The following is a 56972-nucleotide window of genomic DNA, read 5'->3' on the forward strand; positions in this document are numbered from 1 at the left end:
CCAGCGCATGAGGCAGGTCGAGTGCGGCAGGATAGAGAACCAACAGGGCTCCATTGCTGCTGAGTTGAGACGTCGAACACCTCCCTCAACGGCACTGGGCCCTGTCCGTTGCCCATCCCGACCTCACACCGGCCCGTCACCTGATCAGTGGCCACACTGAAAATGCTCAGTGAAATGAACCTGGAGGGAATCGAGCGGTGGACCGAACTGGAGGAACTTCGCATCGAAAGCTCCTCGCAGCTTCAGTACATGTCCGCAGCGCCGTCCCGGGACCGTCTTCACTCGCTCACTCTCGACGGTCTGGACGACCTGGACCCGGCCGCGCTGAGCGGCTTCACCTCGCTCAGAAGGCTGGAGCTCTTCCGCTGCCGGCTGTCCGGGGAGCTTGCGTCCCTGGGAGAACTCATGGAGCTGACCGAGCTCTCTCTCCACCCCCGGACCGAGGGAACCCCCGACGACGTCGCCGGCGTCCTCGACCTGACCCCTCTGGCCCCTCTCGACCGTCTCACCATCACCGTCGGCAGAGACACACGGACCGTCGGGGACGACCTCTTTCCGCCCGGCCGGATCGTGCGCCCGAGCTGACCGGAAAACGTCCGGGCTTGCCGATGGCTTCACTTCCTCCGTGTCACCGACAGCGACACGGAGGAAGTGCATGCCATGTCCCGGTCCCTCAGGAGGGCTCGCCGGATGCCTTCCCGCCCCGGGACAGGCCCTGCTCGCCGAGGGTCCTCGCCAGTTTCGCGCCTGCTCGGGCTCAGACCGTGTAGGCGGTCCAGCCGACGGTCTCCAGCCCGTGGGCCCCGTTCGACTTGGTCCCCGCGCCATAGAGTTCGTTGAAGCGGATGAGGAATCCGGTCTCGCTCACGTCATGGATGCGGATGCCCGGAGTGTCGGGTGCGTTGAAGGTCTGCGTCGTGGCGTGCACGATCACGTCCGAGCCGCTCGGGAAAGGGGTGGGGAAGTCGACCCGGTTGAAGGTAGAGGTATTGCCGGGCTGTGTCTCGACGGGTTCCGTGGAGCGCAGTTCCAGCTTGCCGGTCAGAATCATGCTCATTGCGGTCTCCTCTGCCTGGTGCCACTTCGGGGTGCCACAGCGTCGTGTGCACGATCACCGCGCACCTGATCATCAGCCTGTCCACCAGGACTTCCGAAACCACGCGACAAACTGCACATGGCGCGAAACCTGCTGATATGTCGAACAGCAGTCACGGCGTGTCAGACATGGATGGAAGGCGCTCGACCCGACGCGGCCTGCGGTTCCCATTCGCCGGGCGATGGTGTCCTCGCACAGCCCGGTGGTTCATCCGTCCGGAAGGCGGGCCATGTAGCGGCTTACCTGCGGATTTGGCTGATTCGCCGTCGCTCGGCCGCAAAGTACCGGCCTGCGTTCGATGCACGCGGCTGGACGGCAGCCGCATCACGTGTGCCCGGCGGCCCCGCACACATTCCGCTTCGCGAGGCAGCCCCTGGGCTGGACACCCCGAAATTCCGTCAGACCCCCGCCGCCCCCAGCAGTTCCCCCGCCGCGTACGTCACGGCCATCGCCACCGCTCCCCCGCCCATGTTCCGCAGCACCGCCCGGCCCACCGCCGCGTCGCCCAGCCGGGCGCTCCACCAGCCCGTCAGGGCCAGTGCCGCGAGCACCGACACCACGGTCACCGGGAGGCGGACCGACGACGGCGGCAGCACGATCGCCAGCAGGGGGAGCAGCGCGCCCACCGTGAACGCCAGGAAACTGGCGCCCGCCGCGTGCCAGGGGTTCGTCAGGTCGTCCGGGTCGATGCCCAGCTCGACCTCGGCGTGAGCGCGCAGCGCGTCGCGTTCGGTGAGCTGGACGGCGGCCTCGCGGGCCACCTCCCGGCTCAGCCCCTTGCCCTGCAACAGACCGGTGAGCTCCACGAGTTCCGCCTCGGGGGCGTCCTGGAGCTCGCGCTTCTCCGTCGCCAGCGCGGCCCTCTCCGAGTCGCGCTGGGTGGAGACCGACACGTACTCGCCCGCGGCCATCGACATGGACCCGGCCAGCAGCCCGGCCAGGCCCGCCGTCAGGAGCGTGCCCCGGTCCCCGGTGGCCCCGGCGACGCCGACGACGAGCCCGGCGGTGGACACCACACCGTCGTTGGCGCCGAGGACCGCGGCACGCAGCCAGTTGAGCCGCGCCCCCAGGCCGTTGCCGTGCGGTTCGTCGTGTGCGGGAGTGTCGGTCATCCGGGGATGATCTCACCTTTGGTGTCATTCGCGGCGAAAGACCCCGGCGTCACCAGACCCGTACCGACCCTCCGAGTGCGAAGGCGGGGCTGGTGGCGTCCTGCGGCACCTCCTTCAGCGGTTCGGCTATCTCCTCCACCGTCGGGCCCACTCGCGCCGCGATCCGGTCCAGCGCCGTCAGGTCGAATCCGTAGACGCGGGCCGCGTTCCCGCCGGTCATGGCCGCGATCTCGGCCGGGGGCAGTCCCGCGTACGCGATCCGCAGGCCTTCCCGGGAGTACGGGGCGGTGCCCTCGTCGTGCGGGTAGTCGCTGCCCCACATGATCTTGTCGAGGCCGATCCGGTCGCGCAGCGGGACCTCGTGCGGCCGCATGAAGCTGGCGCCCACGTAGCAGTTCTCGCGCCAGACCTCGCTGGGGGGCGCGCCCATCGAAGCGGCGAGTCCGGCACCGAACTTGGACTCGGCGGTGGCCGCCCGGGACGCCGCCGCGACCAGCCGTCCGTGGTAGTAGTCGAGCATCTCCACGATGCCGGGGATCCAGCCGGAGCCCTGTTCGGTGAGGACCAGTTTCAGTCCGGGGTGGCGGCGGAACGCCCCGCCGAAGATCAGGTGCCACAGCGCCCGGTGCGAGAACCAGGTGGTCTCGACCATGAAGACGGCACGGGCCGCCGGTTCGTCGCCCAGCGGCGGGGACGCGGAGCCGCCGTGGTGGTTGACGGGGATGTCCAGCTCCGCGCAGACCGCCCAGAGCGGGTCGTACGCGGCGGAGTACAGCTCCGGGACGCCGGAGCCCGGCGGGGCGCCGGGCAGCAGGATGCCGCCGGTCAGGCCCGCCTCCTTGGTGCGGCGGACCTCGCGGACCGCCTCAGCCGGGTCGTTGAGGAGGATCTGGGCGACACCGGCCCGCCGGCCGGGCGCTGCGTCGCAGAAGTCGGCGAGCCAGCGGTTGTGTGCGCGCAGGCCGGCCCAGCGCTGTTCGTACTCCTGCCGGGAGGGGGCCGGGGCCATCAGGGAGGCGGAGGGGAAGAAGGGCGGGATGGTGTTGGGGAAGACGACCTCGGCGACGATGCCGTCCGCCTCCAGCTCGGCGAGGCGGCGGTCCGAGTTCCAGTTGCGGTCGGCGGTGTCGGCGACCAGGTCCTCGTACGGGTTGACGTAGGCCGCCGCCCAGGCGTCGAAGTCGTCGTGGTGCTTCGACTCCAGGTACGGCCGGTAGTCGAGGAGGTCGGCGCCTGCGTGGCAGTCCGCGGAGATGACGGTGTAGCGGTCCGTCACGATGCCCCCAGGACCGGGAAGTCGTGGTCGGTCAGCCAGTGCCGGCCGACGTCGCGCGAGCGGGCCCAGGATGCCTCGACCGCGCTCTGGTCGGTGCTCTGGCCCAGGTCGGCGGGGGTGGGGCCGATACGGGCGGCCAGTGGGGCGAGCTTGTCCGTGTCGAAGCCGAAGACCTCGGCGGCGGCCAGGCCCAGCATCACGCGGGTCTCGGCGACGGGGATGTCGTGGAAGGTGTCGCGCAGCCAGTTCGCGGTGTTGGGCCAGGTGCCCTCGGGGTGCGGGAAGTCGCTGCCCCACAGGATGTTGCCGACGCCGATCTCGTACCGCTGGGCCAGCTCGCGGCGTTTGGTGTTGGTGGCGCAGACGAACACCTGCCGGTCGAGGTACTCGTGCGGCGGGCGCCGGAGTTCGGCGAACGGGGAGAGCTTCTTGCCGCCGTGGGCACCGAGGTAGAGCCGGTCCATGAACCACAGGAGGTTGGGCAGCCACCAGCAGCCGGACTCGGCGACACCGAACTTCAGCCCGGGGTGGCGTTCGAAGGCGCCGGACCAGAGGAGGAACCAGAGCGGGCGGGACGGCCACCAGGTGACCTCGGAGACGTAGATGCCGAGGTGGTCGCCGTACTCGTGGCGGGGTGCCGCGCCGGAGTGGGTGACGACCGGCATCGCGGTCTCGGCGGCGGCCGCCCACACGGGGTCGTAACGGCGGTCGTGGTACGGAGCCTTGTCCACCCACATCGAGGGGATCATCAGGGCGCCGAGGCCGGACTCCTTCGCCCGGTGGATCTCGGCGACGACCCGGTCCACTTCCCCGGTGACGGGCAGCAGGGCGACTCCGCAGTGGCGTTCGGGGTGCTGCGAGACGAAGTCGGCGAGCCAGCGGTTGTGCGCCTGGGCGCCGGCCATGCCCAGCTCGGGGTGCTGGTCGCCGGAGAGACCGAGGCCGACACCGAAGGGGGCGGCGGTGCGGCTGTCGACGGCGTCCGCGTCGGGGAAGACGACCTCGGCCGCCACCCCGTCGCCGTCCAGTTCCTTGAGACGCTGAGTGGTGTCCCAGCCGCCCTTCAGTCCCTCCTCGTTGTCGTGGAACCACTTGTCGGCGAACGCCTCGTTGCGCACGCCGAGGCGGGTCATCTCCTCGCGGCGGCGCCCGCGTCCGGCCAGGAAGTCGTCGAACTCACGGTGGTAGCGGCGGTCGAGGTAGGGCCGGTACTCCTCGGTGGGGAGTCCGGCGTGGCAGTCGGAGGAGATGATCAGGTACGGGTCGTCGTGGGTCATCGCTGGGTCCTGTCCCCTCAGTCGAGTATGAAGTTCTCCAGGTAGGACGGGTCGGACCGCTCCAGCATCGAACGCGACCTGGCGCGGATCTGCCGGTCGCTGTGCTCGCTGTCGGGCAGCATCCAGAAGCGGCCGGAGCGGATCCCGTCCACGACGGTCGCGGCGACGTCCTCCACCGGTGTGAACTCCACCTCGTGGCCCGCCGACCTCATGGCGGTCTCCCACTGGTCGAGGCTGCGGTACGGGGTGCGGCGAGGGCGCTCCTTGGCGTACCGCTCGGGCCGGTTGCGGTGCGACTCCCACAGTCCGGTGCGCAGCATGTGCGGGCCGGGGAAGAGGACCGAGGCACCGACCGCCGCGCCCTCCGCCTTCAGATGGGCGTACAGCGATTCGGTCATCGTGACGACGGCGGACTTGGTGACCGCGTACACGGACGCGGTGGGCAGCGGGGCGATCCCGCCGTCGCCGGACGAGGTGTTGACGACGTGGCCGGGCGCGCCGCCGGCCAGCATGCGGGGCAGGAAGGCCTGGATCCCGTGGAAGACGCCCCACACGTTGACGGCGAAGGCCCACTTCCAGTCGTTGGGGTCGTGTTCCCACATCCGGCCCTCGGCGCCGGAGCCGACCCCGGCGTTGTTGCACAGCACGTGCACGGCACCGAAGGTGTCGTACGCGGCGTCGGCGAGTGCCAGAACGGATTCGCGTTCGCCGACGTCGACGCGGTGGGCCAGCACCTGTGCGCCCTCCGCGCGCAGTTCACCGGCCGCCTTGTCGAGCGCGCCCTCCTCCACGTCGGCGAGCACGACCTTCAGCCCCTCGGCCGCGAACCTCCGGGCCATCGCGAGGCCGATGCCGCTCGCGGCGCCGGTGACGACGGCGACCTGTCCCTCCTGAAGCCTCATCGGACACTCCCCCGCGGCGGGCCGTCATGGATCTGCTGCGGGTCGTCGTAGCGCTGGTGGATGTACGGCAGCAGCGCGTCGGCGCTCACGCGCTCGACGGCCCGGCCCTGCTGGTCGCTGGTCTTCTCGCCGATGGTGAGGTCGACGACGCGGAGCACGGGGAGGTCGGCGACCGGGTCGTACACGGACTCGCGCAGCACCACGTCGCCGGTGATCCGCTCCAGCCGGCGGACCTTCTCGTGGCGGGTGCAGTGGATCAGGACGGGACCGGCGTCGAAGCCCTCACCGTCCACGGCAGGCAGGAACTTGAAGTAGAAGTCGAGCTTGGTGGCGGGCGCGGGCAGCGGAAGCGGTTCGGCGACCGCGCCGCGGACCTCGACGAAGGCGATGCCGTGGCGGGCGAGCGAGGCCCGCACGACGAGTCCCTCGCGCTCCACGCTCACCTCGCCGAGCTTCTTCGGCTCGCCGAACACCTCACGGCCGCCGGTCAGGGCCCGCTCATGGGTCATCGGCATGACCAGCGGGTACCAGCCCTCCTGCCCGTCGTGGACGGCGGAGACGGCGACGGAACCGGCGCCGAGGGGGTAGCCGGGCAGGTCCACCTTGCTGATGCTCGCCCTGACGAGCGGGCGCCCGGAGGGTTTCAGCGGCGGCGGGAGGACGGCCGCCACCGCGTCGGGGTCGCTCTCCCAGACGGCACTCACGCCGGTGGACCAGATGTCGGGGAGCCGGGACCGGGCCTCGCGGGCCGCCGATATCTCGGCCTCGGTGCGCGCGCCGTACCGTACACGTGCCATGCGGTGCCACCCTTCTCGGTTGTCCGTACCGGGTTCTGTAACACAGTTACACCGGAGCTCGCGAAGGGTAAATAGCCGTGCGTGTAACGGAGTTCGGGATGCTGGAGGAGCTGTGACGCGATCGTCGCTGACCCGTGAGGAGGTCCTCGCGACCGCTGCGGATCTCGTACGGCAGCACGGCCCGCAGGCCCTCACCATGCGCAAGCTGGCCGCCGAGCTGGGCACCGCCGTCACATCGATCTACTGGCACGTCGGCAACCGCGAGTCGCTGCTGGACGCCCTCGTCGAGCGCACCGTGCAGGAGATGGGCACCCTGCGCCCCGCAGGCCGCACCCCTGCCGCCCGGATCGTCTCCGTGGCCCGGGGGCTGCGCCGCGAACTGCGCGCCCGCCCGCATCTGATCGCGATGGTCCACGAACGGGGGCTGACGGAACAGATGTTCCTGCCGGCCCAGCGGGCGCTCGTCCACGAGGTCCACTCAGCGGGGCTGCGCGGCGCACGGGCGGCGGAGGCGGTACGGGCGGTGCAGTTCCACACCGTCGGCTTCCTGCTCGTCGAGCGCAACCGGGAGCGGTCCCCAGTCCAGTCGCCCGCGGAGGGCGATCTGTGGTCCCTCTCCACGGCGGACGACGATCCGGCACTGGCCAGGGCGCTCGCCCGGCCCGCCGACCCGGACCGGCTGTTCGCCGCCTCCGTACGGGCCCTGGTGGACGGGCTGCTGGCCGGCTGCGGAAGCCGGGCGGACCGGCCCGGGGCGGCCCGGGGCGGACCGGGAGTGACGGCCGAATAGGGGACTGTCGGTGGCGGCCCGTATTCTCTGTGACCATGCTCGACGACCGCCAGACCGCAGCACCGTGGCCGACCGCCTACCCGCAGGGGTACGCGGTCGTCGACGTGGAGACCACCGGACTCGCACGGGACGACCGGATAATCTCCGCCGCCGTCTACCGACTGGACGCGCAGGGCAACGTCGAGGACCACTGGTACACCCTCGTCAACCCGGAGCGCGACCCCGGCCCCGTCTGGATCCACGGGCTGACGAGCGATGTCCTGGAAGGCGCCCCGCTCTTCCCCGAGGTGGCCGCCCAGCTCTCCGAACGGCTCGCCGGCCGCGTCCTCGTCGCGCACAACGCCGCCTTCGACTGGTCGATGCTCGCCCGGGAGTACGCGCGGGCCTCGGTGACCGCCCCCGTCCAGCAGCGGCTGTGCACCATCGCGCTCGCCAAGGAGCTGCGGCTGCCGCTGCCCAACCACAAGCTGGAGTCGCTGGCCGCGCACTTCGGCGTGGTGCAGCAGCACGCGCACCACGCGCTGGACGACGCCCGGGTGCTGGCCGAGGCATTCCGCCCGAGCCTGCACGCGGCGGCGCGGGGCGGAATGCGGCTGCCGCTGCTGGAGTGCCGTCCGCTGACGGAGTGGTCGGACTCCCCCGTCACGCCTCGGGTCGGCTACCAGTCCTCGTACAGCGGGCAGAACAGCTGGCGCCCCTCACGCAAGCGCCCGGCCTGCCCGTATCCGAATCCGGGACGGTACGAGAAGGACAAACCCCTCATGCAGGGCATGCGGGTGGCGTTCTCCGGGGACACCTCGATCGACCGCGAGCTCCTGGAGGACCGGGCCGTGGAGGCGGGGCTGCACGTGGCGACGAGCGTGTCCCGGCTGACGAGCCTGCTCGTCACCAACGACCCGGACGCGGCGACGTCGAAGACGGTCAAGGCGAAGTCGTTCGGCACACCGATCCTGGAGGAGAGCGCGTTCACGCATCTCCTGCGGGACGTGGCCCCGGCGAAGAAGGTGCCGGCGCCCACGCCGTCATCGGAGTGAACCGGGGCGACTCGCCCGCCCGCCGCTCGCCCGTCGCAGCCCCGGCGTCCCACCCTGTGGCGCATGGCACGTTGCGAGGTATGCGGAAACGACTACGGGATGTCCTTCGAAGTGCACGCGCAGGGCGCGATTCATGTCTTCGACTGCTTCTCCTGCGCCATCCACCGGATGGCGCCCATCTGTGAGCACTGCCGGGTCCAGGTCATCGGCCAGGGCGTCGAGGTCGACGGACACTGGTTCTGCGGCGGTCACTGCGCCCGCGCGGAGGGAAAGGTGGGCATCATCGACAAAGTCTGAGCGCCGGGCGCCGCCCCTTGCCCCCACCCCTCCGCGATGCACCCCATGACGCAGTTGTACCGTCATGGGGTGTACCGCTTCCTGTTGACCCGGCAGTGGCTGATTCTCGCCCTCATCGCCCTCGTCCTGATTCCGACGATGGTCGAGCTGGGCTTCTGGCAGCTGCACCGGCACGAGCACAAGGTCGCGCAGAACGCCCTGATCTCGCGCAATCTCAAGGCGGACCCCGTCCCGGTCGCCGGGCTCACCTCCCCCGGTCACGTCGTTCCCCGCTCGGACTACTGGCGTGCGGTGACGGCCACCGGGACGTACGACGAGAAGCACGAGGTCGTCGTACGGCGCAGGACCGCGACCGACGGCTCCATCGGCGTCCATGTGCTGATCCCGTTCGATCTCAAGGGCGGCGGCACGGTCATGATCAACCGCGGCTGGGTCCCGTCCGCCGCCGACCAGCACGCCTTCCCCGACGTGCCGGCCGTGCCCAAGGGCGAGGTGACCGTCACCGGGCGGCTCAAGGCCGACGAGACGACGGGCAGCAGCGGCATCAAGGACATCTCGGATCTGCCGGACCGCCAGGTGATGCTGATCAACAGCGCACAGCAAGCGGAGCTCCTGTCCCGGCCGGTGCTGGGCGGCTACATCGAGCAGACCGGACCGGCGCCGAAGGGTGACTCCCCCGAGCTGATCGAGGCTCCCGACGACGGCTCCATCGGCCCGCACATGGCGTACGCCGTGCAGTGGTGGCTGTTCGCCGCCGGTGTCCCGGTCGGCTATGTGGTGCTGGCCCGCCGGGAGAAGCGCGACCGGGCGGCGGCGGCCGAGGCCGCCGCGCAGACCGATGCGGCGGAGCCCGAGCCGGCAAAGGCCTGACGGCGCGTACGGGCCCGCGGTACGGGCCGGCGCGCACGGACCCGCGCGCCCGTGCACGGACCGGCGACCGCCGGGGTGACTCCCGACTCTCCTGACACCGTCGCTGCTTAGCGGGGGCCAGGTTCGGGAACACGCCACAACGTGACCCCACGCATCGAGGACTACGCCCTCATCGGCGATCTCCAGACAGCCGCCCTGGTCGGCAGGAACGGTTCTGTCGACTGGCTCTGTCTTCCCCGCTTCGACTCGGGCGCCTGCTTCGCGGCACTCCTCGGCGACGAGGAGAACGGCCACTGGCGCATTGCCCCGAAGGGCGCGGACACCTGCACCCGCCGCGCCTACGCCGGTGACTCCCTCGTCCTGGAGACGTTCTGGGAGACCCGTACCGGCACCGTCAAAGTCATCGACTTCATGCCGCAGCGCGACCACGAGCCCGATGTGATGCGGATCATCGAGGGCATCAGCGGCACGGTCGACATGGCGTCCGTGATCCGGCTGCGCTTCGACTTCGGCTCCGTCGTGCCGTGGATGCGCCGCTCGCAGGGCCACCGGGTGGCGGTCGCGGGGCCGGATTCCGCCTGGCTGCGCAGCGAGCCGCCCGTCAAGACCTGGGGCCAGCAGTTCTCCACGTGCTCCTCCTTCAGCGTCTCCGAGGGCGAGCAGGTGGCCTTCGTCCTGACCTGGCATCCCTCCCACTCGCCCCGCCCCGATCTCGTCGACCCGTACGAGGCGCTGGAGAACACCCTGTCCGACTGGGCCGAGTGGTCCGCCCGCTGCAAGTACCAGGGGCCCTACAGAGAAGCCGTGATCCGGTCGCTGATCACGCTCAAGGCGCTCACGTTCGGCCCGACCGGCGGCATCGTGGCGGCCCCCACCACCTCGCTGCCGGAGCATCTGGGCGGCGTAAGGAACTGGGACTACCGCTTCTGCTGGCTGCGGGACTCCACCCTCACCCTGGGCGCGCTCACCTCGGCCGGCTATCTGGAGGAGGCCGCCGCGTGGCGGAACTGGCTGCTTCGCGCGGTCGCCGGGGACCCCGCCGACCTCCAGATCATGTACGGGCTCGCGGGCGAGCGCAGACTGCCCGAGGCGGAGCTGCCGTGGCTGCGCGGCTACGAGAACTCCGCCCCGGTCCGGATCGGCAACGCCGCGGTCCGCCAGCGCCAGCTCGATGTGTACGGCGAGGTCATCGACTCGCTCCGGCTGGCCAGGGCCGCGGGTCTGGACGACGCCCCGCACGCCTGGAGCCTGCAGCTCAGCCTGCTCGGCTTCCTGGAGTCCACCTGGCGCGAACCGGACGAGGGTCTGTGGGAGATCCGGGGCCGGCGCCGCCACTTCGTGCACTCCAAGGTCATGGCCTGGGTGGCGGCCGACCGCGCGGTGCGCAGCCTGGAGGAGGACCCGTCGCTGTCCGGCGACGCGGACCGCTGGCGTGCGATGCGGGACGCGGTGCACCGGGAGGTGTGCGAGAAGGGGTACGACCCGGTGCGCAACACCTTCACCCAGTCGTACGGCTCACGGGACCTGGACGCCTCGACGCTGCTGATCGCCAGGACCGGGTTCCTCCCGCCCGACGACCCCCGTCTCATCGGGACGGTGGACGCCGTCCTGAACGAGCTGGGCAGCGACGGGCTGGTGCGCCGCTACAGCACCGACGGCACAGCGGTCGACGGACTGCCGGGCACCGAGGGCGCGTTCCTCGCCTGCTCGTTCTGGATGGCGGACGCGTTGCGGATGACCGGACGCACCGACGAGGCCACCGAACTCTTCGAACGGCTGCTGTCGCTGCGCAACGACGTCGGGCTGCTCGCCGAGGAGTACGACACCGCCGCCATGCGCCAGCTCGGCAATTTCCCGCAGGCCTTCAGCCACATCGGGCTGGTCGGTACGGCGGTGGCGCTGGCCGACGCGCAGGGCGCCGAAGACACGGCCCGGGGCGAGACGGCAGGATAGGGCCATGGATCTTGGACTGAAGGACCGTGTGTACATCGTCACCGGAGCGACCCGGGGACTGGGCAACGCCACGGCGCGCGCGCTGGTCGCCGACGGCGCGAAGGTGATCATCACCGGCCGTGACGAGAAGAGCGTCCGCGAGGCCGCCGACGATCTGGGCCCGGACGCCGTCGGCCTCGCCGCCGACAACGCCGACCCGGAAGTGGCGCAGCGGCTGATGGAGTCCGCGAAGGAGGGATTCGGCCGGCTCGACGGCATCCTCATCAGCGTCGGCGGTCCGGCGCCCGGCTTCCTCGCCGACAACACCGACGCACAGTGGCAGTCGGCGTTCGAGTCGGTGTTCCTGGGTGCGGTACGGCTGGCACGGGCCGCGGCCGCGGCGCTCGGCGACGGCGGGGTCATCGGGTTCGTGCTCTCCGGCTCCGTCTACGAACCGATCGCCGGACTGACCATCTCCAACGGGCTGCGCCCGGGGCTGGCCGGCTTCGCCAAGTCGCTGGCCGACGAGCTCGGCCCGCGGGGCATCCGGGTGGTGGGCGTGCTGCCGTCCCGGATCGACACGGACCGGGCACGTGAGCTGGACGCGCTGTCCGGCGACGCGGCGGCCACGCGCACCGCGCACGAGGCGCGCATCCCGCTGCGCCGCTACGGCACCCCGGAGGAGTTCGGCCGGACCGCGGCGTTCCTGCTCTCGCCGGCGGCCTCGTATCTGACGGGCATCATGGTGCCGGTCGACGGCGGGTCCCGGCGCAGCTTCTGAGTCACCCGCCGAACGCGGAGCGCGCCGAGGGGCCGGAGGTTCGCGGCGGATTCCATCGGCCGTCGGCGCGCGAGCGCGGCCGTCCGGCCCCTCGGCACGTGGCGTACCGCCCGTCAGCTCACCCGCTCCGCCCGGTGTTTGACCGCCTTCAGCCGCACCTCGGCGGGCAGCTCCGCCAGTCCGGCCGAGTCCCTGGCATGGGCCAGCGCCTCGTCGGTCAGCCGGCCGAGCGCCTCGCCGGGCGCGGCGTGCGGCTCCATCAGCAGCCGGATCCGGGCCTCCGGCGCGTTGCGCCGGCCGGTCAGCGCGACCTGGGCGCGGGCCACCCCGTCCAGGGCGCCCGCCTCTCCCTCCAGCACGCTCTCCAGGGCGCGGCCGCGCAGCAGCGCACCCTCGCCGTCGCCGCTCTCCACGAGGATTTCGGAGAGGCGGGCCCGGCGGAACTGGGCCAGCAGCCACCACAGCGCGAGTACCACCAGGACCGCGAGGACCGCGATCACGACCGGCCACCACCATCCCTCGGAGCGCCAGCGGTCCCGGTCCGCCTCGCTGAGCAGCACGTCGTGCTTGCCGTACCAGGGCCACCAGGACGGCACGGAGAGCCCGAGCGCCGCGGCCAGTACTCCGCCGCCCACGCAGACCAACACCAGCCCGGCCAGACCGAGCAGTACCCGGTTGACGGTCCTGAGCATGGCCCTCACCCCTTCCTCGCCGGACGGCGGACATGGACGGACAGGCTCGGCTGCCTGGCCAGTCCGAGTTCCTTGATGCCGGTGGAGAGCACGGTGTCCAGATCGGCCCGTACGTCGTCGAGTTCACGGAAGTGCGAGACGGCGCGCACCCCCACCTTGCTCCGGCCCATCCGGACCCGGACCGACTGCACACCGGACACCTCCACGGCCCGGTCGCGCAGGACCATGGCCGCCGCGGTCCGGTCGAGGCCGGCCCGTACGCCGGGGCGGTCCCTGCGCATCGGCAGCAGGTCACGCAGTCCGGGAGTGAGCGCGAGAACGATCAGCCACAGCCCCAAGGCCACCGCGACGGAGGCGCCCGTCAGCACCCAGACGTCGTCCAGGGGGCGTTCGGCCAGCTCGTCGGCCAGCGTGCGGCGCCACTGCATCGCCGGGTGGTCGGCGCGGACCGCCGCGACGTCGTAGAGAAGCAGTCCGGAACCGCCCAGGACCACCAGGGCGGTGACGGCGGCGGGGATGCGGCGGGCGGACCAGAACCGGCCAGCTCCGCCCTCGCTCCGTTCCTTGGCCGGGACCGGGTCGTACGCCGCGGACGACGCCGACTGGTCGAGTGCCAGCACGTCCCCGTGCTCCACCGGCCCGGCGGTGGGCAGTCGCTGTGTGCCGTGTTCCGGGTTCTGGGGCTCGGTCATCGGATCCTCCCCTGCGCCGCGAGGCTCGCTCCTGAGGGGTGCAGGCGCTCGACCTGTACGACCACTTCGGGCACCTCCATCCCCGCCAACGCCTCTACCCGTTCCGCGACCCGGCGACGCACCGCACCGCACTGGCGCCCGATGTCGCTCGGATATCCGAGCTCCAGACTCACCCGTACGCGGGCCGTGTCGCGGTGCACCGTGACCGTGGCCCGCGGCGACGCGGCGTCCTTCGCGGGCTCGTCGACCGCCTCCTTCGCCGCCTGCGCGGCGATCTTGGCGACGACCCGGTCGGCGATCCGGGTCTCCCCGCGCTCTGCGGCGGCGACCCGGCCGCCCGCCCCCGACAACGCCGTCACCGCCGTCGGTCGCCGCGATCGCGACTCCGGAAGAAGTCGCCGGGCTCCAGGTCACCGTCGAGGAAGCGACCGGCGATGAAACCGATCGCTCCCAGGGCGGCCACGAGCAGAAAGGCACCGAACCCGCCGAAGTACCCGGCGAACCCGAGCGCCATGCCGGCCACCATGCCGGCCACAGCCATGCTCATCTGCGCTCCTCAACTGCCTTTGACGGGAGGACTACTGGACACGTGGCTCGGACTGGTCCTCGTCGTCCTCCTCGTCGGGCAGCTTCACATCGCTGACCGCGATGTTGACCTCGATGACTTCGAGACCCGTCATCCGCTCGACCGCCGCGACAACGTTCTCCCGCACATCGCGGGCGACGTCGGCGATCGACACGCCGTAGTCGACGACGATCTCCAGATCGAGGGCCGTCTGGGACTCGCCGACCTCGGCCTTCACGCCTCGGGTGACGGACTTCGAGCCGCCGGGGACGCGGTCGCGCACCGCTCCGAACGTCCGTGAGAGGCCGCTGCCCATCGCGTGCACACCGACCACGTCGCGCGCCGCCATGCCGGCGATCTTCTCGACGACTCCGTCGGCGATCGTCGTACGGCCGCGGGTGCCGGGGGCTCCCCCGCCGCGCTTGGTCAGCTGGCCGCTCCTGCTGTCGCTGCCGGCCGAGTCCTTGTCGAGGCCTTCGGGCCGGTTCCGCTGTGGGGTGTCGGTCATCGCCGTTCTTCCCTTCGGGACAGATTGGACTTCCTTGCCCACATTAAGTGCGCTTGCCCGGTCTCGCGCCATGGATGCGGCAGGGTGGAGAGATGACGACGGCTGACGGCTCGCACAGGGCCCAAGGATGGACGGCCGCGGTCCGGCAACGGCTCGGCCTGGGAAGGCTGCTCCCGCTGGGCGGTCCGGCGGACGGGGCCTGGATCTCGGAACGGGCCGCGGTCGGCGCGCTGCGCCGTGCGGTGGACGGGCCCGGTCCGGTGCTGCTGGAGCTGCGGATCGGCGTGGCCGATGCCGACACGGCTCCCGCCCCTCAGGTGCCGCCGCCCCCGAGTGCCCTGCCGCCGGGCCCGCTGCGGATCGAGGCCACCGTGGCCGCTACGGCGCACCAGCCGATTCCGGACGCCGCCGCGGCGCTGCGCTCGGCCCTGCTGACGGCGGCCGCGCGGCGGCTGGGGCTCGCGGTCGACGAGGTCGATGTCCGGGTGACGGAGCTGCTGGACGCCGAGCCGGAACGGGCCGAGGCGCCCCCTGCGGAGGTACGCCCGGCGGAGCCGGAGGGCGCGGCAGGCCGTGCGGCCGCTGGAGTGACGGGGGTCGCGACGCTGACGCGGGTGCTGGGCGCGTCCGTGCACACGGGCGCGGATCACGTACGGGTCGAGCTGGCGACGGACGGCGGCCACCGGACGCTGGACGTGGCCCGTGCGGTGCGGACGGCGGTGGCGGAGGCGGTCGACGGGCATCCGCCGGTCGCGGTGCTGGTCACCGCGGTGACGGCGGGACCGGGGCCCGGGGCCCCGCAGAACGGCTGACGCGGCACCGGGCCCCGCTCGGGACGTCCGGTGCGGCGTCTGCGGCGGGTCGGGATGTCAGTCGGCCGTGCCCGAGAGGTCACGCAGCCGACGCCCCTGCGCGGCACGCTCGGCGGCGCGCTGCTCCTCGTACGTACGGGAGACGGCACCGCTCAGCAGGGCCTTCGTCTCGATGACGGCGTCGCGCGGGGCGGCGATCAGGGCGCCGGCCAGATCACGGGCGGCTCCTTCGAGCTCCGCGGCGGGCACCACGAGGTTGGCCAGGCCGGTGCGGCCGGCCTCTTCGGCGTGCACGTAGCGGCCGGTGGCGCAGATTTCGAGCGCGCGCGCGTACCCCACCAGGTGCACCAGGGGGTGCGTACCGGTGAGGTCGGGCACCAGCCCGAGGCTGGTCTCGCGCATGGCGAACTGCACGTCCTCGGCGACGATCCGCAGATCGCAGGCGAGGGCGAGCTGGAAGCCCGCGCCGATGGCGTGTCCCTGGACGGCCGCGATCGACACGATGTCGTTGCGGCGCCACCAGGTGAACGCCTCCTGGTACTCGGCGATGACCGCGTCGAGCTCGGCCTCCGGGCCGCGCCCCATGTCGAGGAACGACGGCTCACCGTCGAACCCCTCGGGGGTGAACGCCTGACGGTCGAGACCGGCGGAGAAGGACACACCTTCGCCGCGCAGCACGACGACCCGCACACTGCCGGGCAGGGCCCGTCCGGCCTCTGTCAACGCCCGCCACAGAGCGGGGGACTGAGCGTTGCGCTTGGCCGGATTGGTGAGGGTCACCGTGGCAACCGCGTCGTCGACGGTGAGTCGTACGCCGTCCTTGTCGAGCACAGTGTCGAGCGAGGTCATGGAGCGCCTCCGGATCGGGTGCAGTCAGCACATGAAGCTAAGTGACTGAACAGTAACCACCCGATCGACCGCACGATCGACCGGGTGGCCACTGCCGAACCGGTGAGCCCCGGGACAGGTCCTGCGACCGGTCCCGATCCGCGGCTCAGGCCGCCGCGGCCTTCTTGCCTCGTGTCGCGCCGCCACGTCCCCGCAGCGTCACTCCGGACTCGCTGAGCATCCGGTGAACGAATCCATAGGAGCGGCCGGTTTCCTCGGCCAACGCCCGGATGCTCGCACCGGAGTCGTACTTCTTCTTCAGGTCTGCCGCGAGCTTGTCGCGCGCGGCGCCGGTTACCCGGCTGCCCTTCTTCAGAGTCTCGGCCACCCGTGCCTCCTCATGGGAAGTGCGCTCTGGACTCTCATGATCACCCCTCGGGGCCGTCCTGGCCACCCATTCGGCAAGGTCCGTGCAAGCGGACCGAGGGCCCAGGAAGGCACCTACACGATCGGAATCAAGCATTCCGTAGGGCCGTCGAGCCAACGGGAGAACAACACCGGAGGAACGTCCAGGTCAGGGCCGCACCGGAAGCGGGGCCCCTCATGCGTGCACCCGGCAGCCATCCGCCGGGTGCCGCGCCGGGGTACGAGACGTCCTCACACAGATGGTGGATCACCCGTAGGCCGAATGATCCAGCGCGAGTGGATCAGCGGGCCTCGGCGGCCGGGATGCGGTCGCCGTGCGCGGAGCCGGCGCACGGCGACCGCCACGGGTCAGGCCAGCGAGACCAGGTCCCGGTAATCGGCGCCCCACAGGTCCTCGACGCCGTCCGGCAGCAGGATGATGCGCTCGGGCTGGAGCGCCTCGACCGCACCCTCGTCGTGCGTGACGAGGACGACCGCGCCCTTGTACGTACGCAGCGCGCCGAGGATCTCCTCGCGGCTGGCCGGGTCGAGGTTGTTGGTGGGCTCGTCGAGCAGCAGCACGTTGGCGGAGGAGACGACCAGCGTCGCCAGGGCCAGACGGGTCTTCTCGCCGCCGGAGAGCACCCCGGCGGGCTTGTCGACGTCGTCCCCGGAGAAGAGGAACGAACCGAGCGTCTTGCGGACCGCGACCAGGTCGAGGTCGGGTGCGGCGGAGCGCATGTTCTCCAGGACGGTGCGGTCCGGGTCGAGGGTCTCGTGCTCCTGGGCGTAGTAGCCGAGCTTCAGCCCGTGACCCTCGACGATGTCGCCGGTGTCCGGCTTCTCCGCGCCGCCGAGGAGCCGGAGCAGCGTGGTCTTGCCGGCCCCGTTGAGGCCGAGGATGACGACCCGGGAGCCCTTGTCGATCGCGAGGTCGACATCGGTGAAGATCTCCAGCGACCCGTAGGACTTGGAGAGGCCCTCGGCCATCAGCGGGGTCCTGCCGCACGGAGCGGGGTCGGGGAAGCGCAGCTTGGCGACCTTGTCGGAGACCCGGACGGCCTCCAGGCCGGAGAGCAGCCGGTCGGCACGCTTGGCCATGTTCTGCGCGGCCACGGTCTTGGTCGCCTTGGCGCGCATCTTGTCGGCCTGGGCGTTGAGCGTCGCGGCCTTCTTCTCGGCGTTCTGCCGCTCGCGCTTGCGGCGCTTCTCGTCGGCCTCGCGCTGCTGCTGGTAGAGCTTCCAGCCCATGTTGTAGACGTCGATCTGCGAGCGGTTGGCGTCGAGGTAGAAGACCTTGTTGACGACGGTCTCGACCAGCTCTTCATCGTGGGAGATCACGACGAAGCCGCCGCGGTAGTTCTTGAGGTAGTCGCGCAGCCAGACGATCGAGTCCGCGTCGAGGTGGTTGGTGGGCTCGTCGAGGAGCAGGGTGTCGGCGTCCGAGAAGAGGATCCGCGCCAGCTCGACACGGCGTCGCTGACCACCGGAGAGCGTGTGGAGCGGCTGGGCGAGCACCCGGTCGGGGAGGCTGAGGGCCGCGGCGATGGTGGCCGCTTCGGCCTCGGCCGCGTATCCGCCCTTGGTGAGGAACTCCGTCTCCAGGCGCTCGTACTTCTTCATCGCCTTCTCGCGGGTGGCGCCCTTGCCGTTCGCCATCCGCTCCTCGTTCTCCCGCATCCTGCGCAGGATCTCGTCGAGACCGCGGGCGGACAGGACGCGGTCCCGGGCGAGTACGTCGAGGTCGCCGGTGCGCGGGTCCTGCGGGAGGTAGCCCACCTCGCCGGAGCGGGTGATGGTGCCGGCGGCGGGGGTGCCCTCGCCCGCGAGACACTTGGTGAGGGTGGTCTTGCCGGCCCCGTTGCGGCCGACGAGGCCAATGCGGTCGCCCTTGGCGATACGGAAGGAGGCGGATTCGATGAGCATGCGGGCGCCGGCGCGCAGCTCGATGCCGGAAGCGGTGATCAAGGGGAAAAACTCCAGAGCGGTATGGACGGCGGAGGAACGGCTAGCGATTCACGACTCGACGCCGTTACTCACGCACACGCACAAGGAGAATTGCCATGGGAACCAGTCTACTGGCGGTGTCCAACCACTTTCCCGCCCGCTCCTGCCGCGATTGCCGAAAGTCGACCCTGTGCGCCCGGCCCGCTCCCTCACTTCAGAAAAAAACGGGCATTGCGGTGTGAATTATCCGATACTCGGCGTATGGCTGTGTGGCAGCCGCGCGCGGAGCAGAGGGTGGTGCCATGCGGTTCGACGACGACGCCGGTCTGGACACGTCCGAGGTCCGGGACACGCGTGGCAGCCGCGTTCCGGGCGGCAGGGCCACCGTGGGCGGCGGGATCGCAGGGGTCATCGCACTGATCCTGGGGCTGCTCTTCGGGGTCGGGCCCGATCAGCTCGGACTCTCCTCCGGCGATTCGGGCACGACCGCGACCGCCTCGTCGGCCGCACAGGTCGAGCAGGACTGCCGGACCGGCCGGGACGCCAACACCAAGGACGACTGCCGGACGGTCGCGGTGGTCAACAGCGTGCAGGACTACTGGGGCCAGGAGTTCCAGCGGCGCGACGCCACGTACGGGGGCGCCCGCACGGTCCTGTTCACCGACCGGGTCAGCACGGCCTGCGGCTCCGCGACCTCGGCCGTGGGGCCGTTCTACTGTCCCGGCGACCGGCAGGTCTATCTGGACCTGGGCTTCTTCGACGAGCTGCGGACCACGTTCGGGTCGAGCGGCGGACCGTTCGCCGAGGCGTACGTCGTCGCGCACGAGTACGGACACCATATCCAGAACCAGATGGGGACCCTGGCCCGCGCGCAGGACGGGCGGACCGGCGAGAACAGCAACGCGGTGAAGGTGGAACTCCAGGCGGACTGCTACGCCGGAGTCTGGGCGAACCACGCGACGACCACGCCCGACGAGTCGACCGGCCGGCCACTGATCACCGAGCTCACCCGGGCGGACATCCGGGACGGGCTCGACGCGGCCGCCTCGGTCGGGGACGACCGGATCCAGGAGAGGTTCCAGGGCCGGGTCACCCCGGAGTCCTGGACACACGGCTCGGCCGCACAGCGTCAGCAGTGGTTCACCACCGGCTTCCGCAGTGGCGACATGGCCGACTGCGACACACTCCGCTGACCTGCGCGCACGGCACCGGCCCCGCGCCGCGCAGGGCACGGCCGGCGCCCGGTGGAAGACTGAGACGCAGATCACATGCGGGCCCTACGGGGTCCGGCGCGGCAGGAGAAGCGGGAGAAGGGGCTGAGCACGATGGCAGACGCGACAAAGGCCGCTCCGACGGTCTTTCCGACGATCCTGTACGACGACGCGAAGGCCGCGATCAGAACGCTGACCCAAGGCCTCGGCTTCACCGAGGAAGCGGTCCACGAGGGCGAGGACGGCACGGTGACGCACGCGGAGCTGTCCTGCGGGAACGGCAGAGTGATGCTGGGCTCCAGGGGCCGCGACGGCGTCTTCGCCACGGCGATGCGGGGAGCGGGGCCGGCCGGCGTCTACGTCGTGGTCGACGAGGTCGACGCCCACCACGCGCGGGCCGTGGAGCACGGGGTGGAGGTCCTGATGCCCCCGACCGACCAGGACTACGGATCCCGGGAGTACATGGCCCGGGACGCGGAGGGCAATGTGTGGAGCTTCGGGACGTACGCCCCGGGGGCGGCGGGCTGAGCGGGACCCGGCTTCGGGACGTACGCCTCCGGGGCGGCGGGCCGAACGGGAGCCCATCCACCTCGGGGGGATGGGCTGCCCAGAGGGACGGATGAGCTCCCCCGGGGTGCGGCCCGTGGCCGTTCGGCGGTGAACCGGGCCCGGCCCGGCCCGTTTCAGGCTCCGCCGGTGTGGACCTGGAAGGCCGCCTTGCGGACCGCCTTGGCGAGTGCGGGGTCGGGGTGCGCGGCGGCCAGGGCCACCAGGACCTGGACGGTGCGCGGGTGGCCGACGGCCCGTACCTCGTCCAGCAGCGCGGGGACCGTGCCCTGCACCGCCGAGTCGAGGTGGCGGACCAGCAGTCCCGTCTCGCCGTGGTCGGCCACGGCCGCCGCGGTGTCGACCCAGAGCCAGGTGGCCTCCTCCCGGCTGAGGACCTCCTGCGCGTCCTCGGGATCGGCCCCGTCGTACTCCGCGAGCCAGAGCAGCGCGTAGGGGCGCAGCGACGGATCGGCGACGACGGACCGCACCTCGGGCTCCGCCGGTGCGCCGACGACACGGAGCGCCTCGAAGGCGAGCCCGCGCAGCAGGGCGTCCTCGCCCCGGGCCACGCCGAGGAGTTCGGCGACGGCGCTGCCGACGGGGCGGGCGGCGAGCCAGGCGCGGTATTCGGCGCGGGCCGGTCCGGGGGTGAGGCGGGCGCAGCCGAGCAGCATGTCGGCGGCGGACTGCTCGATGTTCCCGGCGGGGCTCTGGGCGGCGACGCAGATCTGTTCCAGTTTGACCCAGACCGCCCAGTTGCCGAGCGGGGTCAGGGTCGCGGTCCCGGCGCCGAGGGTGAGGGCGCCGACCGCGGCCAGCCCCTCCAGAGCCCAGTCCAGCAGGAGTGCGACCAGCGCTGCGGGATGGGCGGTGGGCGCGGGTGCGGCGGGCGCGGGCAGCACCTGGGGCCCGTACGGGACCTCGCAGCGCTCCTCGTGCAGTTCCGCCACGCGCTGGCCGAGCAGGTCCAGGAGGGCGGGCACGGTGACCGGGCCCGCCGAGAGCTGGAGGAGGGAGAGCACCTGGGGCACGGCCTCGACGGCCTCGGCGACGGCGGTGGACTCGATGTCCCGCGGTGCGGGGTGGACGAGCGACCAGGCGTCGAACAGCGCCACCCAGCCTCGGAGCACGGCGGAGTCGTCGCGGTCCCAGGCACGCAGCCGCCAGCCGGGGCGGGCGGTGTCCCCGTGCAGTTCCACGAGTCCGGCGAGCCTGGCCCGGTCCCAGCCGGAACTCACCTGGGCCGGGGAGAGTTCAAGTGCGGCCGCTGCCCGTTCGAGCGCCTGGGCGGCCAGTGGAGGTGTGCCGGAGCTCGCACCGCCGGCCGCCCAGCGGGCGATCCGTACGGCGTCGGCGAGAGCGGCCCTGGCCTGGCGGGCCAGTTCCGCCCTGGGCGGGGTGCCCTCGGGCGGGCGGGGCGCCGGCCTGGTGCGCCGGGTGGTCACGGCCTTGCGAGCGGTGGCGAGGGGTCGCGGGCGGACAAGTCGCAGCCTGGAGTCGCGCGGGGTACGGGACGTCACGGGGAGCAGTCTTGCCTCTGACAGCCCGAAAGCCCAAACGGAACCCGGATCACCGGTGCCGGGGCGCGGCCGTACCGGCCGGGACCAACCGGCCGAAGCGGCACATCAGCTCACATCAGGGGCGTGAGGAAGCGCCGCAGCGTCTCTTCGTAGTGAGCCGGGTCGGCATTCCACATCGCCGCATGCGGAGCCTGGGGTACGGCGTGCAGGGCGACCAGGTCGGGGCGGCGGGCGGCGAGCTCCCGGGACGGCTGCCAGGGGGCCAGGGTGTCGTCGGGTCCGTGGAAGATCAGTGTCGGGACATGCAGGGTCGCGGGGAGCGAGGTGTCCAGGAGCCTGGCTCCGCGCAGTCCGGTCTGTCCCTGGGCGGCACGGACGGCGAGGGGCAGCACGGCGGACGGGACGCCGTTGGCCGCGGCCAGGGCGCGCAGGGTGGTGGCCCAGTCCAGCACCGGTGAGTCGAGGACGAGGCCGCAGATCCGGTCCCGCAGCGCGGAGTTGGCGCAGGCGTGCAGGGCCATCGAGGCGCCGGTGGACCAGCCGTGCAGGACCACCTTCTCGGCTCCGTAACGCACGGCGAAGCGGATGGCCGCGTCCAGGTCGCGCCATTCGGACTCGCCGAGGTGGGCCAGTCCGTCCGGGGAGCGCGGTGCCCCGGCGTCTCCCCGGTAGGCGAGGTCGAGAACGGGCAGCTGCTGGCCGTGCAGGAAACCCGTCACGTTCAGAGGGTGTTCCCGGGTGGTGCCGAGCCCGTGCACGGCGATCACCCAGGTGTCGCGGGGGCCCGGCACGAACCAGGCGGGCAGGCCGCCGAGTTCGCCGGGGATCTCCACCTCGCGGAAGTCGAGGCCGAGGGCGGTGGCGGGGTCACCGGTGTGGACCTCCGGCGTGATGCGGACCTTGGCGCCGGGGCGCAGGGTGCCGCGGTTCACGCGTTCCAGTCGGCGCACGACGGTGTCGGGGGCCTGGTGGGCCTGGTCGGCCACCGGTCCCACCACGGCGTGGACGTCGTCGCCCACCAGTCCGTAGGTTCCGGGGCGCAGCGACGTGAAGGACCGGGTCAGGGTGACCTGACCGGCCGCCGTCGCATGCACGGTGAGTCTGCGGTCGGCGGGCAACGGGCGTCCGGACGGCGTCTTGAGGGCGACGCCACCGGCGTACCGGCCGGCCGCGACCGCTGCCGCGCCGACGCCGAGGATGGAGGTGACGGCAGCTGCCGTTGCTGTAGCGGGGCGCACGGCTTCAGTCTCCGGGGCACCGCCGCACGCTGCCAGCGGACGGGGGCCGTCCGGTGGGCCGGCCGACACGGGGGCGCCCGGCCGGGGGCCGGGTGTGCGGGGCCGGGCGGCGGGCGGGGCCGGGCGGCGGGCGGGGCCGGGCGGTCCCCGGCCTGGCCCGGTCCGTATGTGGTTCAGTCCGGCCGCTGTCCGTACCCCTTCAGTGCCTCCTTGACCTCGCCCAGCTGTTCCGGCGTGAGCAGCGCCGGGGTGCGGCCGGGTACGGAGCTCGCGGTGAGCCAGAGGCGGCACAGCCATTCGAGCTGGGCGGTGCGGTCGTACGCCTCGTCGAGGGTGGCGCCGTAGGTGACCGTGCCGTGGTTGCCCAGCAGACAGCCGGTGCGGTCGCGCAGAGCGGCGAGCATGTTTCCGGCCAGTTCCTCGGTGCCGTACCGGGCATACGGAGCGACCCGGACGGGGCCGCCCAGCATCGCGGCGGCGTAGTGGACCGACGGCACCTCGGCGACCAGGGTGGAGACGGCCGTGGCGTGCACCGCGTGGGTGTGTACGACGGCCGCCGCGTCGGTGTTCCGGTACACCGCGAGATGGAGCGGGAGTTCGCTGGTGGGGACCAGCTCACCGAGGACCTGGTTCCCCTCCAGATCGACACCCACCAGGTCCCCGGGACGGAGCCGGTCGTACGGCACTCCGCTCGGGGTGACCAGTACGGTCGCGCCGACCCGTGCCGAGACGTTGCCCGAGGTGCCCACGACCAGCCCTTCGGTGGCCGTTCTGCGGGCGGCGGCAACGACCGCGTCCCAGGCCTGTTCGATCGAATCCCGCCACTCGCTGCTCATTCGAAGATCCTTTCCACGGATGAGCGGCCCGCTGCCGCCCCTCCCCCGAAGGCCCGCCCGGACTCCGGATCCCGGGCCCACACCGGCCTGTAGCGGAATCACGCCGTCGCACGGCGGACACATGGGACTGCGCCGCCCCGGTCGGGGTCACCGCAACGCCCTGCCCAGTTCATCTTCCGTTCACCCAGATTGCCTACGGTCCACGTGCCACTGACGTCGAACGATTGCCTGGGTAAATGGAACACATCACGCTGCTGCTCGCGATTGTGATCGTGACAGCTCTAGTGTTCGATTTCACGAACGGTTTCCACGACACCGCCAACGCGATGGCCACAACCATCTCGACCGGCGCACTCAAACCCAAGACCGCGGTGGCCATGTCCGCCGTTCTCAACCTCGTGGGCGCCTTCCTGTCGGTGGAGGTCGCCAAGACGATCTCCGGCGGGATCGTCAACGAAGACGGGCTCAGAACCGAGGTCATCTTCGCGGCGCTCGTCGGCGCCATCCTGTGGAACCTGCTGACCTGGCTGGTCGGCCTGCCGTCCAGCTCCTCCCACGCACTGTTCGGCGGCCTGATCGGCGCCGCGGTGATGTCCGCCGGCTGGTCGTCGGTCGACGGCGGCACCGTCGTCACCAAGGTGCTGCTCCCTGCGGTCGCCGCCCCGGTCGTCGCCGGTGTGGCAGCGCTGCTGGCCACCAAGCTGACGTACCGCATCGGCGGGAAGGTCACGGGCGGCGCCCAGGAGAAGGCCACCGCGAAGGGATACCGCGCCGGGCAGATCGCCTCCGCCGGGCTCGTATCGCTCGCCCACGGCACCAACGACGCCCAGAAGACCATGGGCATCATCACGCTCGCCCTGGTCACCGGTGGCGTCCTGGCCCCCGGCTCCAACCCGCCGGTCTGGGTCATCGTGTGCGCCGGTCTCGCCATCGCACTCGGCACCTACCTGGGCGGCTGGCGCATCATCCGCACCATGGGCAGTGGCCTGACCGAGCTGAAGCCGCCGCAGGGCTTCGCCGCCCAGACCAGTGCGGCCACGGTCATCCTGGCCTCCTCGCACCTCGGCTTCTCCCTCTCCACCACCCAGTCCTGTTCCGGTGCCGTCATGGGCGCGGGCCTCGGCCGCAAGGGCGGTGTGGTCCGCTGGTCGACCGCCACGCGGATGTTCGTCGCCTGGGGTCTGACGCTGCCGGCCGCCGGTCTGGTCGGTGCGGGCGCGGAGTTCCTCACCAAGCAGGGCACCTGGGGTGTGGTGGTCGTCGCGGCGCTGCTGGTCGCCGGCTCCGGTGCGATCTGGCTGCTGTCGCGGCGCAAGCCCGTCGGCCACGACGACGTCGCCCCGGCCGCCGCGGAAGCCGAGCCCGCAGGTGTCGTCACCACGGCCATCGCGGCCGTCAGCCCGCCGCCCACCGCGGCCGCTCAGCCCCACGACCTCACGGCCACCATCCCGGCCCCCGCCGGTCCGGTCTCCGACCCGGCCCGACCCGCCACGGTCTGAACGACCCACCACGGTCCCAGAGCCTCCGGTAAGGACAGATCACCATGAACATCGACTGGGCAGCCCTCGGCACCGTCTTCGGCGTCTCGCTCGTCGCCACCGTCGCCCTGGTGGGCCTCTTCACCCTCGGCATCGTCGGCCTCTCCAAGCAGCCGGAACCGGCCGCCCAGGGCGGCCCGGCAGGCGGGCCGGCGGGCACATCGCTCAGGCTGGCCCGCGCCGGCGGGTACGTCTGCTTCGGACTGTGCGCCGCCGCGGTGGCCTACGGCATCTATCTGATCGTCGCCTGACGTCACACCCGCCCCTCCCAGCTCACCCGCATCGGGCCGGACGCACTTCGTGCGCACCCGGCCCGATGTGCGTCTGCGCACACTGCACCTCCGCAGGTCAACGGCAAGTTGACGGACGTTCGCAGAGCGTGGTGGACTGCCGGAGCCATTACGGCGACAGCAGAGGAAGCCGGTGCGAATCCGGCGCGGTCCCGCCACTGTCACCGGGGAGCAGTCCCCCACCACGGGAAGTCACGGTCCACGCAAGCGGACTGGAAGGCCGGGGGAACTGCGGATCCGGAAGCCAGGAGACTCTCGTCGCCGTCACGTCGAACCAGGGCGCGGACCCTGAGTGAGGACATTTCGCCATGCCCGGCTGCCGTGCGTTCGCTCCTGTGCAACTCAGAACAGGCCCCAAGGTCCTTCGAGGCGCAACGGCCGGCTGACCCGTGCGTGCCGATCGCATCTTCGCGTACGGCGCCACGGCCGGTCTGATCGGCGATCTGCTGCTCGGTGACCCCCGCAGGGGGCACCCGGTCGCCGCCTTCGGGCGGGCCGCGGCAGGCGTCGAACGCCGTCTGTGGCGCGACCACCGCGGGTGGGGCGCCCTGCACACCCTGGTCTGCGCCGGAGGCGCCGCCGGGGGTGCCGCACTGGCCTCCCGCGCCCTGCGCCGCCACCCCGCCGGGTCCGTCGCCCTCACCGCAGCCGCCACCTGGTCCGTCGTCGGCGGCACGTCGCTGGGCCGCGAGGCACGGTCCATCGGCGATGCCCTGACCGCCGGGGACATCGAACTGGCCCGTGAGCGGCTGCCGCATCTGTGCGGCCGCGACCCGCAGTCCCTGGACGGGCCGCAGATCGCCCGCGCCGTCGTGGAGTCCGTCGCCGAGAACACCTCGGACGCCGTCGTCGGCGCCCTCGTCTGGGGTGCGCTGGGCGGGGTCCCCGGACTCGTCGGATTCCGCGCCGCCAACACGCTCGACGCGATGGTGGGCCACAAGTCCCCCCGCTACCTGCGCTACGGCTGGGCCTCGGCCCGCCTCGACGACCTCGCTGGCTGGCCGGGCGCCCGGCTGACGGCCCTGCTCGCCGTGGCCGCCGGGGGGCGGCCACGGGAAGCGGTGCGCGCCTGGCGGGCCGACGCGGCCAAGCACCCGAGCCCCAACGCGGGTCCGGTGGAGGCCTCGTTCGCGGGCGCGCTCGGCGTACGCCTCGGCGGAACGCTCGCCTACGGCGGCCGGGTCGAGCACCGCCCGGTACTCAACGGGGAGACGGGCCGCGCGGTGGAGCCCGGGGACATCGAACGGGCCGTACGGCTGTCGCGCCGGGTGAGCGCCCTGGCCCTCGGCGTGAGCGTGGCCGCCCGTCTGGGTGCGGGGCTCGCGGCACGAAGGATCGCGGGGACCCGCACCGCAGGCACTCGGCTCCCGGGGTCCCGGCCCTCCGGAGCGCCACTCCCACAACCCCGACTCCCCGAACGGAGACCGACATGAGCGGCGGGCTGCTGGTCGCCGGGACCACCTCGGACGCGGGCAAGAGCGTCGTCACGGCCGGCATCTGCCGCTGGCTGGTACGCCGGGGCGTGAAGGTGGCGCCGTTCAAGGCGCAGAACATGTCACTCAACTCCTTCGTCACCCGCGAGGGCGCCGAGATCGGCCGTGCCCAGGCCATGCAGGCCCAGGCCGCCCGGGTGGAGCCGACCGCACTGATGAACCCGGTGCTGCTCAAGCCCGGCAGCGACCGCTCCAGCCAGGTCGTCCTGATGGGGCGTCCGGTCGGCGAGATGAGCGCGCGCGGCTACCACGGCGGCCGGCAGGAATCGCTTCTGTCCACCGTCGTGGACTGCCTGGAGCAGCTTCGGGGCACGTATGACGCGGTGATCTGCGAAGGGGCGGGCAGTCCGGCCGAGATCAATCTGCGGCGCACGGACATCGTGAACATGGGCATCGCACGGGCGGCACGCTTCCCGGTGGTGGTGGTCGGCGACATCGACCGGGGCGGGGTCTTCGCCTCGTTCTTCGGTACGACGGCGCTGCTCTCGGCCGAGGACCAGTCGCTGATCGCCGGCTACCTGGTCAACAAGTTCCGTGGCGACGTCTCGCTGCTGGAGCCCGGTCTGGACATGCTGCGCGATCTGACGGGCCGGCCGTCCTACGGGGTGCTGCCGTTCGCCCACGGTCTCGGCATCGACGAGGAGGACGGGCTGCGGGTCTCGCTGCGCGGCGCCGTACGGGAGTCGGTCGTCGCGCCGCCGCACGGTGAGGACATCCTGCGCGTCGCCGTGTGCGCCGTGCCGCTGATGTCCAACTTCACCGACGTGGACGCGCTGGCCGCCGAACCGGGCGTCGTGGTGCGGTTCGTGGACCGGGCCGAAGAACTGCACGACGCCGACCTCGTCATCGTGCCCGGCACCCGGGGCACCGTGACGGCGCTGGCCTGGCTGCGCGAGCGCGGGCTCGCGGACGCGCTGCTGCGGCGCGCCGCCGAGGGCCGTCCCGTCCTCGGCATCTGCGGCGGCTACCAGATCCTCGGCGAACACATCGAGGACGACGTGGAGTCGCGCGCCGGGCAGGTCGAGGGGCTCGGGCTGCTGCCCGTACGCATCCGGTTCGACCGCGAGAAGACCCTCGCCCGGCCGGCCGGCGAGGCGCTCGGCGCTCCGGTCGAGGGGTACGAGATCCACCACGGGGTCGCGGATGTGCGCGGCGGCGAGCCGTTCCTCACCGACGGTGGCGGACAGCGCCTCGACGGCTGCCGGTCCGGCAGCGTGTGGGGCACCCACTGGCACGGCTCGCTGGAGAGCGACGCCTTCCGCCGCCGCTTCCTGACCGAGATCGCACGGGCCGCCGGCCGCCGCTTCGTCCCCGCCCCCGACACCTGCTTCGCCGCGCTGCGCGAGGAACAGCTCGACCGCCTCGGCGACCTCGTCGAAGAACACGCGGACACCGATGCGCTGTGGCGACTCATCGAGTCGGGCGCACCGGCAGGACTTCCCTTCATCGCCCCCGGAGCACCTGGAGCACGCGCATGAACGCCCCGCTGACCGCCCCGCTGAGCACCGTGCTGCTGTTGTCGACCGCCGACACCGACCTCCTGGCCGCCCGTGCCTCGGGCGCGCCGTACCGGATCGGCAACCCGACCCGTATCGACGTCCATGAGGAACTTCCCGCGCTGATCGAGGGCTCCTCCGTCGCCGTGGTCCGTCTGCTGGGCGGCCGACGTGCGTGGGAGGACGGGCTCGCCGCACTCAGGGCGTCGGGCATCCCGACCGTGCTGCTCGGCGGTGAGAGCGTGCCGGACGCGGAGCTGATGGCCGAGTCGTCCGTACCGGCCGGGGTCGTCGCCGAGGCGCTGAGGTACCTGGTGGAGGGCGGCCCGGGGAACCTCGTCGAGCTGGCCCGCTTCCTCTCCGACACCGTCCTGCTCACCGGACACGGCTTCGCCGAACCGGAGAAGATGCCCGAGTGGGGGCTGCACGGCAGCCGTACGTTCACCGAGGGCCGCCCGACCGTCGGCGTGCTCTTCTACCGGGCCCACCACCTCTCCGGCAACACCTCGTTCGTCGACGTCCTGTGCGACGCCGTGGAGGCGCGCGGCGCCAACGCCCTTCCGGTGTACTGCGGTTCGCTGCGCGGCGCCGACGCCGGGCTGTACGAGCTGCTGGGCCGGGCCGACGCCCTGGTCGCCACGGTGCTCGCGGCCGGCGGCACCCGCGCGTCGGACGCCTCGGCCGGGGGCGACGACGAGGCCTGGGACATCGGTGCGCTCGCCGATCTGAACGTGCCGGTGCTGCAAGGACTCTGCCTCACCTCCTCCCGTGCCGCCTGGGAGGCGTCCGACGCCGCACTCTCCCCCATGGACGCGGCGATGCAGGTCGCCATCCCGGAGTTCGACGGCCGGCTCGTCACCGTGCCGTTCTCCTTCAAGGAACAGGGCCCGGACGAGGTCCCCGTGTACCGCGCCGACCCCGAACGCGCGGCCCGCGTCGCCGGGATCGCCGTCCGCCATGCCGTCCTCAAGCACAGGACGAACGCCGAGAAGAAGCTCGCCCTGGTCTTCACGGCCTACCCCACCAAGCACTCCCGCGTCGGCAACGCGGTCGGCCTGGACACGCCCGCCTCCGCCGTCCGTGTCCTGGACGCGCTGCGCGATGCCGGTTACGGCGTCGACGGCCACCCGGACAACGGCGACGAGCTCATCCACCGCCTCATCAACGCCGGCGGCCACGACGTGGAGTGGCTGACCGAGGAGCAGCTCGCCGCCGCCCCCGCGCGGGTGCCCCTGGCGGACTACCAGGAGTGGTTCGCGAAGCTGGACCCGGCGATGCGGGACTCCATGCTGGAGCACTGGGGCGAGCCGCCGGGCTCGCTGTACGTGGACGGGGACGACATCGTCCTCGCCTCGCTCCGGTTCGGGAACGTGGTGGTGCTGATCCAGCCGCCGCGCGGATTCGGCGAGAACCCGATCGCGATCTACCACGACCCGGACATGCCGCCCTCGCACCACTACCTGGCCACCTACCGCTGGCTGGAGAACACGTTCGGCGCGGACGCCGTCGTCCACATGGGCAAGCACGGCACGATGGAGTGGCTGCCCGGCAAGGGGCTCGGCCTGTCCGCCGGCTGCGGCCCGGACGCGGTCCTCGGCGAACTGCCGCTGATCTACCCGTTCATCGTCAACGACCCGGGCGAGGGCACCCAGGCCAAGCGCCGGGGCCACGCCACGGTCGTGGACCACCTGGTCCCGCCGATGGCCCGCGCCGACACCTACGGCGACCTCGCGAAGCTGGAGCAGCTGCTCGACGAGTACGCGCTGGTCAGCGACCTCGACCCGACGAAGGCACCTGCGGTGCGGGCGCAGATCTGGACGCTGGTCAAGGCCGCGGAGCTCCATCACGACCTGCATGTCGACGAGCAGCCGGGCGACGACGACTTCGACTCGTTCGTCATGCACATCGACGGCTACCTCTGCGAGATCAAGGACGTCCAGATCCGCGACGGTCTGCACGTCCTGGGCGGCGGCCCGGTCGACGAGGCCCGGGTCAACCTGGTGTTGGCCGTGCTGCGCGCCTCGCAGGTGTGGGGCGGAACGGCGAACGCGCTGCCGGGGCTGCGGGCGGCCATCGCCGAGCACTTCGGGCTCAGCGAGAAGGAGCTGCTGGGCGAGCCGGGCGCGGTGGTGAAGGTGCCGGCCGAGCTGACGGCGCTGGTGGACGGCCCCGCGCGGACGGGCGCGGACGCCATCGACCTGCTGGAGCAGCTGTGCCGCCGGCTCGCCGAGGGCATGGAGGCGCGCGGCTGGGAGCTCTCGGAGGTGGCCGGCCTGGCACGGGAGGTGCTGGGCTTCGAACTCCCGGACGCCGTCGCCGTCCTGGGCTTCGCCTGTGAGGAGGTCGTGCCCCGGCTGGCCCGGACGACGGACGAGATCGACCACATCCTGCTCGCGCTGGACGGCGGCTTCGTCCCGGCGGGCCCCTCGGGCTCACCGACACGCGGGCTCGTCAACGTGCTGCCGACGGGCCGGAACTTCTACTCCGTGGACCCGAAGGCGATTCCGTCCCGGCTGTCGTGGGAGGTCGGCCAGTCGCTCGCGGACTCGCTGATCGCCCGGTACCTCGCGGACACGGGCAACTACCCGAAGTCGGTCGGCCTGACCGTGTGGGGCACCTCGGCGATGCGCACCCAGGGCGACGACATCGCGGAGATCCTGGCGCTGCTGGGCTGCCGCCCGGTGTGGGACGACGCCTCGCGCCGGGTGACGGGCTTCGAGGTGGTGCCGGTGAGCGAGCTGGGCCGGCCGCGCATCGATGTGACGGTCCGCATCTCGGGCTTCTTCCGGGACGCGTTCCCGCATGTGGTGGGCCTGATCGACGACGCGGTACGGGCGGTGGCGGAGCTGGACGAGCCGGCCGACGCCAACTACGTACGGGCGCACGCCGACGAGGACACGGCGGAGCACGGCGACCGCCGACGGGCCACGGCACGCATCTTCGGCTCGAAGCCGGGGGCTTACGGGGCGGGCCTGCTGCCGCTGATCGACGCGCGCAACTGGCGCTCGGACGCGGACCTGGCCGAGGTGTACGCCGTCTGGGGCGGTTACGCGTACGGGCGGGGGCTTGAGGGGCGGGCGGCGCGCGGGGACATGGAGACGGCGTTCCGGCGGATCGCGGTGGCGGCAAAGAATGTCGACACGAGGGAACACGACCTCGTCGATGCCGATGACTACTTCCAGTACCACGGCGGCATGGTCGCCATGGTGCGGCATCTGACCGGGGAATCGCCCGAGGCGTACGTGGGGGATTCGGCGACGCCGGATCAGGTGAAAACCAGGACCTTGTCCGAAGAGACACACCGTGTCTTCCGGGCGCGGGTGGTGAACCCCCGGTGGATGAGCGCCATGAGGAGGCACGGGTACAAGGGCGCCTTCGAGATGGCAGCGACCGTGGACTACCTGTTCGGGTACGACGCGACGGCGGGGGTGGTCGACGACTGGATGTACGAGAAGTTGTCGGCGGAGTACGTGTTCGACCCGGAGAACCGGGAGTTCATGCAGAAGTCCAACCCCTGGGCGCTGCGCGGCATTTCGGAGCGGTTGCTGGAGGCGGCGGAGCGGGGTCTGTGGGCGGAGCCGGACCAGGAGACCCTGGACCGGCTCCGGGCGACCTACCTCGAACTTGAGGGTGATCTGGAGGGGGACGGGTGAGCTTCCCCGACATCCCCGCGTCCGCGGGGAGCACGCACGCGAAGGCCGCGAGGGCAATCTCGTGCTCGGGACATCCCCGCGTCCAGGGGGAGCACACGCTCGCTCTCGCCGACATCGCGTCAGACCAGCGGCCATTCGCCCCGGAATCACCTGAAGGAGTGATCATCGCGTGAGTGTTTCGTATCCCTTCACCGCCATCGTCGGACAGGACGACCTGCGGCTCGGGTTGCTCCTCAACGCCGTCTCACCTGCCGTCGGCGGCGTCCTCGTCCGCGGCGAGAAAGGCACTGCCAAGTCCACCGCCGTGCGCGCGCTGGCCGCGCTCATGCCTGAGGTGTCCGTCATCCCTGGGTGCCGGTTCTCCTGTGCCCCGGACGCGCCCGATCCGGCGTGTCCCGACGGGCCCCACGAGGCCGGCACCGGCGTGTCGCGGGCCGCACGGACGGTCGAGCTGCCCGTCGGCGCATCCGAGGACCGACTCGTCGGGGCGCTCGACATCGAGCGGGCGCTCGCCGAGGGCGTGAAGGCCTTCGAGCCGGGGCTGCTGGCCGACGCTCATCGCGGGATCCTGTACGTCGACGAAGTCAATCTGCTGCATGACCACTTGGTCGATCTGCTGTTGGACGCGGCCGCCATGGGCGCTTCGTACGTCGAGCGCGAAGGCGTCTCCGTACGGCATGCCGCGCGCTTCCTTCTTGTCGGGACCATGAATCCCGAGGAAGGCGAGTTGCGCCCCCAGTTGTTGGACCGCTTCGGGCTGACCGTCGAGGTCGCCGCCTCCCGTGAGACCGATCTGCGGGTCGAGGTCGTGCGGCGTCGGCTCGCGTACGAAGACGATCCGGCCGCGTTCGCTGCCCGGTGGAGCGACGAGGAAGGCGCGTTGCGGGCCCGGATCCTCGGGGCACGCGCGCTGCTGCCGCAAGTGCGTCTCGGCGACGGTGCCTTGCGGCAGATCGCCGCGACCTGCGCTGCCTTCGAGGTCGACGGGATGCGAGCCGACATCGTGATGGCCCGGACCGCCACGGCGCTCGCCGCCTGGGCGGGGCGTACGGACGTGCTCGCCGAGGACGTGCGGCAGGCCGCTCTGCTCGCGCTCCCCCACCGGCGTCGGCGCAACCCGTTCGACGCGCCGGGGCTGGACGAGGGCAAGCTCGACGACACGCTGGAGCAGAACAGTGGCGAGGACGACGATCCGGACCCGGACGGGCCCGGTGGCGGCGGCCGGCCGCCGGAGGGCGACGGGCCGGACACGCCGCCCCGGAGCGACGGCGGGGCCGACGACACGCCCGCGCGGTCCGTGCCTGAGCAGGGCGGGGAGAAGGAACAGGGACAGGCCGGCGGAGGCGGCGAGCAGCAGCCCGTCCGGGCCGGTGAGCCGTTCCGTACGAAGATGCTGAGCGTGCCCGGTCTGGGCGAGGGTGCGGCCGGGCGGCGGTCCCGCGCCCGCACCGAGCACGGGCGCACGACCGGTGCGCGGCGTCCGCGGGGTGTGCTGACCAAGCTGCACCTGGCCGCGACCGTGCAGGCCGCCGCCCCGCACCAGCGGGCGCGGGGCCGTAAGGGAACCGGACTTGTTCTGCGTCATGACGACCTCAGGCAAGCGGTACGAGAAGGTCACGAATCCAACCTCGTGCTGTTCGTCGTGGACGCGTCCGGGTCGATGGCGGCCCGCCGGCGGATGACCGCCGTGAAGGGTGCGGTGCTGTCCCTCCTGATGGATGCCTATCAGCGGCGCGACAAGGTCGGGCTGATCACCTTCCGGGGCAAGGACGCCGAGGTGGCGCTGCCGCCGACGTCGTCCGTGGACGCCGCCGCCGCTCGGCTGGAGACGCTGCCGACCGGTGGGCGCACCCCGGTGGCCGCCGGGCTGCTGAAGGCCCGTGACGTGCTGCGGGTGGAGCGGCTGCGCGATCCTTCGCGGCGGCCGCTGCTGGTCGTGGTGACCGATGGACGGGCGACGGGCGGGCCGGAGCCGGTGGCGCTGGCCTCGCGGGCGGCGCGGCTGCACGAGGCCGAGGGCATCGCGTCCGTCGTCGTGGACTGCGAGTCGGGGCCCGTACGGCTCGGGCTCGCGGGCGGTCTGGCACGCGATCTGGGCGGTACCGCCGTCACGCTCGACGAGCTGCGGGCCGACTCGATCGCCGGGCTGGTCAAGGACGTTCAGGGCTACAGCAGGAAGGCCGCTTAATGCCGCAGGGACAGCCGGTCAGCGTGCCGGACGACGGGCTCACCACGCGCCAGCGCCGCAACCGGCCGCTGCTGGTGGTGCACACCGGCATCGGCAAGGGCAAGTCGACGGCGGCCTTCGGGCTGGCGCTGCGCGCCTGGAATCAGGGGTGGCCGATCGGGGTCTTCCAGTTCGTGAAGTCGGCGAAGTGGAAGGTCGGCGAGGAGAACGCGCTGAAGGTCCTCGGCGCGAGCGGCGAGGGCGGGTCCGTGGCCTGGCACAAGATGGGCGAGGGCTGGTCCTGGGTCCAGCGCGACCAGCAGCTGGACAACGAGGCGGCGGCCCGCGAGGGCTGGGAGCAGGTCAAGCGCGACCTGGCGGCCGAGACGTACCGGCTGTACGTCCTCGACGAGTTCGCCTATCCGATGCACTGGGGGTGGGTCGACACCGACGAGGTCGTCGAGGTGCTGCGCGAGCGGCCCGGCAGTCAGCATGTGGTGATCACCGGGCGCAACGCTCCCGCCGCGCTGGTGGACGCCGCCGATCTGGTCACCGACATGTCGAAGGTCAAGCACCCGATGGACGCCGGGCAGAAGGGCCAGAGGGGCATCGAGTGGTGAACGTTCCGCGCCTGGTCATCGCCGCGCCGTCCTCCGGCAGCGGCAAGACCACCGTCGCGACGGGCCTGATGGCCGCCCTCACCGGGCGGGGGCTCGCCGTGTCCGGGCACAAGGTGGGGCCCGACTACATCGACCCGGGTTACCACGCGCTCGCCACCGGGCGGCCGGGGCGCAATCTCGACGCGTACATGTGCGGTCCTGAGCTGATCGCCCCGTTGTTCGCGCATGGTGCGCAGGGGTGCGACCTGGCGGTCGTCGAGGGCGTGATGGGGCTGTACGACGGGGCCTCGGGGCACGGTGAACTCGCGTCCACCGCCCAGGTGGCGAAGCTGCTGCGGGCACCGGTGGTGCTGGTCGTGGACGCGTCGTCGCAGTCGCGTTCGGTTGCGGCGCTGGTGCATGGCTTCGCCTCGTGGGACACGCAGGTGCGGATCGGCGGGGTGATCCTGAACAAGGTGGGCTCCGACCGTCACGAGGCGTTGCTGCGGGAGGCGTTGGACGAGTCGGGGGTGCCGGTGCTGGGGGTGCTGCGGCGCGCCGAGCAGGTGGCGGTGGTGTCGCGGCATCTGGGGCTGGTGCCGGTGGCGGAGCGGCGGGGCGACGCGGTGGCCGCTGTCGCGGCGATGGGGGAACGGGTGCGGGAGGGCTGTGACCTGGAGGCGCTGCTCGCCCTGGCGCGGTCCGCGCCTCCGGTGCCGGGAGAGGTGTGGAGCGCGACGGAGGCGGTGGGGGGCGATGCCACCTGTGGCGGGGCTGTTCCCCTCGCCGCCCCTTCCCTCAACCGGGGCTCCGCCCCGGGCCCCGCTCCTCGGTCGCCGGACGGGCTGGAAGGCGCGCGGGAGGAGCTTGAGGCCGGGGCTCCCGTCGTCGCCGTTGCCTCCGGGCCCGCCTTCACCTTCTCCTACACCGAGCAGAGCGAACTGCTCGCCGCCGCCGGTGCCGAGGTCGTGCCGTTCGATCCGTTGCGGGACGAGGCGCTGCCCGAAGGGACGCGGGGGCTCGTCATAGGGGGCGGCTTCCCCGAGGTGTACGCGCCCGAGCTGTCGGCCAACGAGCCGTTGCGCAAGGCCGTGGCTGAGCTGGCCGTCTCCGGGGCGCCGGTGGCCGCCGAGTGTGCCGGGCTGCTGTACCTGGCGCGGTCGCTCGACGGGCTGCCCATGTGCGGGGTGCTGGACGCCGAGGCGCGGATGTCCGAGCGGCTGACGCTCGGGTACCGGGACGCCGTGGCGCTCTCCGACAGCGTGCTGGCCGCCGCGGGAACGCGGATGCGCGGGCACGAGTTCCACCGCACCGTGCTGGAGCCCGGGGCCGGGGACGCTCCGGCCTGGGGCATGCACCGGCCGGAGCGGCGCGTCGAGGGGTTCGTGCAGCAGGGCGTGCACGCGAGTTATCTGCATACGCACGGGGCTTCGGCGCCCGGTGCGGCCCGCCGGTTCGTGGAGAGGTGCAAGGGATGAACACGCTGGTCGGGGTCGGGGTCGGGCCCGGTGATCCGGAGCTGGTGACGGTCAAGGGCGTCAACGCCCTGCGGGACGCCGCCGTCGTCGTGGTGCCCGTGATGGACACGGGTGAACAGGGGCGCGCCGAGGCGACGGTGCTGCACTACGTGGGGGCCGAGAAGGTCGTCCGCGTCGTGTTCGCGCTGAACGAGCGGACGGACCGGGCGCGCCGGGAGGCGGCGTGGGACGCGGCGGGGGCGCGGGTCGCGGAGCTGCTGCGTACGCGTGGTTCGGTGGCGTTCGCGACGATCGGCGACCCCAACGTGTACTCGACGTTCACGTATCTCGCGCACACGATCGGTGAGCTGCTGCCGGGTACGGCCGTGGTGACGGTGCCGGGGATCACCGCGATGCAGGATCTGGCGGCGCGCAGTGGCGCGGTGCTGACCGAGGGCACCGAGCCGTTGACGCTGGTGCCGGTGACCGCCGGGGCTGCCGTGCTGAAGGAGGCGCTGGAGGGCCCCGGGACGGTCGTCGCGTACAAGTTCGGGCGGCTGGCGGAGGAGGTCGCCACGGCCTTGCGCGAGACGGGGCGGACCGAGGACGCGGTGTGGGGTTCGGCGCTCGGGCTGCCGGAGGAGTCGATCCGGCCGGCGGCGGAGCTGGCCGACGGGCCGTTGCCGTATCTCTCCACGCTGATCGCGCCGGCGCCCCGCGGCGGCGGGCGGGGCGGCAAGTTGTGAGGCGGTCACTGCGCGAGGCCCACCACCAGCCAGATGAAACCGACTCCGGCCACCGTGCACAGCAGGGTGGAGCGGGCCGGGTGTTCGTGGTGTGCCTCGGGCAGGATCTCGGCTGCGGCGAGGTAGAGGAGCGCCCCGCCGAAGAAGCCGATATAGCAGCCGAGAAGTTCCTCCGGAAGGGTGAACAGGAGCGTGGTCGCCGCGCCGACGACGGGCGCCGCCGCGTCCGCGTACAGCATCGTCAGGGCCTTGCGGCGGGCGTTTCCGTACAGGCTGGTGATCGTGTACGTGTTGAAGCCGTCGGCGAAGTCGTGGGTGATGACGGCGAGGGCTACGGCCGCTCCCATGCCGCCGCCCACCTGAAAGGCCGCACCGAGCGCCACGCCGTCCATCAGGCTGTGGAGGACCATGGCGGCCGCCGCCGTCAGCCCGACCTGAGGCACGCGTTCCTCACCCGCGCCGTGTGCGGCCTGGCGTACCGCGAGCAGCCGCTCGACCAGGTGCGCGAAGAGGAAGCCGCCCACGAACAGCAGCAGGGCCGCCGGTACGCCGAAGACGAGGCCGCCCGCCGCCTCGATGGCTTCCGGCAGCAGGTCCAGTCCGACGACTCCGAGCATCAGTCCGCCGGCGAATCCGAGCACCAGGTGGCGGCGGTCGGTGACGCGCTGGGCGACCCAGCCGCCTGCCAGGGTCATCAGGAACGCGCCGAGCGCGACGAACACCGCCATGGGCCCTTGCTAGCCGATTGACCCCGGTGCGCGCATCTCAGGGTGCCCGCGCCCGTCCCCCGTCCTTCCCACGTTTCCGATGCATGTTTCCCGAAAGGACCCGTCCCATGTCCGAAGCAGTCGACGCAGCCGCCGCGCCCGCCCGCGGCACCGTGACGTTCGTCGGTGCCGGCCCCGGCGCCGCCGATCTGCTGACCTTCCGGGCGGCGCGGGCCATCACGGACGCCGACATCGTCATCTGGGCGGCCAGCCTGGTGCAGGCGGAGGTCCTGGACCACGCCCGGGAGGGTGCGGAGATCCTGGACTCGGCCCAGATGTCCCTCGAAGAGGTCGTCGCCGTGTACCGGCGGGCGGCGGCGGAGGGGCTGAGGGTGGCCAGGATCCACTCCGGCGACCCGGCGCTGTGGGGCGGCACGCAGGAGCAGGTGGACCGGTGCGGGGAGCTGGGCGTCGCGGTGGAGATCGTGCCCGGGGTGTCGTCGTTCTCGGCGGTGGCGGCCCTCGTGCAGCGCGAGCTGACGATCCCGGAGGTGGCGCAGTCGGTGATCCTGACCCGGCTGGGCGGCGGCAAGACGCCGATGCCCCCCGGCGAGGAGGTGCGGGAGTTCGCCCGGCACGGCACGACGATGGCGCTGTTCCTGTCGGCGGCCCGGTCGGGTCAGCTGACTCAGGAGCTGCTGGAGGGCGGGTACCCGACGTCGACGCCGGTGGTGATCGCGTACCAGGCGACATGGCCGGAGGAGCTGGTCCTGCGCTGCACGATCGAGACGCTGGAGGCGACGGTCAAGGAGCACAAGCTCTGGAAGCACACGCTCTTCCTGGTCGGCCCGGCCCTGTCGGCGTCGGGGACGCGTTCGCATCTGTACCACCCGGGGCACTTCCACGGGTACCGCAAGGCCGACAAGGCGGCGCGGGCCGAGTTGCGCGCGCAGCGGTCCGGCTCGTGATCCGGGTCTTCGGTACGGGGACGGGGGCGCCGCTCGGCCCCGATGCCGGGCCGGCGCTGGCGCGGGCCACGCTGGTGGCCGGGGCCCGGCGTCATCTGGACGCCGCCGCGCTGCCGGAGGGTGCCACCCGGGTGGTGCTGGGGCCGCTGGCTCCGGCTCTGGACCGGATCGGGAGCCATCTGGCCGACGACGGTGCCCGGGTGGTGGTGCTGGCCTCCGGTGATCCGGGGTTCTTCGGGATCGTGCGGGCGCTGGCGGAGCGGTTCGGTCCCTCGGCGCTCGATGTCCGGCCGGGTGCGCCGTCGATCGCGGTGGCGTTCGCCCGGCTGGGGCTTCCGTGGGACGACGCGGTCGTCGTCAGCGCGCACGGGCGTGATCCGCGGACCGCGGTGAACGTGTGCTTCGCGCACCCCAAGGTCGCGGTGCTGACGGGGCCGGGTGCCGGGCCCGCGGAGCTGGCGGCGGGGCTGCTGTACCGGGGCGAGGAGCGGACCCTGGTCGTCGCGTCGGCGCTCGGGGATCCGGAGCACGAGCGCGTCGAGCGGCTGACGCCACGTGAGGCGGCGGCCCGGGAGTGGCCGGATCCGGTGAGTGTGGTGCTGTGCCTGGACGAGTCGCGGGCGCTCTCGCCGGTGCGGACGGTGGCGGGTCCGGCCGCGGGTCCGGCCGGATGGGCGCTGGACGAGGCGGAGTTCGAGCACCGGGACTCGATGATCACCAAGTTCGAGGTGCGGGCGCTGGCGCTGGCCCGGCTCGGGCCGCGCACCGGTGATCTGGTGTGGGACATCGGTGCCGGTTCGGGATCGGTGGCGGTGGAGTGCGCGCGGCTCGGCGCGGCGGCCGTGGCCGTCGAGAAGACGGCGGACGGGGTCGAGCGGATCCAGGCGAACGCCGCCGCGCACGGGGTGTGCGTACGGGCGGTGCACGGGGCCGCGCCCACAGTGCTGTCCGATCTGGCGGACCCCGACGCGGTGTTCGTCGGCGGCGGCGGGCGTGAACTGCCCGCGATCGTGACGGCGTGCGCCCGGCGTGCGCGGCGTGCCGTGGTGGTAGCGGTGGCGGCCCTGGACCGGGTGCCGCAGGTGCGGTCGGCCCTGGCCGGCGCCGGTTTCGTGCCCGAGGGGGTGCTGCTCCAGTCCTCGCGGCTGGCGCCGCTGCCCGGTGACGTGACCCGGCTCGCCCCGGCCAATCCGGTCTTTCTGCTGTGGGGCGTCCGCTCCTCGGCCGGTGCAAGTGAAGGAGCAACCCAGTGATCGGCCTGATCTCCGCGACGGCGGCGGGCGCCGTCGCCCGCGACCGGCTGGCCTCGGCCTGGCCCGGCCGTGCCGTGGTCTACGACGGCCCGGTGCGCGAGGCCGTGCAGCGGGCGTTCGCCGAGTGCGAGCAACTGGTGTGCTTCCTCGCGACGGGGGCCGTGGTGCGGCTGGTCGCGCCGCTGCTCACGGACAAGACGTCCGACCCGGGTGTCGTCTGCGTCGACGAGGCGGGGCACCATGCCGTGGCGCTGCTGGGCGGGCATGCCGGCGGCGCCAACGCCCTGGCGGTGGCGGTCGGTGAGGTGCTGGGCGCGGCGCCGGTGGTGACGACGGCGACGGACGCGGTGGACGTTCCGGGTCTGGACATGCTGGGGCTCCCCGTGGAGGGGGATGTCGCGGGGGTGTCGCGGGCGCTGCTCGACGGTGCTCCGGTGGCGTTGCGGGCGGACGCGGTACACCCGTTGCCCGCGCTGCCGCCGCATGTGAGCCCCGGCGCCGCCGGGTCCGCGGTACTGCACGTCACCGACCGGATCGTGGAACTCGGGGCGCGGGAGGCCGCGTTGCGGCCCGCCTCGCTCGCCGTCGGGGTCGGCGCGTCCAGGCAGGCACCCGAGGACGAGGTGCTCGGGCTGATCCGGGACACCCTGTCGGAGGCCGGGCTCTCGCCGTTGAGCGTCGCGGAGCTGGTGACGGTCGACGCGAAGGCCGGGGAGCCGGGGATCGTGGCCGCCGCCGCGCGGCTGGGTGTGCCGCTGCGTACGTACCCGGCCGAGGAGCTGGCCCGGATCGAGGTGCCGCATCCCTCCGACGCGCCGCTCGCCGCCGTCGGCACGCCCTCGGTGGCGGAGGCCGCGGCGCTGGCCGGGGGCGGTGAACTCCTCGTACCGAAGCGGAAGTCGCGGCCCGGGGGCCGGGCGGCGATGGCGACCTGCGCGGTGGTGCGCCGGACCCCGCGCGGGCGTCTCGCCGTCGTGGGGCTCGGCCCCGGGGCGCGCGACCTGCTGACGCCGCGCGCCCGTGACGAACTGCGGCGGGCGTCGGTGCTGGTCGGGCTGGACCAGTACGTCGACCAGATCAGGGACCTGCTGCGGCCGGGCACCACGGTTCTGGAGTCGGGTCTCGGCGCCGAGGAGGAGCGGGCCCGTACCGCGGTCGCCGAGGCACGCAAGGGACATGCCGTGGCGCTGATCGGCAGCGGTGACGCGGGCGTGTACGCGATGGCGTCGCCCGCGCTGGCCGAGGCGGGCGCCGACATCGACGTAGTGGGCGTTCCGGGTGTGACGGCCGCGCTGGCCGCGGCCGCGATCCTCGGTGCCCCGCTGGGCCACGACCATGTCTCGATCAGCCTCTCCGATCTGCACACGCCGTGGGAGGTCATCGAGCGCCGGGTGCGGGCCGCCGCGGAGGCCGACATCATCGTGACGTTCTACAACCCGCGCAGCCGGGGCCGCGACTGGCAGCTCCCGAAGGCGCTGTCGATCCTGGCCGGACACCGGGAGCCGGCCACACCGGTCGGGGTCGTACGCAACGCCTCGCGGCCCGACGAGTCCAGCCGGGTGACGTCGCTGGCGGCGCTGGACCCGGCGTCCGTCGACATGATGACCGTCGTCACCGTCGGCAACACGGCGACCCGTGAGATCGCGGGCCGCATGGTCACCCCGCGCGGCTACCGCTGGCAGTCGGCCACGGCCGCCCCCGCGCCGGCGGCCACCCCGTGACCCGGCCCTCCCCCCTTTCCCCCGCCTTCCGGAACACCGAGGAGAACCCGTGAACACCCCGCCCGCTCAGCCCGCACTGCTCATCGCCGGCCACGGCACCCGGGACGAGGGCGGTGCCGCCGCCTTCCGTGACTTCGTGGCCGAACTCGGCTCCCGTAACCCCGGGTTGCCCGTCGCGGGCGGTTTCATCGAGCTTTCGCCGCCGCCGTTCGGCGACGCCGTGACCGAGCTCGTCGAGCAGGGCGTCACACGCTTCGCCGCCGTTCCGCTGATGCTGGTGTCGGCCGGGCACGCCAAGGGGGACATTCCTGCGGCGCTGACCCGTGAGAAGGAGCGCCACCCGGGCATCTCGTACACGTACGGACGCCCGCTGGGCCCCCATCCGAAGCTGCTGAAGGTGCTGGAGCGGCGGGTCGACGCGGTGCTGGGCGACACCGACCGGTCCGAGGTGACGATCCTGCTGGTGGGACGCGGTTCCACCGACCCGGACGCCAACGCCGAGGTCTACAAGGCGGCGAGGCTGTTCTGGGAGGGCCGGGGCTACGCGGGTGTGGAGACGGCGTTCGTCTCGCTGGCCGCCCCTGATGTGCCGTCCGGTCTCGACCGTTGCGTGAAGCTGGGTGCGAGGCGCATAGTCGTTCTGCCGTACTTCCTCTTCACGGGCATCCTGCCGGACCGCGTGCGTCACCAGACCGAGGAGTGGGCAGCCGCCCATCCGGAGCTGGACGTCCGGCCGGCCGAGGTGATCGGTGCCGCAGAAGAACTGCTCGATCTGGTCATGGAGCGCTATCGGGAGGCCGTCAAGGGCGATCTGCGGATGAACTGCGACTCTTGCGTGTACCGGATCGCACTGCCGGGCTTCGAGGACAAGGTGGGACTGCCGCAGCAGCCGCATTTCCACCCTGACGACGACGGCCATCACCACCACCCCCACCATGGCGGTCATGCACACTCCCACTGAGAGTCCCGACGCGACAGGCGCGGGCGCGCACGATCTGCGGCACCACGGTGACGCGGAGGTACGGGGACGGGACCGGGATCTGACCGATCTCGCCGTCAACGTACGGGCCGGTACCCCACCGGACTGGCTGAAGGAGCGGATCGCCGCGTCCCTGGGCGAGCTCGCCGCGTACCCGGACGGGCGCGCGGCGCGTGCGGCCGTCGCCGCCCGGCACGGACTGCCGCCGGAGCGGCTTCTGCTGACGGCGGGTGCGGCGGAGGCGTTCGTGCTGATCGCGCGGGCGCTGCCGGCCCGGCGGCCGGTCGTGGTGCATCCGCAGTTCACCGAGCCGGAGGCGGCGCTGCGCGCGGCCGGGCACGAGGTGGGACGGGTCCTGCTGCGGGCCGACGAGGGGTTCCGGCTGGATCCGGCGGCCGTGCCGGCCGACGCCGATCTGGTGGTGATCGGCAATCCGACCAACCCGACGTCCGTGCTGCATCCCGCTGCCGTGCTGGAGCGGCTGGCGCGTCCCGGGCGGACGCTGGTGGTCGACGAGGCGTTCATGGACGCGGTGCCGGGCGAGCGCGAGGCGCTGTGCGCCCGTCCGGACGTCCCGGGGCTCGTGGTCCTGCGCAGCCTCACCAAGACCTGGGGGCTCGCCGGGCTGCGGATCGGTTACGTGGCGGCCTCGCCGGAGACCATTCGCACGCTGGAGGAGGCGCAGCCGCTCTGGCCGGTGTCCTCCCCGGCGCTGGCCGCGGCCGAGGCGTGCGTGGAGCCCCGGGCGCTGGCCGAGGCGTCCGCCGCGGCCGACCGGATCGCGGTCGACCGCTGTCATCTGGTGGCGGGTCTGCGGGAGTTCACCGAGATACAGGTGGTGGAACCGGCGCAGGGACCGTTCGTGCTGGTCCGGCTTGAGCGGGCGGCCGAGATACGTGAGCGGCTGCGGATGCTGGGTTTCGCGGCCCGGCGTGGCGATACGTTTCCCGGGCTCGGCGCCGACTGGCTGCGGCTGGCCGTGCGGGACCGTACGACGACCAACCGCTTCCTCCAGGCGTTCGACCAGGCGCTTCAGGCGCTGTCCGCGGTCAGCCGGTAACGGACCTGTCCGGCCGGCCCCGGGCCAGCCGGGGAGCGGCGCTCCGTATCCGGAACACCGCTCCCCTTCACTTCTCCCTACGCCCCCCGGTCGCCCCCTCGGGCCCCGACGCGCCGGATGTCAGCCCCGCGCGCGCCGCCGGGCGACGACGGTCGCTCCTGCTCCGGCTGCCAGCAGGAGGACGGCGCCACCGGCGACGTACGGCGTGGCGGAACTGCTGCCCGTCTCGGCGAGGTCGCCGTCGGCGTTCCGGGGCGCGCGGCCCGTGCCGGTCTGAGGCTTCACGTCACCACCGGTGTCGCCACCGGTGTCACCGGCCGTGGTGCCTGCCGAGCCCGCGGTGGAACCGGCGTTGCCGGACCCGCCGTCGGTGGAGCCGCCTCCGGTTGAACCACTGCCGGTCGAACCACTGCCGGTCGAACCACTGCTGTCGCCGCCGCCGTCGGCCGAACCCCCGCTGTGGCCGCCCCCGTCGCCGCCCCCGCTCTCCCCGCCGCCCGTGCCGGCGCCCGCCCCCGGCGTCTCGCAGGTGGCCTCGGCGAGTGTGACCTCGCCCTTCACATCGGCGACGTTCAGTTCGAGCGGATTGACCGAGACCTTCAGCTGGAACGCCACAGCGGCCGCGGTGCGCGAGGTGGTGCTCGTCCTCGACAGATCGAGCGTCACCTCGCCGATGCCCTTCACCGCGACCCGGGTGCCGCCCCCGGCGGTGAGGGTGACGCGCTTGCCCAGGACCTTCACGTGCCCCAGGAGGTTCGACTCCGCCACCGGCTTGTGGCCGGTCTCGCAGACCGCCTTGGAGGTGACCTGCTCGACCTCGATCAGCGGGAGAGCCGGCAGGCCGGGCAGATGCAGCCGCGCCTTCACCAGATTGCTGTAGCCCTCCGCGCGGTGCTTGTGGACGGTCGCCTTCGACGTGGCCACATCGGCACGCAGCACGTTGACCGGCTCCCCGCCCTCCACTCCGTCGAGCTTCACGGTGAGTGCGGTCTTCTCGGCGCTCCGCGGGGCGTGCACTTCGTTGAGCGTGGCGGTGAGCGGCACATCGATCGTCTTGTCGAGTAGCGAGACGCCGAGTGCGGTGCGGAGCACGACCGCGCTCGCCTTCCCGTCGCCGACGGTCGTGGTCGCGGTGGTGGCCCGGGCCGGGACGGCGACCAGCAGGGCGACGGGAGCGGCGGCGACCGCCAGGGCGGCGAGGCGGAAGGTGTTGCTGTTCAAGATGGTGGAACCCCCACAAGAGACATGGAGCCACCGGCGCCGTCCAATGGGGGACATCGCGGGCACCGGTGGCCTCGACTCCGTGAATCTTTACGCACAGAGGGTGAACTGGCGGACACCTGAAGTGAGTTCACCCCAAAGGGGGGTTTCCGTGCCTGTATTCGATTGTTACGGCACGTACGTTCCTTGAGTTCACCTGTTTCACCGAGCGCGGACGGCCCTCGTACCGGAACACACGAGGTAGTCCAACGAGTCACACCGCTCCCGGTAACTGCCGGTCAACACGGCGTACCACGAGCCCGGACGGACGAGCCCGGGACGGACCCGGACGGACCGGTCCGGGCCCCCGAACGTCCGGATCAGCCGATCACGCGCCCGTTCAGCACGACCCGGCGCGGGGCCGCCAGCACGCGCACGTCCGCCCTCGGGTCCTCGTCGTACACCACCAGGTCGGCCGGCGCGCCCTGCTCCAGACCAGGTCTGCCGAGCCATGCCCTGGCTCCCCAGGTCGTGGCGGACAGCGCCTCCAGGGCCGGGATGCCCGCCTTGACGAGCTCCGCGACCTCGTCGGCCACCAGGCCGTGGGCGAGCACCCCGCCCGCGTCGGTGCCGACGAACACCGGCACCCCCGCGTCGTACGCGGCGCGCACGGTGTCGTACCGGCGCTCATGGAGCCGGCGCATATGCGCCGACCAGCGGGGGTACTTGGCCTCCCCGCCCTGCGCGAGCGCGGGGAAGGTGGCGATGTTGACCAGGGTGGGGACGATCGCCACCCCGCGCTCGGCGAAGAGCGGGATGGTCTCCTCGGTCAGCCCCGTCGCATGCTCGATGCAGTCGATTCCGGCCTCGACCAGATCCCGCAGCGAATCCTCCGCGAAGCAGTGCGCGGTGACCCGGGCGCCCAGCCGGTGCGCCTCGGCGATCGCCGCCCCGGCCTCCGCACGCGGCCAGCATGCGGTCAGATCGCCCACCTCACGGTCGATCCAGTCGCCGACGAGCTTCACCCAGCCGTCCCCCCGGCGCGCCTCCCGCGCGACGTACGCCACCAGATCACCGGGCTCGATCTCATGGGCGTAGTTACGGGTGTAGCGCCGCGTCCTGGCGATGTGGCGGCCGGCCCTGATGATCTTCGGCAGGTCCTCACGGCCGTCGATCCAGCGGGTGTCGGCCGGTGAGCCCGCGTCCCTCAGGAGCAGCGCCCCGGCCTCCCGGTCGTCGAGGGCCTGTTTCTCCGTGGTGGCCGCGTCGACGGCTCCGTGATGGTCGAGCCCGACGTGGCAGTGGGCGTCGACCAGCCCCGGCAGGGCCCAGCCGGTGACGACGACCGCGTCGTCGGCCCCGGCGGGCCGCTCGTACGAGATCCGCCCGTCCACCGCCCAGATCTCGTCCCTGACGTCCTCCGGGCCGACGAGCACCCGCCCCTTCACCTGCAGCACCCGCGGCACCTCGTGATCGCTCATGGACAGCACTGTACGAGGCACCGGAATGCGTGCCACGCCCGCTCGGGACCGATCCGGCGGACGGGTCCGGGCCGTCCGCGAAGGGCTCGGTACCCTCGTTGCAGGCCTGGCCCGCAGGCCGGGCCGCACACCGATCCGATCCCGAAGAGAGCACCACCGTGACGCACCCCTTCCTCGACCTGACCCCGCTCACGGCCGCGCATTTCGCGGCGATCGAGCGGCGGGTGGCCGGTCTCCTCGCCACCGAGCAGGACGTCGTCATCATGCAGGGCGAGGCGCTCCTCCCCCTCGAAGGCTGCATCAGGGGCGGCGCCCGCCCCGGTTCGGTGGCGCTGAACATCGTCACGGGGCCGTACGGGCAGACGTTCGGCAACTGGCTGCGCGACTGCGGCGCCGAGGTCATCGATCTCACCGTCCCGTTCCACACGGCCGTCACCGCCGCCCAGGTGGCGCGGGAACTGGCCGCGCACCCGGAGATCGACTTCGTGTCCCTGGTGCACGCGGAGGCCGCCACCGGCAACACCAACCCGGTCGCGGAGATCGGCGAGGTCGTCCGGGCCCACGGGGCGCTGTTCATGCTGGACGCCGTGGCGTCGGTGGGCGCCGAGCCGCTGCTGCCGGACGCCTGGGGCGTGGACCTGTGCGTGATCGGGGCGCAGAAGGCGATGGGGGGTCCGGCCGGGGTGGCCGCGGTGTCGGTGAGTGCCCGCGCCTGGGAGCGGATGGCCGCCAACCCGCAGGCGCCGCGCCGCTCCTACCTGTCTCTGCTGGACTGGAAGGAACGCTGGATCGACGGCGGCCGCAAGGCGCTGCCGCACGCTCCGGCCCAGCTGGAGATGCTGGCGCTGGAGGCCTGTACGGAGCGGATCGAGGCGGAGGGGCTGGACGCGCTGATGGCCCGTCACGCGGCGGCTGCCGCGGCCACCCGGGCCGGGGCGGTGGCCCTGGGCGGCGGCCTTGCGCCGTATGTGCGCGAGGCGCGGGACGCGGCTCCGGTGGCGACCACATTGCGCGCCCCGGAAGGCGTGGACGCCTCGGAGCTGGTGGCGCAGGCGCTCGCGGGTGAGCCGTCGCTGCCGCTCATCGCGGGGGGCGGGGCGCTGTCCAAGGAGATGATCCGGGTCAATCACTACGGGGTGGACGCCACTCGGGGCGCGGTGCTCTCCTCACTCGCGGCTCTGGGGGCGGCGCTGGCCGACGCGGGCCGGCCGGTCGATCTGGAGGCTGCCCGGAAGGCCGTCCTGGAAACCTGGCCCAGCGCATAAATCCCGCCGTAATCCAAAAATGCGGGGAGCCGCCTTATTCAGAGCAGCTCCCCGCATTCTTATGCCCGCTTTCCTGCGGGCTAAACGCCCCAGTTTCCAGCGCCGCCGATCTACACAATTCGGTTGCGTGGCACGAGAGTTACAGCCTTGTGACCGACTCCACACCGGGAGTGTTATGTCGGATATATGCCCGTCAAATCGGTAGAAAACGGGAAGGGTTCGCGCAGGGGCGCACACTCGCGTGATAACACAACGAGTCGCGCCACCCAACCCCTTGCCTCGATGCAATTTAGAAATTTGCTGGGTAAATTCAATTCGCATGACCGCCGCACCAGCAGAGATTGCACGTGCCCGAAGCGAATTCATCACCATCGACACCCCACGAGTGGAGGACGGAGCCGCGCTCTGGCGCATAGCCCGCGACTCCGAGGTCCTGGACCTCAACTCCTCGTACAGCTATCTGCTGTGGTGCCGTGACTTCGCGGCGACCTCCGTGGTCGCCCGCGACGAGACCGGTTCCCCGGTCGCCTTCGTCACGGGGTACATCAGGCCCGACCGCCCGGAGACGCTCGTCGTCTGGCAGGTGGCCGTCGACCACGGCCACCGGGGCACCGGCCTGGCAGCGAAGCTGCTGGACGCCCTGACCGCCCGCGTCGCCGGGGAGCAGGGCCTCGCCTCGGTCGAGACGACCGTCACCCCGGACAACAAGGCATCGGACCGCCTGTTCACCTCCTACGCACGGCGCCACGACGTGGCACTGGAACGCGAGGTGCTCTTCGACGGCGCCCTGTTCCCCGAGGAATCCCATCTGCCGGAAGTGCTCTACACCATCGGCCCGTTCCACGCCTGAGCACCCATGCCTTCCGGCGGGTGCCGCCCGTCGTAGTCACCTTCACCGCTGCTCGTCACAACCCCCCTCACGCAGGAGAACCGCTGTGACCATCACCCCGCCCGCCCTCAGCGTCTTCGAAACACTGGAGTCCGAGGTACGGAGCTACTGCCGAGGCTGGCCCGCGGTCTTCGACCGTGCGCAGGGCGCCCGGCTGACCGACGAGGACGGCCACTCGTACCTCGACTTCTTCGCCGGAGCCGGGTCCCTCAACTACGGTCACAACAACCCGGTGCTGAAACGCGCGCTGATCGACTACATCGAGCGCGACGGCATCACCCACGGCCTCGACATGGCGACGACCGCCAAACGCGCCTTCCTCGAAACCTTCCAGAACGTCATCCTGCGGCCGCGCGACCTGCCGTACAAGGTGATGTTCCCCGGCCCGACAGGCACCAACGCCGTGGAGTCGGCGCTGAAGCTGGCCCGCAAGGTCAAGGGCCGCGAGTCCGTCGTCTCGTTCACCAACGCCTTCCACGGCATGTCGCTCGGCTCGCTGGCCGTCACCGGCAACGCCTTCAAGCGTGCCGGTGCCGGTATCCCGCTGGTGCACGGCACTCCGATGCCGTTCGACAACTACTTCGACGGCACCGTCCCGGACTTCCTCTGGTTCGAGCGGCTGCTGGAGGACCAGGGCTCCGGGCTCAACAAGCCCGCCGCCGTGATCGTGGAGACGGTCCAGGGCGAGGGCGGCGTCAACGTCGCCCGCGCCGAGTGGCTGCGCGCGCTCCAGGAGCTGTGCCACCGCCAGGACATGCTGCTGATCGTCGACGACATCCAGATGGGCTGTGGCCGCACCGGCCGCTTCTTCTCCTTCGAGGAAGCCGGCGTCACTCCGGACATCGTGACGCTGTCGAAGTCCATCAGCGGCTACGGACTGCCCATGTCGCTCTGCCTGTTCAAGCCCGAGCTGGACATCTGGGAGCCGGGCGAGCACAACGGCACCTTCCGGGGCAACAACCCGGCGTTCGTCACCGCCGCCGCCGCCCTCGACGCCTACTGGGCCGACGGCCAGATGGAGAAGCAGACGCTGGCCCGGGGCCAGCAGGTCGAACAGGCCCTGCTGGCGATCTGCGGCGAGCACGACAGCGCTCGGTTCCGGGGCCGCGGACTGGTGTGGGGCCTGGAGTTCGACGACCCGGCGCGCGCGTCGGCCGTGTGCGCCCGCGCGTTCGAACTGGGACTGCTCCTGGAGACGTCCGGCCCGCAGAGCGAGGTCGTCAAGCTGCTGCCGCCGCTGACCATCACACCCGAGGAGCTGGACGAGGGCCTGCGCACGCTGGCCCGCTGCGTCCGAGAGACCGCCTGACCGGGGGCCGCCCCGGGCGGGCCCGACGAGAGACACCGCAGAGAGAAAGGCACTGACCCACCGTGATCGTCCGATCGTTCAGTGACATCGAGAACACCGACCGGCATGTGAAGGCCGCCTCCGGGACCTGGGAGAGCAAGCGCATCCTGCTCGCCAAGGAGAAGGTGGGCTTCTCGCTCCACGAGACCACGATGTACGCCGGTACCGAGACGTCGATGTGGTACGCCAACCACATCGAGGCGGTCCTGTGTGTCGAGGGCGAGGCCGAGCTCACCAATGACGAGACCGGCGAGAAGCACTGGATCACTCCCGGCACGATGTACCTGCTCAACGGCCATGAGCACCACACCATGCGTCCCAAGACGGACTTCCGCTGTGTCTGTGTCTTCAACCCGCCCGTCACCGGACGGGAGGAGCATGACGAGAACGGTGTCTACCCGCTGCTGACCGAGGAGGGCTGAACCCCCATGACCACTGATGTACGAGCCGACCTCTACCCGTCGCGCGGCGCCGCCGAGATGACCACTCCCCGTCAGGACCCGGTCATCTGGTCCGCGCCGGGCGCACCGGGTCCGGTCGCCGCCAAGGAGCTCCAGGGCTTCGAACGCGACGGTTTCCTCACCGTCGACCAGCTGATCACCCCGGACGAGGTGGCCGGCTACCACGCCGAGCTGGAGCGGCTGATCGCCGATCCCTCGGTGCGGGCCGACGAGCGCTCGATCATCGAGCCGAAGTCGGACTCCGTACGGTCGGTCTTCGAGGTCCACCGGATCAGCGAGGTCTTCGCCCGGCTCGTCAGCGACGAACGCGTGGTGGGACGGGCCCGGCAGATCCTCGGCTCGGACGTGTACGTCCACCAGTCACGGATCAACGTCAAGCCCGGCTTCGGGGCCTCCGGCTTCTACTGGCACTCGGACTTCGAGACCTGGCACGCCGAGGACGGCCTGCCGAACATGCGGGCCGTGTCCGTGTCGATCGCGCTGACCGAGAACTACGACACCAACGGCGGGCTGATGATCATGCCCGGATCGCACAAGTCGTTCCTCGGCTGCGCGGGCGAGACGCCGAAGGACAACTACAAGAAGTCGCTGCGGATGCAGGACGCGGGCACCCCGTCGGACGGGGCGCTGACGAAGATGGCCGGCCGGCACGGCATCAAGCTCTTCACGGGCAAGGCCGGTTCGGCGACCTGGTTCGACTGCAACGCGATGCACGGGTCGGGCGACAACATCACCCCGTACCCGCGCAGCAACGTCTTCATCGTGTTCAACAGCGTGGAGAACACGGCCCAGGAGCCGTTCGCGGCGCCGGTCCGCCGCCCGGAGTTCATCGGGGCGCGTGACTTCACACCGGTGAGGTAGGGCCCGCACGGTGGTCATGGCGGGGGTGGGACGGGATGCCGTCCCACCCCCGCCTCCGTCGTTACCGGCTGGACCCGGCACCGGCCGGGCGAGAGAGTGGAGATCATGACTTCACATGTACACCACGTCACCGTCGACTGCGCCGACGCCTACGAACTCGCCACGTTCTGGGCCGAGGTGCTGGGCGCCTCCCTCGCCGACGACGACTTCCCCGGTGATCCCGAGGCGCTCGTCGAGACCCCTGGCTCCGCGCTGCTGTTCGTCACCGTGACCGACCCCAAGAGCGTCAAGAACCGCCTCCACCTCGACATCCAGCCGGACGACCGAACCCGGGACGAGGAGGTCGAGCGGCTGCTCGCCCTCGGCGCCACGCTCGTCGGTGACCACCGCAGACCGAACGGGCGGGGCTGGGTGACCCTGGCCGATCCGGAGGGCAACGAGTTCTGTGTGGAGTGCGGTGCGCGTGAGCGGGCGCTACTGGCCGGAACACGGCTGCCGGTCACCGCGGACGACGTGACATCGGCCCTCGCGCCGGCGGTGGCGGCGTTCAGGCAGTCACCGGCGGACGACTGGCGTGTCCCGGCGGGGACGCTCACCTGGGACTGCTGGGAGACCGTGGAGCATCTGAGCGACGACCTGTTCGCGTACGCCGTCCAACTGGGCGCGCCCGCACAGCCGTCGGGGACCGACGTGCCCTACCACTGGGCCCCCCGGCGCGAGGGCGGCCCGCACAACGCCGTCTTCGCGGACCCGGCAGCCGGCACGGACGGGCTGCTGCGGACGCTGGAGGCCAGCGGCGCGCTGCTGGCGGCGGTGGTGCGGACCACCCCTCCGGACGTCCGTTCCCACCATGTGTTCGGAGCCTCGGACGCGGAGGGCTTCGCCGCCATGGGCGTCGTGGAGACCCTGGTGCACGCGCACGACGTCGCCCAGGGGCTGGGCATCGGCTGGACCCCGCCGGACGAGCTGTGCGACCGGGTCCTGGCCAGGCTCTTCCCCGACGCCCCGGCGGACGAGGACCGGTGGGCCGTACTGCTCTGGTCCACCGGCCGTGCGGATCTGCCGGGCCGCGAGCGCGTGACCTCGTGGAAGTGGCACGGGGCCCCGCTGGAGGAGACCCAGGAGACCCCGCAGCCGTAGGGGGTTTCCCGGCCGGCGGAGGGGACACCCCCGGACGGCCGGAGGCTACGGGCCGGTTCGGGCCGGACCCCGCGGGCCCGGCCCGAACCTCACGGGCCTAACGGTGGGAGAACCAGCTCGCCGCCGGCAGCAGCCTCGTGTCGTATCCGAACAGCGCCTGGTTCTCCCAGGCGTTGCCGGACGCGGGATCGGCCGGGTCCCAGCCGCTGCCGCTGGCGGCGGTCCAGGCCGGCTCCCAGTACACGGCGCCCAGGCCCCGGCCACCCGGCACGGCTTCGACGACGTTCATCACGTCGCGAAGGTTCGCCGCCTGGCCGGCCGGGGTGGCGGGGTAGCCGCTGACGAGCTGGTCCGCGGTGGCGATGTTGTTCTCCAGGCCGTCGGCGTCGGCCAGGGTATGGGCGTAGGCCGTCTCGGCGATCATCACCGGCTTCCCGTACCGGGAGGCGGCGTCGTCGAGGTTGGTCTGGAGGTCGCTCAGCGGCCCGTGCCAGTAGCCGTAGTACGAGAGCGCGATGACGTCGAAGGGCACGCTGTACGCGACGGCGTTGTCGAACCACCAGCGGGTGCCGGCGTTGTCGCCGCCCTTGGCGAGGTGCAGGGCCACCTTCGTACCGGACGAGACGGCCTTGGCCGCGTTCGCGCCGGAGGTGAGCAGGCCGGCGAGCTGGGACCAGTGGTCGGTGGACCCCTCGGGCCAGAGGATTCCGGCGTTGGTCTCGTTGCCTATCTGCACCATGTCGGCGGTGGTGCCCTGCGCCTTGAGGGCGGCGAGGACGTCGTACGTGTGGTTGTAGACGTCCGTCCGCAGCTGCGCGTAGCCGTGTCCGGACCAGGCGGCGGGCTTGTTCTGCTTGCCGGGGTCGGCCCAGCTGTCGGAGTAGTGGAAGTCGATCAGCACCTTCATGCCCAGCGCCTTGGCGCGCTCGGCCATGGCCAGGACGTGGGTCCTGTCGTTGTAACCGTCGGCCGGGTTCACCCACACCTTGAGGCGGACGTAGTTCATCCCGGCGGACCGCAGGAGGCCCATCGCGTCCCCCGAGGTGCCGCTCGCACTGCGGTAGACGGCGCCGTGCGCCTCGTTCTTCGGGAGGGTGGAGAGGTCTCCGCCCTTCACGGTGAGCCCGGTGGTGCCCGGGGCGAAGGTGATGTCGTCGAAGTTGGCCCACTCCCCCGCGTGGGCGTCCGAGTTCAGGCTGATGGTGCAGGAACCGCCGGTGACCTTCACGGAGGTGACGAGGCGGATCCAGGCGCCGTTCGCGGTGGGCGGCAGGTCGGTCCGCTGTTCGGCGCTTCCGCAGTTGCGCAGGGCGAGGTACGCGGCGTTCTGGCCGCCGCCGGACCGCACCCAGGCACTCAGGGTGTACGTGCCGTCGGTGAGGCCGGTGAGGTACTGGTACGTCTCCACCTTGTAGGCGGACGCGGACCAGTGGCTGAGCCTGGTGGCGCCGCTGTGGCCGCCCGCCTCGGTGAAGGAGGCGGCGTTCTGCCCGGCGGCCGAGTACGTCGACCAGCCGGTGGCGCCCGATTCGAAACCGGTGTTGACCGGGGCGGTGGCGGCCGTGGCCGCCTGTGCGGGGAGTGCGGCCAGCAGCAGGCCGGACAGCGAGGCCGCCAGCACCGCCGCTCTCTTCTTGCCGTGCTTCGTTCCGTACATCGTCGATGTCCCTTCGACCGTGCGCGGGAGTTGCGTGGAGGGGGAGCGGTCGTGCGTCCTCAGCCGTCGAGGCGGACCACGCGGACGGCACCTGCCGGAACGGCGAGATGGCCGGTGGCCGGCTCTCCGGTGAGGAGTTCGGTACCGGGGGCGGCGAGCGGCACCTTCGTGTCGCCCCCGGTGTGGTTGATGACGAAGAGGTACGTGCCGCTGTCGCCGGTGCGGGTGACGGCCTCGACGTCGTACGGGAGGCCGGTGCGGGGGGCGATCCGGGCGTCCTCGCAGGCCCGGTCGAGGACGGCGTCCAGGCCGCTTCCGGTCAGCCGGGTGGAGACGTACCAGGCGGTGCCCTCGCCGAGGCGGTGCCGGGTGACGGCGGGCCGGCCCGCCGGGATGCCGTCGGCGTAGGACCACATGGTCTCGGCGCCGCGCGGGATCACCACGTCGGACCAGAGGTCACCGGTCAGCTCGGGCCCTTCGGGGGCGCCCTCGGGGGTGATCAGCCGGACCGTGCCGCCCTCGGCGAGCGGCGAGAACTCCTCGACCGTCAGCCCGAGAACGTCCCTGAGCGCGCCCGGGTACGCCCCGGGGTGCACGGCGTCGTCGGCGTCGACGATCCCGGAGAAGTACGAGACGACGAGGGTGCCGCCGCCCTCCACATAACGCCGGAGACTGCGGCCGGTCTCCTCGGTGGCCAGGTAGAGGGCCGGGACGACGACCAGGGGGTAGCCGGACAGGTCGGCGCCGGGGTGGGCGAAGTCGACGGTGAGGTGGCGGTCGTAGAGCGAGGCGTAGAAGGAGTCGGCGCGCTCGCGGGCGTCGTGGTCCTGGCTCGGGCGCCACTCCAGGGACTGGGCCCACCAGGACTCCCAGTCCCAGAGCATGGCGGCGCCGGCGACGGTCCGGGTGGTGCGGATCTCGTTCAGCAGCCCGATGTCGCCGCCCAGCCGGCAGACCTCGCGCCAGATCCGGGAGTCCGTGCCGGCGTGCGGGAGCATCGCCGAGTGGAACTTCTCCGCGCCGCGCAGGGACTGCCGCCACTGGAAGAACATCGCCCCCTCGGAGCCGCGTGCGACATGGGCGAGACTGTTGCGGGCCATCTCGCCGGGGCGCTTGGCGGGGTTGCGGGGCTGCCAGTTGACGCCGCCGGCGGAGTGCTCCAGGAGCAGCCAGGGGGCGCCGCCGGCGACCGAGCGGGTCAGGTCGGCGGCCATGGCGAGGTTGACATGGGTGCGGCGGCCGTCGGTGATCAGGTAGTGGTCGTTGGTGACGAGGTCGACCTCCCGTCCCCAGGCCCAGTAGTCCACCGAGTCGCACTGGCTGAGCGCGGTCATGAAGTTGGTGGTGACCGGGATGCCGGGGGCGAGCCGGTGCAGGATGTCGCGTTCCGCGCAGAAGTTCTCGCGCATGGTGGCGTCGGCGAAGCGGGCGTAGTCGAGCTGCTGGGCCGGGTTGCCGACGGTCGGAGTGGTGCGCGGCGGGTCGATCTCGTCGAGACCTCGGTAGCGCTGGCCCCAGAAGGCGGTGCCCCAGGCCCTGTTGACCTCCTCGGCCCCTCCGTGGCGGTCGGCGAGCCAGCGGCGGAAGTGGGCGGCGCAGCTGTCGCAGTAGCAGGCGCTGACCGGAACGCCGTACTCATTGTGTACGTGCCACAGGGCGAGGGCCGGATGGTTCGCGTACCGGAGGGCGAGCTGTTCGGTGATGTTCGCGGCGGCGGCCCGGTAGTCGGCGTTGCTGTGGCAGATCGCGCCGCGTGAACCGAAGGCGTACCGGACGCCGTCCCTGCTCAGCGGCAGGGCCTCGGGGTGGGCGCGGTAGAACCAGGCGGGCGGGGCGACGGTGGGGGTGCCGAGGTCGGCGCGGATGCCGTTGGCGTGCAGCAGGTCCAGGAGCCGGTCGAGCCAGCCGAAGTCGTATCTGCCGGGCTCGGGTTCCAGCAGCGCCCAGGAGAAGATCCCGACGCTGACCATGGTGACGCCAGCCTCCCGCATGAGGCGCATGTCCTCGGGCCAGACCTCCTCGGGCCACTGCTCGGGGTTGTAGTCGCCACCGAAGGCCAGCTGGTGCAGACCCTTCGGGGCACTCGCGCGAGGGGTGTGCGGCATGGGCGTCTCCTGAGCTCTTTGGTACAACTTCTGGGAACGTGCACACACACTCTCGGTGGCGCAGACCCAACATAACCGCACAGCAACAACCATTGACAAGTGTCGGTTTGGTTTCTCTACTGTGAACGCTCACAGCGCACATCAGCGCTGCACCCTCGCTTCTCGTCAGGGGAGACATCCATGAAGTACCGCATCGTCGCGGCGTCCACGGCCGCCATGCTCGCCGCCACCGCACTGCTCACGGGCTGCGGCTCGTCGGACGACGACGGCAGCGGCGACGGCCCGGCCGCCTCCGGCCCCGCATCGCTCACCTACTGGGCCTGGGCCCCCGGCCTGGACAAGGTCGCGGACATCTGGAACAAGGGCGAGGGCAAGAAGGCCGGGATCACGGTCACGGTGAAGAAGCAGGCGTCGGGCGACGACCTGGTCACCAAGATCATCACCGCGGCGAAGGCGCACAAGGCCCCCGAC

General features: G+C 72.0%; 53 protein-coding genes and 1 riboswitch (1 of these 54 running past the window's edge). Of the genes, 31 read left to right on the forward strand and 22 right to left on the reverse strand.

The features are described 5' to 3' along the window. Window positions 1–174 precede the first annotated feature (174 nt). On the forward strand, window positions 175–585 hold the full coding sequence (locus tag ACZ4LX_RS30985; RefSeq protein WP_467650259.1) for a hypothetical protein: 411 nt from the start codon (window positions 175–177) through the stop codon (window positions 583–585). Between the two features lie 172 nt (window positions 586–757). On the opposite strand, the gene ACZ4LX_RS30990 is transcribed toward ACZ4LX_RS30985, so the two are convergent. From ACZ4LX_RS30990 to ACZ4LX_RS31015, 6 genes are all read right to left on the reverse strand, one after another. Next, a complete protein-coding gene (locus ACZ4LX_RS30990) occupies window positions 758–1057 on the reverse strand; it encodes a hypothetical protein (RefSeq protein ID WP_467650258.1) in 300 nt (99 codons plus the stop codon). A 437-nt stretch (window positions 1058–1494) separates the two neighbouring features. After that, window positions 1495–2208: a VIT1/CCC1 transporter family protein gene (locus ACZ4LX_RS30995; RefSeq protein WP_467650257.1), complete on the reverse strand. Its 714-nt coding sequence runs from the start codon at window positions 2206–2208 to the stop codon at window positions 1495–1497. Between the two features lie 49 nt (window positions 2209–2257). After that, window positions 2258–3487 carry an amidohydrolase family protein gene (locus ACZ4LX_RS31000; protein ID WP_467650264.1) on the reverse strand — a complete coding sequence of 410 codons (1230 nt, stop codon included), beginning with the start codon at window positions 3485–3487 and terminating at the stop codon, window positions 2258–2260. Further along, the gene (locus ACZ4LX_RS31005; RefSeq protein WP_467650256.1) at window positions 3481–4761 is read right to left on the reverse strand and encodes an amidohydrolase family protein; all 1281 of its coding nucleotides are present in this window, start codon (window positions 4759–4761) and stop codon (window positions 3481–3483) included. Before ACZ4LX_RS31005 ends, ACZ4LX_RS31000 begins: the two co-directional genes overlap by 7 nt. A 17-nt stretch (window positions 4762–4778) precedes the next feature. Beyond that, window positions 4779–5663, reverse strand: coding sequence for an SDR family NAD(P)-dependent oxidoreductase (locus tag ACZ4LX_RS31010; RefSeq protein WP_467650255.1), 885 nt, complete (start codon window positions 5661–5663; stop codon window positions 4779–4781). Next, window positions 5660–6460, reverse strand: a complete 801-nt coding sequence (locus ACZ4LX_RS31015; protein WP_467650254.1) for an acetoacetate decarboxylase family protein — start codon at window positions 6458–6460, stop codon at window positions 5660–5662. The genes ACZ4LX_RS31010 and ACZ4LX_RS31015 overlap by 4 nt, the downstream gene beginning before the upstream one ends. 112 nt (window positions 6461–6572) lie before the next feature. On the opposite strand from ACZ4LX_RS31015, the gene ACZ4LX_RS31020 reads away from it, so the two are divergent. The 6 genes from ACZ4LX_RS31020 (at window position 6573) to ACZ4LX_RS31045 (ending at window position 12164) form a co-directional block, all read left to right on the forward strand. After that, entirely contained in the window at window positions 6573–7250 is a 678-nt protein-coding gene (locus ACZ4LX_RS31020) for a TetR/AcrR family transcriptional regulator (RefSeq protein ID WP_467650253.1), read from the forward strand. A gap of 29 nt (window positions 7251–7279) precedes the next feature. Beyond that, window positions 7280–8284, forward strand: a complete 1005-nt coding sequence (locus tag ACZ4LX_RS31025) for a DEDDh family exonuclease (protein WP_467650252.1) — start codon at window positions 7280–7282, stop codon at window positions 8282–8284. Window positions 8285–8347: 63 nt separating this feature from the next. Next, entirely contained in the window at window positions 8348–8581 is a 234-nt protein-coding gene (locus tag ACZ4LX_RS31030; RefSeq protein WP_073735263.1) for a hypothetical protein, read from the forward strand. Window positions 8582–8650: 69 nt separating this feature from the next. Beyond that, on the forward strand, window positions 8651–9451 hold the full coding sequence (locus ACZ4LX_RS31035) for an SURF1 family cytochrome oxidase biogenesis protein (RefSeq protein WP_467650263.1): 801 nt from the start codon (window positions 8651–8653) through the stop codon (window positions 9449–9451). Between the two features lie 141 nt (window positions 9452–9592). Continuing rightward, on the forward strand, window positions 9593–11404 hold the full coding sequence (locus ACZ4LX_RS31040; RefSeq protein WP_467650251.1) for a glycoside hydrolase family 15 protein: 1812 nt from the start codon (window positions 9593–9595) through the stop codon (window positions 11402–11404). A 4-nt stretch (window positions 11405–11408) separates the two neighbouring features. Beyond that, complete coding sequence (locus ACZ4LX_RS31045) at window positions 11409–12164, forward strand: SDR family oxidoreductase (RefSeq protein WP_467650250.1); 756 nt, start codon at window positions 11409–11411, stop codon at window positions 12162–12164. Between the two features lie 113 nt (window positions 12165–12277). On the opposite strand, the gene amaP is transcribed toward ACZ4LX_RS31045, so the two are convergent. Genes amaP through ACZ4LX_RS31070 form a run of 5 tightly spaced genes read right to left on the reverse strand, consistent with a single transcriptional unit; the run spans window position 12278 to window position 14621 of the window. Then, the gene (gene amaP / locus ACZ4LX_RS31050; protein WP_467650249.1) at window positions 12278–12856 is read right to left on the reverse strand and encodes an alkaline shock response membrane anchor protein AmaP; all 579 of its coding nucleotides are present in this window, start codon (window positions 12854–12856) and stop codon (window positions 12278–12280) included. 5 nt (window positions 12857–12861) lie between these two features. Beyond that, the gene (locus tag ACZ4LX_RS31055) at window positions 12862–13548 is read right to left on the reverse strand and encodes a DUF6286 domain-containing protein (protein ID WP_467650248.1); all 687 of its coding nucleotides are present in this window, start codon (window positions 13546–13548) and stop codon (window positions 12862–12864) included. Further along, on the reverse strand, window positions 13545–13907 hold the full coding sequence (locus ACZ4LX_RS31060) for an Asp23/Gls24 family envelope stress response protein (protein WP_467650247.1): 363 nt from the start codon (window positions 13905–13907) through the stop codon (window positions 13545–13547). Before ACZ4LX_RS31060 ends, ACZ4LX_RS31055 begins: the two co-directional genes overlap by 4 nt. After that, window positions 13904–14095, reverse strand: coding sequence for a hypothetical protein (locus tag ACZ4LX_RS31065; protein WP_467650246.1), 192 nt, complete (start codon window positions 14093–14095; stop codon window positions 13904–13906). The genes ACZ4LX_RS31060 and ACZ4LX_RS31065 overlap by 4 nt, the downstream gene beginning before the upstream one ends. A 31-nt stretch (window positions 14096–14126) precedes the next feature. After that, a complete protein-coding gene (locus ACZ4LX_RS31070) occupies window positions 14127–14621 on the reverse strand; it encodes an Asp23/Gls24 family envelope stress response protein (protein ID WP_467650245.1) in 495 nt (164 codons plus the stop codon). A 92-nt stretch (window positions 14622–14713) separates the two neighbouring features. Between ACZ4LX_RS31070 and ACZ4LX_RS31075 the strand changes: the two genes are divergently transcribed. Further along, window positions 14714–15433 (forward strand): hypothetical protein, encoded by a 720-nt coding sequence (locus ACZ4LX_RS31075; RefSeq protein ID WP_467650244.1) that lies wholly within the window; start codon window positions 14714–14716, stop codon window positions 15431–15433. Window positions 15434–15490: 57 nt separating this feature from the next. Here the strand turns inward: ACZ4LX_RS31075 and ACZ4LX_RS31080 are convergent, their stop codons facing one another. The 3 genes from ACZ4LX_RS31080 to ACZ4LX_RS31090 all read right to left on the reverse strand — a co-directional run bounded on the left by ACZ4LX_RS31080 (window position 15491) and on the right by ACZ4LX_RS31090 (window position 18634). Beyond that, window positions 15491–16282 carry an enoyl-CoA hydratase/isomerase family protein gene (locus tag ACZ4LX_RS31080; RefSeq protein ID WP_467650243.1) on the reverse strand — a complete coding sequence of 264 codons (792 nt, stop codon included), beginning with the start codon at window positions 16280–16282 and terminating at the stop codon, window positions 15491–15493. Between the two features lie 145 nt (window positions 16283–16427). Further along, on the reverse strand, window positions 16428–16649 hold the full coding sequence (locus tag ACZ4LX_RS31085) for a helix-turn-helix domain-containing protein (protein ID WP_007263382.1): 222 nt from the start codon (window positions 16647–16649) through the stop codon (window positions 16428–16430). A 386-nt stretch (window positions 16650–17035) separates the two neighbouring features. Then, the gene (locus ACZ4LX_RS31090) at window positions 17036–18634 is read right to left on the reverse strand and encodes an ABC-F family ATP-binding cassette domain-containing protein (protein WP_467650242.1); all 1599 of its coding nucleotides are present in this window, start codon (window positions 18632–18634) and stop codon (window positions 17036–17038) included. A 281-nt stretch (window positions 18635–18915) separates the two neighbouring features. On the opposite strand from ACZ4LX_RS31090, the gene ypfJ reads away from it, so the two are divergent. Both ypfJ and ACZ4LX_RS31100 read left to right on the forward strand, forming a co-directional pair. Then, window positions 18916–19806, forward strand: coding sequence for a KPN_02809 family neutral zinc metallopeptidase (ypfJ, locus tag ACZ4LX_RS31095; protein ID WP_467650241.1), 891 nt, complete (start codon window positions 18916–18918; stop codon window positions 19804–19806). Between the two features lie 132 nt (window positions 19807–19938). After that, on the forward strand, window positions 19939–20352 hold the full coding sequence (locus tag ACZ4LX_RS31100; RefSeq protein WP_467650239.1) for a VOC family protein: 414 nt from the start codon (window positions 19939–19941) through the stop codon (window positions 20350–20352). A 155-nt stretch (window positions 20353–20507) separates the two neighbouring features. Here the strand turns inward: ACZ4LX_RS31100 and ACZ4LX_RS31105 are convergent, their stop codons facing one another. The 3 genes from ACZ4LX_RS31105 to ACZ4LX_RS31115 form a co-directional block, all read right to left on the reverse strand. Beyond that, a complete protein-coding gene (locus tag ACZ4LX_RS31105) occupies window positions 20508–21818 on the reverse strand; it encodes a hypothetical protein (protein ID WP_467650262.1) in 1311 nt (436 codons plus the stop codon). Between the two features lie 185 nt (window positions 21819–22003). Beyond that, complete coding sequence (locus ACZ4LX_RS31110; protein ID WP_467650238.1) at window positions 22004–23131, reverse strand: alpha/beta hydrolase; 1128 nt, start codon at window positions 23129–23131, stop codon at window positions 22004–22006. Between the two features lie 173 nt (window positions 23132–23304). Beyond that, on the reverse strand, window positions 23305–23967 hold the full coding sequence (locus ACZ4LX_RS31115) for a class II aldolase/adducin family protein (RefSeq protein WP_467650237.1): 663 nt from the start codon (window positions 23965–23967) through the stop codon (window positions 23305–23307). Between the two features lie 236 nt (window positions 23968–24203). On the opposite strand from ACZ4LX_RS31115, the gene ACZ4LX_RS31120 reads away from it, so the two are divergent. From ACZ4LX_RS31120 to cobI, 9 genes are all read left to right on the forward strand, one after another. Further along, complete coding sequence (locus ACZ4LX_RS31120; protein WP_467650236.1) at window positions 24204–25466, forward strand: inorganic phosphate transporter; 1263 nt, start codon at window positions 24204–24206, stop codon at window positions 25464–25466. Between the two features lie 44 nt (window positions 25467–25510). Beyond that, a complete protein-coding gene (locus ACZ4LX_RS31125; RefSeq protein ID WP_467650235.1) occupies window positions 25511–25756 on the forward strand; it encodes a hypothetical protein in 246 nt (81 codons plus the stop codon). Between the two features lie 162 nt (window positions 25757–25918). Beyond that, window positions 25919–26050, forward strand: a riboswitch (cobalamin riboswitch). Window positions 26051–26184: 134 nt separating this feature from the next. Continuing rightward, window positions 26185–27228: a cobalamin biosynthesis protein gene (locus tag ACZ4LX_RS31130; protein ID WP_467650234.1), complete on the forward strand. Its 1044-nt coding sequence runs from the start codon at window positions 26185–26187 to the stop codon at window positions 27226–27228. Then, a complete protein-coding gene (locus tag ACZ4LX_RS31135; RefSeq protein ID WP_467650233.1) occupies window positions 27225–28766 on the forward strand; it encodes a cobyric acid synthase in 1542 nt (513 codons plus the stop codon). The genes ACZ4LX_RS31130 and ACZ4LX_RS31135 overlap by 4 nt, the downstream gene beginning before the upstream one ends. Before the next feature lie 20 nt (window positions 28767–28786). After that, entirely contained in the window at window positions 28787–32437 is a 3651-nt protein-coding gene (cobN, locus tag ACZ4LX_RS31140; protein ID WP_467650261.1) for a cobaltochelatase subunit CobN, read from the forward strand. A gap of 169 nt (window positions 32438–32606) precedes the next feature. Continuing rightward, entirely contained in the window at window positions 32607–34625 is a 2019-nt protein-coding gene (locus tag ACZ4LX_RS31145; protein WP_467650232.1) for a putative cobaltochelatase, read from the forward strand. Then, window positions 34625–35224, forward strand: coding sequence for a cob(I)yrinic acid a,c-diamide adenosyltransferase (cobO, locus tag ACZ4LX_RS31150; protein ID WP_148015965.1), 600 nt, complete (start codon window positions 34625–34627; stop codon window positions 35222–35224). Before ACZ4LX_RS31145 ends, cobO begins: the two co-directional genes overlap by 1 nt. Further along, window positions 35218–36681: a cobyrinate a,c-diamide synthase gene (locus ACZ4LX_RS31155; protein ID WP_467650231.1), complete on the forward strand. Its 1464-nt coding sequence runs from the start codon at window positions 35218–35220 to the stop codon at window positions 36679–36681. Before cobO ends, ACZ4LX_RS31155 begins: the two co-directional genes overlap by 7 nt. Continuing rightward, window positions 36678–37406: a precorrin-2 C(20)-methyltransferase gene (gene cobI, locus ACZ4LX_RS31160; protein ID WP_467650230.1), complete on the forward strand. Its 729-nt coding sequence runs from the start codon at window positions 36678–36680 to the stop codon at window positions 37404–37406. The genes ACZ4LX_RS31155 and cobI overlap by 4 nt, the downstream gene beginning before the upstream one ends. A gap of 5 nt (window positions 37407–37411) precedes the next feature. Here the strand turns inward: cobI and ACZ4LX_RS31165 are convergent, their stop codons facing one another. Next, the gene (locus tag ACZ4LX_RS31165) at window positions 37412–38134 is read right to left on the reverse strand and encodes a ZIP family metal transporter (protein ID WP_467650229.1); all 723 of its coding nucleotides are present in this window, start codon (window positions 38132–38134) and stop codon (window positions 37412–37414) included. Between the two features lie 107 nt (window positions 38135–38241). Between ACZ4LX_RS31165 and cobM the strand changes: the two genes are divergently transcribed. From cobM to cobC, 5 genes are read left to right on the forward strand one after another with little or no spacing between them, the layout of a single operon-like run. Further along, window positions 38242–39081, forward strand: coding sequence for a precorrin-4 C(11)-methyltransferase (gene cobM, locus ACZ4LX_RS31170; protein WP_467650228.1), 840 nt, complete (start codon window positions 38242–38244; stop codon window positions 39079–39081). After that, window positions 39078–40334, forward strand: a complete 1257-nt coding sequence (cbiE, locus tag ACZ4LX_RS31175; protein WP_467650227.1) for a precorrin-6y C5,15-methyltransferase (decarboxylating) subunit CbiE — start codon at window positions 39078–39080, stop codon at window positions 40332–40334. Before cobM ends, cbiE begins: the two co-directional genes overlap by 4 nt. Continuing rightward, window positions 40331–42055 carry a precorrin-3B C(17)-methyltransferase gene (gene cobJ / locus ACZ4LX_RS31180; RefSeq protein WP_467650226.1) on the forward strand — a complete coding sequence of 575 codons (1725 nt, stop codon included), beginning with the start codon at window positions 40331–40333 and terminating at the stop codon, window positions 42053–42055. The genes cbiE and cobJ overlap by 4 nt, the downstream gene beginning before the upstream one ends. Window positions 42056–42104: 49 nt before the next feature. Then, complete coding sequence (locus ACZ4LX_RS31185; RefSeq protein WP_467650225.1) at window positions 42105–43016, forward strand: sirohydrochlorin chelatase; 912 nt, start codon at window positions 42105–42107, stop codon at window positions 43014–43016. Continuing rightward, window positions 43000–44094, forward strand: a complete 1095-nt coding sequence (gene cobC / locus ACZ4LX_RS31190; protein ID WP_467650224.1) for an Rv2231c family pyridoxal phosphate-dependent protein CobC — start codon at window positions 43000–43002, stop codon at window positions 44092–44094. Before ACZ4LX_RS31185 ends, cobC begins: the two co-directional genes overlap by 17 nt. A 120-nt stretch (window positions 44095–44214) precedes the next feature. Here the strand turns inward: cobC and ACZ4LX_RS31195 are convergent, their stop codons facing one another. Together ACZ4LX_RS31195 and ACZ4LX_RS31200 are read right to left on the reverse strand one after the other, a co-directional pair. Continuing rightward, window positions 44215–45315, reverse strand: coding sequence for an SCO1860 family LAETG-anchored protein (locus ACZ4LX_RS31195; RefSeq protein ID WP_467650223.1), 1101 nt, complete (start codon window positions 45313–45315; stop codon window positions 44215–44217). 359 nt (window positions 45316–45674) lie between these two features. After that, window positions 45675–46775, reverse strand: coding sequence for an amidohydrolase family protein (locus tag ACZ4LX_RS31200; protein ID WP_467650222.1), 1101 nt, complete (start codon window positions 46773–46775; stop codon window positions 45675–45677). 158 nt (window positions 46776–46933) lie between these two features. Between ACZ4LX_RS31200 and ACZ4LX_RS31205 the strand changes: the two genes are divergently transcribed. The 6 genes from ACZ4LX_RS31205 (at window position 46934) to ACZ4LX_RS31230 (ending at window position 52739) form a co-directional block, all read left to right on the forward strand. After that, window positions 46934–48040: a pyridoxal-phosphate-dependent aminotransferase family protein gene (locus ACZ4LX_RS31205; protein WP_467650221.1), complete on the forward strand. Its 1107-nt coding sequence runs from the start codon at window positions 46934–46936 to the stop codon at window positions 48038–48040. A 385-nt stretch (window positions 48041–48425) separates the two neighbouring features. Next, window positions 48426–48890 (forward strand): diaminobutyrate acetyltransferase, encoded by a 465-nt coding sequence (gene ectA, locus ACZ4LX_RS31210; RefSeq protein WP_467650260.1) that lies wholly within the window; start codon window positions 48426–48428, stop codon window positions 48888–48890. Between the two features lie 85 nt (window positions 48891–48975). After that, a complete protein-coding gene (ectB, locus tag ACZ4LX_RS31215; RefSeq protein WP_467650220.1) occupies window positions 48976–50238 on the forward strand; it encodes a diaminobutyrate--2-oxoglutarate transaminase in 1263 nt (420 codons plus the stop codon). A 62-nt stretch (window positions 50239–50300) separates the two neighbouring features. Then, entirely contained in the window at window positions 50301–50699 is a 399-nt protein-coding gene (locus ACZ4LX_RS31220) for an ectoine synthase (protein ID WP_148015956.1), read from the forward strand. Window positions 50700–50705: 6 nt separating this feature from the next. Beyond that, on the forward strand, window positions 50706–51599 hold the full coding sequence (gene thpD, locus ACZ4LX_RS31225) for an ectoine hydroxylase (protein WP_467650219.1): 894 nt from the start codon (window positions 50706–50708) through the stop codon (window positions 51597–51599). Window positions 51600–51704: 105 nt separating this feature from the next. Beyond that, window positions 51705–52739: a VOC family protein gene (locus ACZ4LX_RS31230; protein WP_467650218.1), complete on the forward strand. Its 1035-nt coding sequence runs from the start codon at window positions 51705–51707 to the stop codon at window positions 52737–52739. 97 nt (window positions 52740–52836) lie between these two features. Here the strand turns inward: ACZ4LX_RS31230 and ACZ4LX_RS31235 are convergent, their stop codons facing one another. Beyond that, window positions 52837–54396, reverse strand: coding sequence for a glycoside hydrolase family 53 protein (locus ACZ4LX_RS31235; RefSeq protein WP_467650217.1), 1560 nt, complete (start codon window positions 54394–54396; stop codon window positions 52837–52839). A gap of 59 nt (window positions 54397–54455) precedes the next feature. Further along, window positions 54456–56501 carry a beta-galactosidase gene (locus ACZ4LX_RS31240; RefSeq protein WP_467650216.1) on the reverse strand — a complete coding sequence of 682 codons (2046 nt, stop codon included), beginning with the start codon at window positions 56499–56501 and terminating at the stop codon, window positions 54456–54458. Window positions 56502–56681: 180 nt separating this feature from the next. Between ACZ4LX_RS31240 and ACZ4LX_RS31245 the strand changes: the two genes are divergently transcribed. Further along, window positions 56682–56972, forward strand: the beginning of a protein-coding gene (locus tag ACZ4LX_RS31245) for an extracellular solute-binding protein (protein ID WP_467650215.1). The gene runs 1032 nt beyond the window's last position; only the first 291 of its 1323 coding nucleotides appear in the window; its start codon is at window positions 56682–56684; its stop codon lies beyond the right edge, outside the window.

This window comes from Streptomyces sp. NPDC026062 (genome assembly GCF_055568375.1).

Coding starts and splice junctions, on each gene's coding strand:
- ACZ4LX_RS30985 (WP_467650259.1), top strand. CDS start 175: ATGAACCTGGAGGGAATCGAGCGGTGGACCGAACTGGAGGAACTTCGC.
- ACZ4LX_RS30990 (WP_467650258.1), bottom strand. CDS start 1,057: ATGAGCATGATTCTGACCGGCAAGCTGGAACTGCGCTCCACGGAACCC.
- ACZ4LX_RS30995 (WP_467650257.1), bottom strand. CDS start 2,208: ATGACCGACACTCCCGCACACGACGAACCGCACGGCAACGGCCTGGGG.
- ACZ4LX_RS31005 (WP_467650256.1), bottom strand. CDS start 4,761: ATGACCCACGACGACCCGTACCTGATCATCTCCTCCGACTGCCACGCC.
- ACZ4LX_RS31010 (WP_467650255.1), bottom strand. CDS start 5,663: ATGAGGCTTCAGGAGGGACAGGTCGCCGTCGTCACCGGCGCCGCGAGC.
- ACZ4LX_RS31015 (WP_467650254.1), bottom strand. CDS start 6,460: ATGGCACGTGTACGGTACGGCGCGCGCACCGAGGCCGAGATATCGGCG.
- ACZ4LX_RS31030 (WP_073735263.1), top strand. CDS start 8,348: ATGGCACGTTGCGAGGTATGCGGAAACGACTACGGGATGTCCTTCGAA.
- ACZ4LX_RS31045 (WP_467650250.1), top strand. CDS start 11,409: ATGGATCTTGGACTGAAGGACCGTGTGTACATCGTCACCGGAGCGACC.
- amaP (WP_467650249.1), bottom strand. CDS start 12,856: ATGCTCAGGACCGTCAACCGGGTACTGCTCGGTCTGGCCGGGCTGGTG.
- ACZ4LX_RS31055 (WP_467650248.1), bottom strand. CDS start 13,548: ATGACCGAGCCCCAGAACCCGGAACACGGCACACAGCGACTGCCCACC.
- ACZ4LX_RS31065 (WP_467650246.1), bottom strand. CDS start 14,095: ATGAGCATGGCTGTGGCCGGCATGGTGGCCGGCATGGCGCTCGGGTTC.
- ACZ4LX_RS31070 (WP_467650245.1), bottom strand. CDS start 14,621: ATGACCGACACCCCACAGCGGAACCGGCCCGAAGGCCTCGACAAGGAC.
- ACZ4LX_RS31075 (WP_467650244.1), top strand. CDS start 14,714: ATGACGACGGCTGACGGCTCGCACAGGGCCCAAGGATGGACGGCCGCG.
- ACZ4LX_RS31080 (WP_467650243.1), bottom strand. CDS start 16,282: ATGACCTCGCTCGACACTGTGCTCGACAAGGACGGCGTACGACTCACC.
- ypfJ (WP_467650241.1), top strand. CDS start 18,916: ATGCGGTTCGACGACGACGCCGGTCTGGACACGTCCGAGGTCCGGGAC.
- ACZ4LX_RS31100 (WP_467650239.1), top strand. CDS start 19,939: ATGGCAGACGCGACAAAGGCCGCTCCGACGGTCTTTCCGACGATCCTG.
- ACZ4LX_RS31115 (WP_467650237.1), bottom strand. CDS start 23,967: ATGAGCAGCGAGTGGCGGGATTCGATCGAACAGGCCTGGGACGCGGTC.
- ACZ4LX_RS31120 (WP_467650236.1), top strand. CDS start 24,204: ATGGAACACATCACGCTGCTGCTCGCGATTGTGATCGTGACAGCTCTA.
- ACZ4LX_RS31125 (WP_467650235.1), top strand. CDS start 25,511: ATGAACATCGACTGGGCAGCCCTCGGCACCGTCTTCGGCGTCTCGCTC.
- ACZ4LX_RS31135 (WP_467650233.1), top strand. CDS start 27,225: ATGAGCGGCGGGCTGCTGGTCGCCGGGACCACCTCGGACGCGGGCAAG.
- cobO (WP_148015965.1), top strand. CDS start 34,625: ATGCCGCAGGGACAGCCGGTCAGCGTGCCGGACGACGGGCTCACCACG.
- cobI (WP_467650230.1), top strand. CDS start 36,678: ATGAACACGCTGGTCGGGGTCGGGGTCGGGCCCGGTGATCCGGAGCTG.
- ACZ4LX_RS31165 (WP_467650229.1), bottom strand. CDS start 38,134: ATGGCGGTGTTCGTCGCGCTCGGCGCGTTCCTGATGACCCTGGCAGGC.
- cobM (WP_467650228.1), top strand. CDS start 38,242: ATGTCCGAAGCAGTCGACGCAGCCGCCGCGCCCGCCCGCGGCACCGTG.
- cobC (WP_467650224.1), top strand. CDS start 43,000: ATGCACACTCCCACTGAGAGTCCCGACGCGACAGGCGCGGGCGCGCAC.
- ACZ4LX_RS31200 (WP_467650222.1), bottom strand. CDS start 46,775: ATGAGCGATCACGAGGTGCCGCGGGTGCTGCAGGTGAAGGGGCGGGTG.
- thpD (WP_467650219.1), top strand. CDS start 50,706: ATGACCACTGATGTACGAGCCGACCTCTACCCGTCGCGCGGCGCCGCC.
- ACZ4LX_RS31230 (WP_467650218.1), top strand. CDS start 51,705: ATGACTTCACATGTACACCACGTCACCGTCGACTGCGCCGACGCCTAC.
- ACZ4LX_RS31235 (WP_467650217.1), bottom strand. CDS start 54,396: ATGTACGGAACGAAGCACGGCAAGAAGAGAGCGGCGGTGCTGGCGGCC.
- ACZ4LX_RS31240 (WP_467650216.1), bottom strand. CDS start 56,501: ATGCCGCACACCCCTCGCGCGAGTGCCCCGAAGGGTCTGCACCAGCTG.